Source organism: Enterococcus sp. 22-H-5-01 (assembly GCF_050310005.1).
GTDB lineage: Bacteria > Bacillota > Bacilli > Lactobacillales > Enterococcaceae > Enterococcus_A > Enterococcus_A hailinensis.
The window spans coordinates 1579409-1637079 of sequence record NZ_CP189993.1 but is presented as its reverse complement, the minus strand read 5'-3'; the positions used below and the strand labels follow the sequence as shown (position 1 = coordinate 1637079).

The window sequence follows — 57671 nt, the reverse complement described above, 5'->3', positions numbered from 1 at the left end:
AGTTGTCTTAGCCACATTGACTGGAATTTGGTTCTTAGGACAAAAGAAAACAAAAAAAGAAATGACGATTACTATAATCGGATTAGTTTTGATATTAGTTGCCGCAACAATGACAGTCATGATATAAAAAAACGCCGATCGGCGTTTTTTTTTATTGAAATACTTTATTCGAAGGAATTATTGGTTGAGTGCTATAATTGCATCAGAAAAGGGGCGAATTTATGAAATTAACGATTTCATTAGATCTTTTAGAAGAGGCATTTTATTATGTGTCTCCTACAAAACCAGTATCTACCGTACCATTAGTGTACCTAACGTTCACAGCCGAGAAAGCTCAAATAGCTTATACGACAGATAATGAAGCAAAATTGGCACGTAAAGTTGAACGTTCATTTAAAGCGGCTTTCCATGAAATTTTGCAAGCAAATCAAACGTATCGCAGTGAGTTAGATCAGGATCAGTTATTAGGCACACAAGATCATCTAATGAAACAAGGACAATTAATTGATTCAATTGTGACGGCGATCAAAGGATATCCTGAATTACAGTTGATTCGGGTTGAACTAGCGGGGAGTTGGCCACTGTATCAAACGCCCGCAGGTCATTTAGATTTAGCCGAGTAAGCGTGTTAGTTTTGGAAATGCTTCAGAGATGGTACAGTTAAAAGGAAAGGGTGATGAAAAAATGGATATGATATTTTTTGAAGGACAAGCGGTCTTTTTAGAAGACTACAAAAGAGTCGCAAAGAATCAAACGATTGATGAACAACAAGTAATCTCTGAAGTGATGGATCAATTGAATCAACCAACACCAAATGATGAATTGTACTACATTTTACCTGGCGACCAAACTAATAAAGGTCATGCCGTTCGTTTCCCATTTCGTAAAGAATTAATGGCGACTGATAACGAAGCGACTGTTTCCAAACAGTATTTCTATCAAGGCTCTCCTTATGAGTACGAAATGTACGAGGATGAACAATTATAAAAATAAAAAAGACGTGAAAGATTTTTCTTTCACGTCTTTTTATTAAAAAATCAGACCAGTGATAATTGCGCTTAAAAAGCTGACTAAACTAGCACTTAAAAGAATTTTTAATCCATGTTTTGCAACTAAATTTCCTTTTTCTTCATTCAGACCTTTCATAGCACCTGAGATGATCCCGATGGAAGAAAAGTTAGCAAATGAGACTAAGAAGACAGAAACAATTGCTGTGGTACGTGCTGAAAAATGCCAAGTACCTTTAGATAATTCAGTCATGGCAACGAACTCATTCGTCACCAGTTTTGTGGCCATCAAGCTGCCGGCATGAACAGCTTCTTTCCAAGGTATACCTGTCAAAAAGGCTAGTGGAGCAAAAACATAGCCTAAAATTTCTTGGAATGTTAAACCAGTTATTTTCGCAAAAATAAAGTTGATCATCGCGATCAAAGCAACAAAACCGATCAACATCGCTGCTACTGTAATTGCTACTTGGAAGCCATCCAAAATATATTCGCCCAACATTTGGAAGAAGGTTTGATTTTTATCTTCTTCAATAACTAATTCATCGTTTTCTAATTGGTAAGGATTAACGATTGAAGCGATGATAAATCCACCAAATAGATTAAGTACGAGTGCCGTAATAACATAGCGCGGTTGGATCAATGCCATATAAGAACCAACGATCGACATCGATACCGTCGACATGGCTGAGATACTCATTGTTGTTAAACGTTTTTCAGAGATAGTAGGCAATTCTTTTTTGACAGAAATAAAGACTTCAGACTGACCTAAAATAGCAGAAGCAATCCCATTGTAAGATTCTAATTTTCCCATGCCGTTGATTTTACTTAAGACGATCCCCACGCCTTTCATGAAGAGCGGTAGGATTTTGATATAACGTAGAATCCCAATAATTGCTGAAATAAATACGATTGGCATCAAGACATTTAAGAAGAACGGGAAGCTGCCTTTATTAGCGATCCCTCCAAAGACAAAATCCACTCCTGATCCAGCAAAGCTTAATAGTGCGTCGAAGACATTTGCCAAACCACCGACGATTTTTGTTCCTACAGAAGTTCGCAGTAAAATAAATCCTAATAAAAATTGCAAGACGAGCATCACTAAAAGTGGTGTATAACGAATCTTTTTACGATTATTACTAATCAAAAAACTTAATACTAAAACGAGAACTAAACCAATAATACCGATTAAAAAATGCAAATAATCACTCCTATTTTTTTTTTAGAATGGCTTTTCAATGAACTAAAAATAAGTATCTTTATCTCAGTATGAGCTGCCATAAAAAATAATCTGAATTAGTCTAGCCTTTTTTTTGATAAAAAGCGATAAAAAAATATCAGAAAAATACTTATATGAATAAATTCTAAAAGCGAAAGCACTAACAACTTCATTTAAATCTCCACAGAATGATTACAGCTTTTCTAAAAAAAATATGCTATGCTAAAAATGAATTTTGAGGAAAAGAGGCTTTGTGATGGAAGGCGAAAATAAAAAACACGTCATGCTTCCACGATACCAGCAAATAGCGGTAGAAATAGCAGAACGCATCGCAGACCAGCGTTATAAAGTAGGCGACAAAATCCATGCACGCTCAACGTTGGCGAGTAATTTTAATGTTTCTCCCGAGACAGCGCGCAAAGCGATCAATGTCTTAGTTGATCTTGAAATTATGGAAGTTCGGCATGGTAGTGGTGCATATGTACTTTCAAGAGAAAAAGCTCGTGCATACTTTGAACAATATCAAGATGTGCAATCAGTTCAAGAAATCAAAAATGATATTCAAGAAAGCATTAATAATCAGCGCCAAGAACTAGATGCTATGAGTAAATTATTAAATCAATTATTGGCTCAAACGAAACGGGTTCATAATGCAGCTCCGTTCGTTCCCTATGAATTGACTTTAACGAAAGCTGCTGCACATTTAGAAAGTACCGTTAATGATTTAAATATCTGGCACGAGACAGGGGCGACGATCATTGCAATTCAACAAAAAGAAGAATTGTTACTTTCACCAGGACCTTATGCCAAGATTTGTGCTGGAGATACGTTGTTTTTTGTTGGAAATGAATTAGGCTTGCAACGGATGCAACATTTATTTTATCCTAATGATTAGTAAAAAACAGACCATCACGATGGTCTGTTTTTTTGTTTGAATAGATAGATTATCTTTTTTTTGCAGAAAATTTTCATCATCTTTTTTGACAAAGTGACCACATGGTGTTAATGTTGTATGGTCACTTTTATAAAAATAATTGTTTTGTTTCTTTTAATAAACGAAATGAACTATAAACAGAAAATAAGGAGGATATCTTTTGAGTAAAGTTAAGGTAGAGCATCTAACTAAAATTTTTGGTAAGAAGCAGCAACAAGCCCTTGAAATGATTCAAGAGAATCGCAGTAAAAATGAAATCGTAGAAAAAACGGGTGCAACTGTTGGGGTTTATGATGCAAGTTTTGAAGTCAACGAAGGTGAAATATTCGTCATTATGGGTCTTTCTGGTAGTGGAAAATCGACTATGATTCGTTTGTTGAATCGTTTGATTGATCCGACTTCAGGGGAGATCTACATCGATGGTGAAGATATCGCTAAGATGGATAAAGAGGCTTTGCGTGAAGTACGCCGCCATAAAATCAATATGGTTTTTCAAAATTTTGGTTTATTTCCTCATCGTACAATTTTAGAAAATACGGAATATGGACTTGAAGTACGAGGTGTACCAAAAGCTGAACGTCAAGCGAAGGCTGAACAAGCCTTAGATAATTCAGGACTATTAACGTTTAAAGACCAATATCCAAATCAATTATCCGGTGGAATGCAACAGCGGGTTGGTTTAGCACGAGCACTAGCAAATGACCCAGAAATCTTATTGATGGATGAAGCTTTTTCAGCCTTAGATCCACTAATTCGTCGGGAAATGCAAGATGAATTATTAGATTTACAATCTAACGTCCAAAAAACGATCATTTTTATCACACATGATTTGAATGAAGCGTTGCGCATCGGCGATCGAATTGCTCTGATGAAAGATGGACAGATCATGCAGATCGGTACGGGAGAAGAAATTTTGACTCATCCGGCCAACCAATACGTTCGTGACTTTGTCGAAGATGTCGATCGTTCGAAAGTATTGACTGCACAAAATATCATGGTACCGGCCTTCACGACTAATATTGAAGTCGACGGACCAAATGTAGCGTTAAATCGAATGCGTAAAGAAGAAGTCAGCATGTTATTAGCTGTCGATCGCAAACGAAAATTAAAAGGTAGTTTAACTGCAGAAAAAGCTTTGGAAGCTCGTAAAAATAATCTAACACTTAAAGAAGTGATCGATAAGAATGTTCGTCGAATTCCTAAAGATATGTTAGTCACTGATATCTTTAATTTGATTTTTGATTCACCGGCACCACTTGCTGTAGTTGAAGACGATCGCTTAGTGGGGGTTGTCATCCGCGGAAGTGTCTTAGAAGCTTTAGCAGATACAGACATCGAAACAGGAGAGGTGAATGCAAATGTCTAATATTTTACAAAAAGCCTTGCCCATTGCTGATTGGGTCGAAGGATTTACAGAATGGCTGACAAGTACTTTTGCAGGATTGTTTTCAGTCTTACAGCATAGCGGCCAATTTTTGATGGATGGAATGACTAGTATATTAACGATGATTCCACCATTACTATTTATTCTAGTATTAACAGTTATTGCCTTTTTTATCTCGAATAAAAAATGGGGACTAACGAGTTTTACGTTAATTGGTTTATTGTTTATTTATAATCAGGGATTGTGGACAGACTTGATGAGTACCATTACATTAGTCGTTCTATCAAGTTTATTGTCGATCATCATTGGTGTGCCTTTAGGCATCTTGATGGCTAAAAATGAAACAGCCAAAAAAATTATCACCCCCATTTTGGATTTCATGCAAACTATGCCTGGATTCGTATATCTGATTCCGGCTGTTGCGTTCTTCGGTATCGGAATGGTACCAGGGGTTTTTGCCTCAGTAATCTTTGCCTTGCCGCCAACCGTCCGATTTACAAATTTAGGGATTCGTCAAATTCCTAAAGAATTGGTCGAAGCGTCTGATTCGTTTGGCGGAACAGGTAAACAAAAATTATTTAAATTAGAATTGCCATTAGCTAAGAGTACGATTTTAGCAGGGATCAATCAAACCACGATGTTGGCATTATCAATGGTAGTCATCGCTTCAATGATCGGTGCACCTGGTTTGGGTCGTGGCGTGCTTTCTGCCTTGCAACGAGCTCAAGTGGGGAATGGCTTTGTTAATGGTTTAGCATTAGTTATTTTAGCGATCATTATCGATCGTTTCACTCAAAACTTGAATAAACCTAAACAACAAGCAAGTCAAAAAATGCCAAAAGCGAAGAAGAAAAAAATAGGAATCGCAGCAGGCATTATAGCTGTGATCGTAGTTGTCGCTTCTTTTGGTTTTGGCGGAGCAGCTGAAAAAAATAAAGGAACAATCAATCTTACTTATGTTGAATGGGATACAGAAGTTGCATCTACCCATGTAGTGGGGGAAGTTTTAAAAGAGATGGGCTATAAAGTCAATATGACACCATTAGATAATGCAATCATGTGGGAATCGGTAGCTAAAGGTGAATCCGATGCGATGGTAGCGGCATGGTTGCCAAATACACATCAAGCTCAGTATGCACAATACAAAGATCAAGTCGATGATTTAGGTGTCAACTTAAAAGGCGCTAAAGTCGGCCTTGTTGTACCGGATTACATGGATGTCAATTCAATCGAAGATCTATCTGATCAAGCAAAGAAAACCATTACTGGTATTGAACCAGGAGCAGGTGTTGTGAATGCGGCAGAAAATACACTTAAAGCGTATCCTAATCTAGCTGACTGGAAAGTCTCAACTTCTTCATCTGGGGCAATGACGATTGCATTAGGTCAAGCCATTAAAAAGAAAGAACCAATCGTTATCACTGGTTGGTCTCCGCATTGGATGTTTGCTAAATATGGTTTAAAATATTTAGAAGATCCAAAGGGAGCAATGGGTTCTGAAGAATCGATCCATACAATGGCACGCAAAGGCTTAGAAAAAGATCAGCCTGAAGCTTATAAAGTCTTAGATAAATTCCATTGGAACCAAAAAGATATGGAAAGCGTCATGTTAGCAATCAATGAAGGGAAAGATCCTTCCCAAGCTGCAAAAGACTGGATCAAAGACCACCAAAATGAAGTCGAAGAATGGAAAAAATAAGATAAAAAGCACCCTTTCAAAGTGGAACGAAGAGATTCGTCCATCTTTGAAGGGTGTTTTTTATCTGGCTAATCTTTTTTATTCAATTCCTGATCTTTTTTAATCGTGGCATCGATTCCTTTAATAACGGTTGAGATAAAGGTATTGTTTTCTAATTCAACGATTCCAGCAACTGTTGTACCGCCAGGTGAGCTGACTCGATCAATCAAAGTCCAAGGATTTTCTTGGCTGTCAGCCAACGTTTCAGCGCTACCTAAGATTGCTTGAGTCGCAATTTCTAAGGCTAAGTCTTTTGGCATCCCATTCTTCACAGCGGCCCGAGCAATCGAATCGATAAACAAGAAGGTATACGCAGGCGAGCTACCGGCAATTGCAGTGAAGATCGAAAAATATTTTTCTTCTAACGGCCACGCTTTTCCGACAGCATTAAACAGATCAACAATCGTCTTTAAGTCCTTTTCTGAAGCATACTCGTTTTTGCAAACAGCTGCTGCACCAGATCCTACCATAGCATTCATATTCGGCATTACACGAATAATTCTAACAGCTTCGTTAGTTTGAAAGTTCTCATAAAGTGTTTCCGTACTTGTTCCAGCAGCGATGGAAACGATCAAAGGCTGAGTTTCCAAGATGGAGGTTTTAGCAGCTAATAATACTTCTTGAACAACATTGGGCTTAACCGCTAAGATGACGGTATCAACTTTTTGGATCAATGCTTGTAAATCAGCTACTGCTTGAATTTCTTTCTGTTTAGCAAAAGATTGAGCTTTTTCGATTGAAATATCGTATAAATAGATATCTTGTGGGTGACTAAAATGTTGTTGAAGGATTCCTTCAATAATTGCGCTAGCCATATTACCAGCCCCGATAAATCCAATTTTCATAATCGTTCTTCCTCCTAAAGGTGTCTAAATCAAATGTAAATAAACATAAGAAATGATACAATCAATAGATAGATTATAGTTTTATCTGCTATATTTTAAAATAGTTTTGCCAAAGTAAAAAGTGTCTGATTTTAAGGAGAGAAAGAATGAGCATGAGTATAGATCAATCTGCAGCCTTTTATGAATTTTTAGCTAACCTGGATTGTTATCTAACGCATCAATATCAGCTGGATGATGAAGTCCAATATTTTTCAGAGAATTCGCAACGAGAGATCGCTGCGTTTGTTACCAGAAAAACGACTGAAAAAATAGTAGTTAGAAAAGGATTTATTCGTCTTTTATATGTGATTAAAGGGGAAATATCCTATCAGCTCAATGATAAAAAAAGCACTTTATTAGCTCAAGGGATGATTGTCACAAACGGAGATACCAGCTTTTCTTACGTTAGTTCAACTACAACAGAAGTAGTCATTTTTTATTTTAAACCAAACTATTTTAGTGCTTCATTATTGAGTCAATTTGTGGAGGAACCTTTACTATATCGTTTTTTTGTGGATGCATTGAGCCAAGATTTTAGTGGAATCAGCCGCTATTTAGTTTACGATTTTTCTAACCAAGTCGATCTTCATTTTTATCTGTTATTACTATTGAAACAAGTAGTAAAAATGGCTTATTTTAATAATAAAGTGACTAAAGCCGCTTTTGTTTTACTGATCGTTGAGATGAGCCAAGTAGAATATCAAAGTCTGATTGATAAGGATCCTTTTATTTCAAATCAGCAACTAGCAAAAGAATTAGTAGCATATATCGATTTACGTTTAGAACAAGTCACATTAGACGAACTCGCAGATAAGTTTCATTTTCATCCCAATTATTTATCTAGCTTGCTTAAAGAGAAGACTGGGAAAACTTTTACGGAATGGGTTTTGATCCAACGAATTGAACGATGTAAGAACTATTTGATTCAGACCGATTTAACGGTACAAGCAATTATTGAACGTCTTGGTTATAAAGACAAAGCTTTTTTTTATCGTAGATTCAAACAAGTTGAAGGTATGACACCTCGACAATATCGTACACTGAGAGAGGATGATTAAATATGTACGAAGATATCTTTGCTGACGTTCACCTGACCGTCGTAGAACAACCAATTGAATGGAAAGGCAACTTGCCTTTTTATCGAGGCCATCTGAAAGAACTACCCTTTATTACGGGAGAAGGCACCTCAAAAAAAGTGCTGTATCGACAACTGGCAGAGCAATACCAAGAGTATGCTGCCTTGAATTTAGTTGAAGAAAAAGAAGAGGAAATGACTTCCTCTTTATTAACTGCAGATCAATTATTGAAATATTATGATGGTGAAACATTTGATGGTTTTTCTTTAAGAGATTTACTAAAAGAAGACGAATAACTATAAGTGATTGATGAGTAAAAATCCTAAATGTCGATGGAAAAATTGAGCAGAACTTTATAGCAATAGTACATAGGTTGAGGATATTTCCCTTAGATGTTTTCCCTATCATAGCGGTCTATTGTGTACGGACTAATGGCGACTATACAGGGATCATTTATATTTTTAAAGCTTTTCGTTAATATTAATAAAGATGAAGATCTAGAAATTTTCTAGGTCTTTTTTTTTAAATCTTCATAATAAAGCTAGCTATCGGACTTTTTATGCAGGATAATAACGACAATCATTTATTTGCTAGGAGAATTTTATGGATCAAGAATTATTGATTATTGAGTTACTTTCTGCAGCAGAACCGATCTATAAACAAACAAAACAAAATCGGTATAAAAACTTGCTGACTGCTTTCTTGTTTTTAATCTTAACAACTGTTCTATTTTTTGGAATTGGAACGTTTGTGTATCAACATCTGCAGATCCGAGTCCGTTCGATTGATACTGGATATTGGTTACGGGGATTTTATCATCTTTCTTTTGTATTAGGGACCGTTGGTACAGCAATAATAGGCTTCTTTTTTTTAGCCAATCTTTTTCAAGGAATCCGAATTCGCTATAATTTTCAACGTTTTTTAGAACGGATGGTACAAAAGGCCAGTCGCTATCCGATTATTTATCAAGATAACAATGCCTATTATTTAGCAGAAAAAAATGGCCGACCTAAAATTAAATTGGCGAAATCAGATTGTGTTGAATTAGCAACAACTTTTGATGAAGCTATAATTTATATGGGGATAAAGCAGGTAGGATTTGGTTTTATTGCGTTGCAGTTGTTTGTTTTGGATGCTGAGCCAGCAAAAATGCCGGCGACTTTCCCCAATCAACGGGGACTAGATTCGAAATGGCTGATTGCATTACTGGCCATTGTTTTTATTAGTGCTGCCGGCGTTTTTATCCATGACGGTTTAAATCATCATCGTAATTTGAATAACACATCTAGTCCGATTTCAGGCAACACATCTTCTAGTACTCAGCAAACAACAAACCAATCTGATCTATTAGAACAACAAGGCAAGGCTCCAACTACTAAAACAGATCAAACAAATCAGTTGAAGTTAAACCAGCAAACGAACGAGTTGTATATGACGACGGATAGTGGGAATTCGTGGATTTTTGTCCCATTAAAACCAGACTGGTTACGAACAGGTAGTTATACATTAACGTCTGGAGAGATACCAATCGGTTATTGGATGGACAAGTCGTATAATATTTCTGCTGATTTTTCGTGGTTTATTTATTCTGATGACGACAAAAATCTATATTTTTTAACGTCTAAAAATAATGGGAAAACGTGGGATAAAGCATTAATCTCTAATTCTGCACAACGTATCCGTTATCGAAAAGCTCAATTTTTTGCAGATGGGAGCGGTATACTTGTATACTCAACGATGTCACCAGAAATGTCTTCAGAAGGTTTAGAAATCTATCAAACCAATGATTACGGAAAAACTTGGTCTAAAGGAAACGGAACTATGATCAATCAACCAGTTCAAAATGTCAGTTTTGTTAACTCAACGTTAGCATTTGTTTCTACACGTGAGAAATTATATTACACAAATAATAGCGGCAGTTCATTTAAAGAAGCCGTTGTTACGATTCCAACAGAATACGCGACTGGAGGATTAGACTTGTTTCAATCACCAAATGAAGTGACCCAAGTTAGTTCTAATCAATTAGAAACTAAGTTTTATCTAGTAAAGACAAGTGGCATCGATCAAGGAAAAATGTTCGCTTGTTTATACCAGTCTTCTGATAACGGAGAAACTTGGCAATTCTCAGAACAGTTGTCACAGGTAGAGAATTCAGATTGAAAATTTTTATAAAAAGACGTTGCTCAGTGTAGGAGTAACGCCTTTTTTTGTTTGAATAACGAATAAAGAATACGTACAATAGGGACGGATAGAAAGAAGGTTGATTATGGAATTGTTGGAAAGTGACTTTCAAGTCCTTGATCGAGAGAGCTATACGTTTAAACAATTAAAAGAGCAATATACTGGTGAAGAGCTGGATCAAATAAAACAAGTCTACAAAGAGCATTGGCAAAAGTGGAAAAAATTACAATTAGTAGTTGCACAATCATTACCCAAGGATCTTCGGATGGAAAAACCGAAAATCGAGAGTTGGACGAATGGGTGGAATTTAAGAAATCATTTTTGGAGTGCCTACCGAGACCCTCAGCACCCGAATCAAAATGCATGTTTAGCAATTTTATTAAACAAAAAACAAATTCAGATTTATCTGATGTTTCAACATTATAAAAGTGACGAACGCCCAGGAAGTTTGATTCGCTATAATGAATTACTGGAACAAATCAAAGAATGGAGTACTACAATTACGGTAGATGATTATTATATTTGGCCGCAAGTAGAACATGAACTAACAGATCATTTATCATTAAAAGAATTTTTAGCAGATCCTGAGCAGCCATCAAAGCTGGAACAATCTTTGGAAGGTCGTAGCTTTCAATTAGGTAAATTATTCTTTAAAACAAACACGCCCCCAGCGATTGAAGAAATAGTTAGTCAAACACTTCAAGAATTAGTGCCATTATACTTAGCTGTGAAGTAAGAAGAGAAGTGTATTACTTAATAATCAAGTAGTGAAATTGATTATTAATAGAGGTATATAAAAAAGGAAGGCTTTTAGTCCTTCCTTTTTTATATTAGTAACATTTTGAGCAAGCTGTCAGCCCACGTGCTTGGGCTTCTTCCAAAGTAGCTGGAGTGTAGGTGCCATTTCCACATTTATGCGTATGATATTTGCTGCCAGTAGCCGTGACATAGACGGTTTGACCTTGTGAGGGCTCTGCAACTACTTGAGTTGTTTGTTGCTGATTTTGTTGTGCTTGAATTTCAGCTGCTTGTTTTGAAGCAGCTGTTTCTTGAGCTATTCGTTGCTCTTCGGATAATTTAGCTGCTTGCTGTTCTTCCAAAATTCGTTTTTCTTCTGCAGCTTTTGCTTCTTGTTCCTTTCGCTGTTGTTCTTCTTTATCCTTTTTAGCAGTTTCATCTGCTGGTTTATCTTTTTCAAAAGATTCAACTGTTTTTTCTAAAGAAGAGACGGTAGTATTCAGCTCTTCATTAGACAGTTTCAGTGACTCAATCGTTTTTGACTGACTACTGATCGTTTCTGACGAGTCATTACCACTACACCCTGTGACGAACAGACCTAAAGTTAATACCATTCCTAATTTGATAAATTTTTTCATTCTATATCCTCCCAATTTTCAGCACTTAAATGTTATACCAGCAAACTTTTAAAGCGCTTTTATAATTAGATGATACTATAAAATTAATTATGATAATGTAAAAAAAAGAATAAATGATACTATAACATGCTTAATTTAATTTAAAAGTAATTAAGTATTTTTTTCTAATTTATAGTAAGTTAAATTTAGCGTATCAAAGTTTAGTAATTCTATTATTAGAAATCTAAATATTAGAAATTAAGTATTTTTTATTGACATTCTTTTGTCTAGCGTGTATATTCTGTTCGAACAGTTAGATATCTAACATTTAGCAAGGAGGGATTTTTATGGAAAGAATGATTGTTTCAAGTTTACTACGTTCGATCATGTATAAATCACGTGAATCAATGAGCCAACGTGTCAAAGATATGGATGTCAGCCCTCAACAAGGCCGAATGATTTCTTATATTGCGCAATATGAAGAAAAAGGTTTGATTCAAAATGATTTAGCTAAGGCTTTCCAACGTCGGAGCGCTAGTATTACGAGTATGCTGCAAGGGTTAGAAAAAAAAGGCTATATTGAGCGCCGCATTCCTGCTGATAATGAACGGCAAAAAAATATCTATGCACTCCCTAAAGGTAAAGCATTAGTCGATGAAACCAATCAGGCGTTTTATGATTCTGAAAAAGAATTGGTGCATGCATTATCGGAGGAAGAAAAACAGCAACTTATCAACTTGTTAAAAAAAATTGACGATAGTCTCTAAGTAGCAAACAGGAGTGGTCTGTTTGCGGCTAAATAGTTAGAATTCTAATATTTATAAATCTAATAAAAGAAGGAATTATCATGGAAGAATTTGAAACAAACGAATCAAATATTTATTACTTAAAAGAAAGTCCAATCCGAAAGGCAATCGCTCATCTATCGATCCCGATGATGGTAGGAATCTCAGCGACAACTATTTATAATTTGATCAATGCGTATTTCATCGGCTTGATCCATGATACGAATATGATGTCAGCTATTACATTAGCCATGCCGATCACGATTATTTTGATGGCTGTCGGAAATGTTTTTGGTGTTGGTGGCGGAACATTTATCACACGTTTACTTGGGAGTGGGGATAAAGAAAAAGGTAAAAAAGTTGCGGGTTACTCTTTTTATATGAGTATTATCGCTGGAATCATTATTGCTATTTTAGCAATGATTTTTATGACGCCTTTTGTCCACTTGCTTGGAGCAGATGGTCAAACGTTAATTTATACTAAACAATATTCAACAATTTTATTTGCGGGCGGATTTGGTATGATTTTGAACTTTGGTTTAGAACAATTAGTTCGTTCAGAAGGAGCTTCAAAAGAATCAATGTATGGCATGTTTATCAGTGTTGCGGTCAGCATTATTTTAGACGCTTTATTGATCTTAGTATTTAACTTGCATGTCATCGGAGCTGGTATCTCATTGGTTCTTGCTAATTTAGCAGCTACTGCATATTATGTTTGGTTTTTAGAAACAAAAAGTGAGTCTTTGAAAGGGTTCCTAAAGCATTTTCGGATTTCAATCAAAGATCAATTAGAAGTTTACAAAATTGGTATCTCTGAAATCTTCAAATCAGCATTTATGATCGTCACTACCTTATTACTAAATAATTTCTCTGTTGAATATGGCGATAACGTAGTAGCCAGTTTTGGAATCGCCGTTCGGATTACGCAATTACCAGAATTTTTGACTATGGGTCTATTTTTAGGTGCAATGCCATTATTTGCCTATAGTTTCTCAGCGCATAACACGAAACGATTAAAAGAAGCGTTGAGAGAAGTTTCATTATGGATCGGTGGAATTTCTATTCTCTTTGCACTGATCGTTTATGTTTTTCGAGTGCCGGTTTTAGGATTATTTACTAGTGATCCAAGAGTCATTCAAGTTGGATTGACGATTTTAGCTGCACAATTGATTTCATCCGTCTTTAATGGTTTTTCTGGCTTATTTACTGGGATCTTCCAAGCTTCAGGTTTTGGAGCCCAAACCGGTGTAATGTCAACGATCCAAGGAACTTTCTTCATTCCAGTTGTTTTATTGTTGCATCATTTTTATGGATTAGATGGTTTGATCTGGTCAATGACTATCACCGAAGGCATCGCTTTTGTAGCGGGAGCAGTTATGATGGTCCCTTACTTGAACAAACTAAATAAAGATGAATTACCTGCGATGCAAGAACAATAAAAAAGTAGAGCCAGCCGCCTTGGCTGGTTCTTTATTTAGCAGATAAGGTATAATCAAAAGAAAATCAGAAAAAGGTGATTCGATGGAATCTACGGATATTCAACAGCGAATCAAAAAATTTAAAGCATTTGGAGAATCTTTGACTGGCGCGACCGTTTATTTTCGAGCAGATTGGAATGTCTTTTACTTTGATTTACAAGGAAAAATGTTTGGTCTGATGAATCATCAAGCTGAAAACCAAGCAATGATCACACTAAAAAATTTGCCAATAGTAAATGAGGAGCTTCGCGAAATGTATCCTGAGACCATCTTACCGGGATATCATACAAATAAAAATCATTGGAACTCAATCAAGTTGGCTAGTTTAGACTTAGATGATGAAGCAATTCAGTTTTTGATTCAACGGTCGTATCAATTGGTCTATCAAAAATTAACGAAGAAACAACAAGCTGAGATTCACTAAAAAAGCTGTTGGAAAAATCCAACAGCTTTTTTTCTTAGTTCTTTTTTTCTGACCAATGTAGTGCTAAAAAATAACCGGTGATTCCCATGCCGATGAAGAAACATGCAGCATCAAAACTATTGAATTCAGGATTGATCAAGGCATAGATTATGACAACGATCAACCAATTGGTAACACCCCATAAAACGTTTGTCGGTGCTGAAGCCGGCTTTTTCCAAGGAACATCCCAACGTTCAGCAGTAATTCCTTTAGTAAAATGAGGAATTCCATTCGCAAAAATCATTCCTAATAAAATACAAATAATTGAATCCACTATAATCTTCTCCTCTATCTGGCTTTCATTGGTAGTATACCTGTTCCTAAGAGATTTTTCTGTAGATTTTAGAAATAATTTATCGATCAATTGAGCAGACTACTTAACAAGACAAAGAACTTGGTGGTATGGTTGATAACGAAACAGGAAAAAATGAAGGAGGAATTTAATGATGAAAGCACCATTGATAACATTGAATGATGGTCACCATTTTCCAACGATTGGTCTAGGTACGTTCCAAATCCGTGGAGGGCAAGGAGTAGATCAAGTGTTGACTGCGATCCAAGACGGCTATCGTCTATTGGATACATCAACAAATTATGACAGTGAAGGAATCGTCGGAGAGGCTATCCGTCGCTCAGGAATTCCTCGTTCTGAATTTTTTGTAACAACAAAATTACCGGGCAAGTATCATCACTATGAGGATGCTTTGATGATGATCCAAGAATCTTTGTTCCGAATGGGACTAGATTATTTTGATTTATATTTGATCCATTGGCCATTACCTAAACGTGGGCTATACGTTGAAGCTTGGAAAGCACTAGTAACTGCTAAAAATCTTGGTTTGATCCGCTCAATCGGTGTATCGAATTTTGAACCAGAGCATTTAGATAAAATTATTGACGCAACGGGAGTTACACCTGCTGTCAATCAAATCGAAATCCATCCTTACTGGGTCCAAGAACGGATGCTAGCAGAAAATAAAAAGCGTGGAATCATTACGGAAGCATGGAGTCCTTTAGGCCGTGGAAGTGATGCGCTAAAAGAATCGACGATTACAGAATTGGCTGAAAAATATGGTAAGAATCCAGCTCAAATTATTTTGCGTTGGCATTACCAACGAGCAATCATCCCAATTCCTAAATCAAGAAACTTAGAACATCAACGAGATAATCTAGCTATTTTTGATTTTGAACTTACACCAGTTGAAATTGAAGCAATCAATAAATTAGAAAAAACAGATGGTCGAATAGATGGACAAGATCCAAATGAATATGAAGAGTTTGACTAAGAAAAAGACTGGAAATCAAAAATGATTTCCAGTCTTTTTTTGTTATTTTTACGGTTAAAACAATAAAAATAATTTATTAATCTTTTTTATATAAAATTATTTCGGAGTATGGCATACTGAAAGTAACTAAATAAGTTATGGAGGATGCCGTGAAAAGAAAATATGGAATAATAATTTCTTTGATAGCCATAGTGCTAGTCTTCTTTTTGTTTATTCAAACAGGAAAGGTAGAAGATAATGAAACATCTGATTTTACAGCAGCATCATCAGTTGAACATCACTACGATTTTTTTACGAATAGAAATCTCAACGAATTGAATGCGGTAATCTACCCGAATTATTCAGAAATGAAAGCTGATTTAACAGAAGAAGCACCTTTTACTCACAAGACTACAAAAAAAGAATTTGTTGGCGGGCGATCCGAGTCTGATGGTATTACTTGGACCGCTTATTTTGAAAAATAAACCAGCGTATCGCTAAAAGGATACGCTGGTTTTAGTTTAGCCGCCGCCCATTAAGAAATCTAAGATATCCCAGCCATTAGAATTTTGGCTACGATAAAGTTCAGTATAGCCACAACGTGTACAACTGATCGTTGTAAATTTTTTGTTTTGGACATCAAATATTTTGGCAAAATTTCCGCCAGTCGCTTGGAATTGATCCGAAACATAGTGTTGATTCCCACACTTATCACAAATGTATTGCTTTCTTTCCATCATTTTCCCTCCTTAAATGATTTGAACCAGTCATTGATTGAATTATAGCAATTTTATAGAAGGCAACATCCGTCTTTAGGAGTATCTCTTGAAATTATTTTTGACAGATCACTTTTTATCTGATTAAATAAGAACGTATGTTCGATTCAAGAGAGGCGGTTTCCAATGGAATTAGAAAGAAAAATTGAGATTTTAGCAGAAGCGGCCAAATACGATGTTTCTTGTTCCAGTAGCGGGGTAGAAAAAAATAAACGAACGGGGTCAATTGGAAGTACAAAGATTTCAGGTATCTGTCATTCATTTACTCCAGATGGTCGTTGCGTATCGCTTTTAAAATTATTATTTACGAATGCGTGTATTTTTGATTGTCATTACTGCATTAATCGTAAATCAAATGAGATTCCTCGAGCGACTTTTACGCCGCAAGAGGTTGCAGACTTAACGATTGATTTTTATCGCCGAAATTATATCGAAGGTTTATTTTTAAGTTCTGCCATTATTAAAAATCCTGATTATACGTGTGAACTACTAGTGAAAACACTAAAAATATTGCGCGAAGAAAAAGGATTTCGTGGCTATATCCATGTTAAAGCAATCCCCGGTGCTGATGAAACACTCATCGAAGAATTGGGCTTTTTAGCAGATCGAATGAGTGTGAATGTTGAATTACCATCAAAGGAAAGCTTAAAATTACTGGCTCCTGATAAAGATCCATTTGATTTATATAAACCAATGAAACAAATTACAACAATAAAAAAAGAACAAGGATTACTGCCAACCATCCAACAGGGATCTAAGTTTGTTCCAGCTGGTCAATCAACACAGATGATTATTGGGGCTAGTCCGGAAAGTGATCGTTCGATCGTAAAAATATCAGAAAACTTGTATCAAAAGTATCAATTGAAACGGGTCTATTACTCTGCTTATATTCCTGTGAATCACGATAATTTATTACCAGCTGTAACAAGCGAGCCGCCGTTGTTACGAGAGCATCGCTTGTACCAAGCAGATTGGTTACTACGCTATTATAAATTTAGCGCAGATGAGATTTTATCAGAAGAAAAACCGAATTTTAATCTCTATTTAGACCCTAAAGTGAATTGGGCAGTTCAAAATTATCCGTTTTTTCCTGTCGATGTGCAAACGGCTAGTTATGATCAATTGCTGCGGGTACCAGGGATCGGTCCTAAAAGTGCACAAAATATTCTAAAAGCTCGTAAATATTATCGGCTCCATCTAGTTGATTTAAAAAAATTAGGGATTGTTATCAAACGAGCACAGTATTTCATTACTTGTAATCAAGAAAGACCTTCAGGATTAATCAACGATCCCGAATGGGTCATTGCTTCTTTGATCTCTTCTAAACAATATGAAACATTAAAGCAATTCAATACGCAATCTATGTATGAGCAATTGACATTATTTGATGTGGAACGATTTGAGCATGCAAAAAAAGGAGGAGCATAATGGAAGAAACCCAGGCACAATGGGAATATGACGGCAGCTTTCTAGGTTTTTTGACAATTGTTGATCGAGGTTTTCGTGAAAAAAAATTTCCGGCTGTGATCGTATCAACGGGAAATTCTGTTGAAAATCTATTCTATTCAGAATGGATCAAAACAGACAAGGATCGGGGAACTAAAATCTATCATCGATTAATCCAGCGACTTCGAACTGAAAATTATCAATTTATTCAACAAGGTTTTTATGCTTCCTTAGAAGGGAAAGAACGTTATTTGTTAGATGCCATTGAGATTGCTTTACAGACGACAGATTTATTGGAAAACCATTTGGGACACCCTTCGATCCTAGCTTTGCAGAAAAGTATCCGAACCTTATTAAGTGAAACACATGCGTTTACCGGATTTGTTCGTTTTGAAGCAGTCGGGGCAGTGTTATTTAGCCAGATTAGTCCTAAAAATTATGTCTTACCCTATCTTTGTCCTCATTTTGCTGAACGTTATCCGCAAGAAAAAATCATGCTTTATGACACTACACATCGATTATTGGCTATGATCGATCACGGAAAGATTCATTTATTAGAACAAGCAACTTGTCCAGAGATAGCTCGTTCGCAGGAAGAACAAATAATAGAACAACAATGGAAAACTTTTTTGAAAGCTGTGACGATTGACGAAAGAACCGATTTGAAAAATCAAAGAAATCATTTGCCCCTCCGTTATCGTGAAAATATGACTGAATTCAAATTTCCGGCAAGATGATTCCTTTTTTGGCTAAGTTCAAGAGACATTCTTCTAAATAAGCCTCATCATGTTCAGGATAAAGTGGTGTAGTGATCGGTAAAACAGTGATTTGGGTCAAAGGTTCGAGGTGCTTGCCGCGATAAAGTGGATCAAACCACAAAGGATCCGGAGAATAGCCTCGTCGAAGCATTTCTTCAAGGACCAATAAGTGAAATTGAAATAATTTATAGTAGGGATGGGTAAAGACATAGTCAACGGTTGCGTGTTTTTTTCCCCAGCCTTTCCCTCTTAAAGCTGCGGCTTCGCGATGTTGACCCAATAACTGTTGGCGAGGTAAAAATGGGATCAGTTTTTCGTGCCAAAGACGCATGGTGGTTCCTCCAATCTGTATGTAACTAATTTTTTCATAAATATTATCTATTGACGAATGATTTGCTTGAGAGATTTACTTTCATGATTTATAAGATCTGTTTTATAATAGGAGTGATTAGGAAGTAGGTGAATGGAATGGAAGAGAAAAAAACAAAAGGATCGACCGCAGTAATTGCAGCTCTTTTTGCCAATATATTAGTAGCAGTCAGTAAATTTGTTGGTTTTATGATCAGTGGCAGTGCTGCTATGATGAATGAAAGTATTCATAGCGTGGTAGACTGCAGCAACCAAATCTTATTGTTGTTTGGTGATCGTCAAGCAGCGCGAGGGCAAAGTGAGTTGCATCAATTTGGTGAAGGTCGAGCAAAATATTTCTTCAGTACGATCGTTGCAACAATGTTGTTCTTTGGCGGTGGAGCTTTAGGTATCTGGGAAGCAGTCGAAAAATTATTTCATCCCAGTCATGAAGTAACTAACCCATTGATCGTATTGGGAATTTTAGTTTTTGGGATTTTGATTGAAGGGAGTTCTCTACGGGTCGCAGTCAAAGAAATCCATGAATTGAACACAGAAAATTTACCACTGTTTAAATTTTTGAAAGAAAGTCGCCACAGTGAGATCTTGATTATTTTTACAGAGGATTTTTGTGCCGTGATTGGTTTAGTATTAGCGATCATCGGAACATTATTAACAATGTTCACTGGAAATCCGGTCTTTGATGCATTGAGTGGTTTATTTATCGGGATGATGCTGTTATTTGCTTCGATCTTTTTAGCTCGTGAGTTTTATAGTCTCATCATTGGTGAAAGTGTATCTAAAGCGGACTTGGAAAAAATCAAAGATGCATTTAAACGAAATGAAGTCAAGAAAGTGATCGATATTAAAACAGTTCACTTAGGACCAACAGAGGTTATGATCGCAGCTAAGATCGATATCATAGACGCTTATGAAGGCGTCAGTTATGATGTAGTTAATGATATTGAGCGAGTCATCCGCAGAGCGTTACCAGATAAGAAAGCTTATATTTATATTGAAACGGACGAATTTGATCCAGAATATGATCAAAAACGACAAGTACAATCGGACACGTAATTTTTTGTGTCCGATTTTTATTCATCTACTTTTTGAAAGAAGGTGTTAACAATGTCTTCATTGCGCTTTTTCTTTACTTATTCACGTGAGTTTTTGCGTCATTGGGGTAGTTATATTTTATTAATTGTTGGAACCAATATTGTGTTAGAAATCATAGTGATCCCGCTTTTTCAATTTTTGACGGCATTTATCTTAAAGCGAGGCAATATTCCCTATGTTTCCAATACGAATATTTTAACAATTTTAACTAAACATCCAGCGGTACTCATTGCTTTGCTGTTTTTATTAGCCTTGATTTTTGCCCTAGTATTTTTACAATTCACGTTTCAATTATTTGGTATACGAAGCATTCAAACGAAGAGCGAAGCTTCTTTATGGGAAGTATTGAAGCAATCAATTTATCAAATGCGAAAATTACGTCCAATGACGTTTGTATTCTTTCTGTTTTATTTTTTAATGATCTTACCGTTTGCTAATGCTATTTTTCGTACCCCACTTTTGAGTAAGGTAACGATTCCGGTGTTTATTATCGACTACTTAAACGAAAATATGTGGATTTCACTTTTGTTATCAGTTGGTTCACTTTTAGTTTGGTACGTAGGAGTTCGTTTGTTATTTGTGTTACCTCAAATGATTTTTTCAAATGAACGCCCTAAACAAGCAATTACTAAAAGTTTAGCATTAACGTATCGACGTTTTTGGCACTATGCGTGGCGTATTTTTATATTAACTCTTATTTTAACCGGTGTATCCTATATCGGTTATGGTATCAGCTACATTTTCCAATCTATTTTAGATTTATTTCCGCGCCCAATTCCAGCGGTTGGCGCGATGGTCACGTTGACCAGTATCCAATTTTTCAGCCAATTAATGTTAGCCTGGGCGACTGTTCTCTATTTCAGTATTTTAGTACAAAAGTTTCATCCTTTGATCATTAGCGGTGAGCGGCCTTTACAGATGATCCATCCTAGTTTTTGGACAAGATTGGCTGCGGGAATCGTCTGTATTATTTTGGGCGGTTCACTTCTTTTCAATAATGTTCTGTATCTGGCAGGAGTAGGAGAATCAGAACCGTTAACGATTTCCCATCGAGGGGTAGATAATGGAAATGGTGTTCAAAACACGATTCCAGCGATGGCCGCTACGATTAAAGAAAAGCCTGATTATATCGAAATGGACATTCAAGAAACCAAAGATCACCAGTTTGTAGTGATGCATGATATCAATTTGAAAAAATTAACTGGGGTCAATAAGACGACTCATGATCTAACCCTAGCTGAATTACAAGATTTATATGCGACTGAGAATGGTCATGTAGCGTCTGTCGCCAGTTTTGATGATTATGTGGCCTTTGCAAACCGCCATCAGCAAAAATTATTAATTGAGATTAAGGTCACTTCAGCAGATTCCAAAGAGATGATCGATAATTTCATCACCAAGTATCAATCAATGATTTTAGAATATCATCATAAGATTCATTCATTAGATTATGATGTTGTAAAAGAATTAAAAGAAAAGGCGCCTAAGTTGTATGTCAGTTATGTATTGCCGTATAATTTAGTATTCCCACAAACTCCAGCGAACGCCTATACGATGGAAGAGACGACACTAACGAGTAATTTTATCCAACAGGCCCATCAAGAGCATAAAGGTGTTTATGCTTGGACGGTCAATAGTAGGGATGGTATGGATCGAATGATTGCGTTGAATGTTAATGGCATCGTGACGGACAATTTAAAAATGCTGAAAGAAGAAATCAGTATTTATGAGCAAAAACCATCTTATGCAAAACGAATTGAAATCTATATCAACCGTTTACCGGCACTAAATGCTAGGAGTAGCGAAAATTAATATCGTACTTCAAAAATTCATTAAATTTACATAGAGTTTTCTCAAAAGCTTTTCGAATAGCCTATTGCTCTATGGTAAAATAACTATATGTTTTACAAATGATACCTGAAGGTTAAGAAGGAGTTTGTTATGAAAAAAAGAGGCTTTGAAGTAGTTGCAGCATATAAAGAACAGGAAATTAATTTACCTAAACGAGCAACTAAAAACGCAGCCGGATATGATTTTGAAGCAGCAGCAGATATTGTTATCCCAGCTGTTTGGAAACAAGTGATCCAACACTTTACAAATGGTACGGAAACAACTGGGAAAATATTGAAACCAGTTTTAGTTCCAACAGGAATCAAAGCGTATATGGGTACAGATGAGTACCTACAGTTAGCCAATCGTTCAAGCAATCCTTTGAAACGATTCATTACGTTAAGTAATGGGATTGGTGTGATCGACAGTGATTATTACAATAACCCGGATAATGAAGGCCACATCATGTTCCAATTTTCAAATTTTGGTTTAACAGATGTAACAATCAAAAAGGGCGAACGAATTGGTCAAGGAATTTTCTTGCCATTCTTAAAAGCTGATAATGATCAAGCAGATACTGAACGTACTGGCGGATTTGGTTCATCTGGAAAACAATAATTAAATCAACGAGTGAGGCGAAAACTTTGGCAAAAAAAACCAAATCGCAATTTATCTGTCAAGAATGCGGCTACGTTTCACCTAAATATTTAGGCCGCTGTCCTAATTGTGGCAATTGGAATACGATGGTGGAAGAGGTCGAACAAAATACTGAAGATCGGCGCAATCGTGTTAGTTTAACAGGTGAGCGGGCGCAACCAACAAAGCTGAAAGATGTCGTCTTTAAAAAAGAAACACGAGTCCAAACACAATTGACTGAATTGAATCGTGTTTTAGGCGGCGGTGTTGTTCCAGGTTCATTAGTATTGATCGGTGGGGACCCCGGAATAGGGAAATCAACATTGCTATTACAGGTTTCTCACCAATTGGCAGCGACTGGCGGAGAAGTATTGTATGTGTCAGGAGAAGAAAGCGCCCAACAAATCAAGTTGAGGGCAGAACGCCTGGGTTCTAGTGACAATGATTTTTATTTATATGCGGAGACGGATATGGGTGAAATCAGCCGAACGATTGAAAATTTAAAACCTGATTACGTTATTATCGATTCGATTCAAACAATGACGCAGCCAGATATCTCAAGTGTAGCTGGCTCGGTCAGTCAAGTAAGAGAAACGACTGCTGAATTACTAAAATTGGCAAAAACCAATGGTATTGCGATTTTTATCGTAGGGCATGTTACCAAAGAAGGAAACATCGCTGGCCCAAGAATGCTGGAACATATGGTAGATACCGTTTTATATTTTGAAGGTGAAAAACATCATAGTTTCCGTATTCTACGAGCAGTAAAAAATCGTTTCGGATCAACCAACGAATTGGGTATTTTTGAAATGCGTGAAGGTGGCTTAGTCGAAGTCGCTAATCCCTCGCAAGTCTTTTTAGAAGAACGTTTAGAGGGAGCGACGGGATCTGCCATTGTGGTGGCGATGGAAGGAAGTCGGCCTATCTTGGTGGAAGTTCAAGCTTTAGTGACACCAACGGCTTTCGGTAATGCTAAACGTACAACGACAGGTTTAGATTTTAACCGGGTGTCATTGATCATGGCTGTTTTAGAAAAACGGGCGGGACTACTTTTACAAAACCAAGATGCCTATTTGAAAGCAGCAGGCGGTGTGAAACTAAATGAACCGGCAATCGACTTGGCAGTAGCTGTTGCGATTGCTTCCAGTTACAAAGAAAATGGCACAGAAGCCACCGAGTGCTTTATCGGTGAAATTGGTTTGACTGGAGAAATTCGGCGAGTCAGCAGTATTGAACAGCGTGTGAAAGAAGCGAGTAAGTTAGGATTTAAAAAAGTGTACTTGCCTAAAAATAATATGGGCGATTGGACCCCACCAAAAGAAATCGAATTGGTGCCGGTCGCTACTTTAGGAGAGACATTAAGAAAAGTATTTCGTTAATAAGTGGATGTGTCAGAGTAGTTCTGGCACCCCTTTATTTTAAATTAAGCTCAATTTGAGGAGGGATGGCATGCAAAAACGTGTGTTAACAATAATCATAGTATTAATTGGTATTAGTTTAGGAATCACCTTTTTACCAATGGCGTGGTTTGCAATTGGTTATGCAGACAACATGTGGTTGAATAATTCAGTTACCGATGGCCTAATTGGTGCAATTATTTTTTATATTATTTCTTTGGCGATCGTGGGACCAATTACAGCTGGAGTAAAAAAACTTGAAAAACAATTGAATGAATTTAGTCTGACGTATATTGTCTTTGGTGTAGTAGGGGCAATTTTAGGATTAACATTAGGTCTGATCGGAACTTCTCCACTGTATCGTGTACCAGTTCCATTCATCAACAGCGGATTGCCAATATTGATCATGGCACTGCTAGGCTATTTAGGTTTTCGGATGGGAACGACTCGAATCGATGAATTAAAAAAATTCTTTGGTGGTCGTAATAAGAAGGCGGAGACGAATGAAGGCGAAGTATTAGAACGCAAAGCCGATGATCATTTTCATAAATATAAAATTTTAGACACGAGCGTTATTATCGACGGTCGAATCTATGATATTGCAAAATCAGGATTCTTAGAAGGCGTTTTGATGATTCCAAATTTTGTATTGTATGAGTTACAATACATTGCAGATTCTGGTGATAGTTTAAAACGCGTACGTGGGCGCCGAGGATTAGATATTTTAAATTCATTGCAAAAAGAAGAAGGTATCTCAGTTGAAATGTACGATGGTGATTTTGAAGATATCAGTGAAGTCGACAGCAAATTAATTAAATTAGCAAAATTATTAGATGGTGTGATCGTGACTAACGATTATAACTTAAATAAAGTATCTGAGTTTCAAAATGTAGCTGTACTGAATATCAATGCCTTAGCTAATGCAGTGAAACCAGTTGTTATTCCTGGAGAAACGATGAATGTCTTATTAGTAAAAGCCGGAACTGAGCGTCAACAAGGGGTCGCTTATCTAGATGATGGTACGATGGTCGTTGTAGAAGATGGCCAACACTATATGAATGAACATATCGAAGTTGTCGTGACGAGCGCCTTGCAAACTGCTGCAGGACGAATGATTTTTGCGAAACCGGCACACTCAAGTCGGAATATCAAAGACGATTCACCAGAGAAAAAATTAGATTATGATCAAACAAAATCAACTAAATGATACTACAGCTTTACTAAATAGCGGTTTGATTGTAAACTTTAGTCTGTAAAGAACTTGGGTTCTTGAACTAAAAAAGTTGAAAGAGGAGCTAAATATGTCAAAAATTCGTGTGCGTTACGCACCAAGTCCAACTGGACACTTACACATCGGGAATGCCCGTACTGCATTGTTTAACTATCTATTTGCCCGTCATCACGGTGGAGAATTTATTATTCGAATCGAGGATACGGATTTAAAAAGAAACATTGAAGATGGTGAAAAGAGTCAGTTAGAGAATTTGGCATGGTTAGGTCTTGATTGGGATGAGTCTCCAGAAAATCCTGGCGAATACGGTCCTTACCGTCAATCAGAACGTCGTGAAATCTATCAACCATTGATCGATCAATTACTTGCTAGCAACTTAGCATATAAATGTTATTGTACTTCTGAAGAGTTAGAAGCTGAACGTGAAGCTCAACGTGCGCGTGGAGAAATGCCGCACTATTCTGGTAAATGTGCGAACTTGACACCAGAACAACAAGCTGAAAAAGAAGCACAAGGTTTAGAACCTGTGATTCGTTTCCGTGTTCCTCGCAACACAAGTTTTGCGTTTGATGATATGGTCAAAGGTGAAATCAGCTTTGAGTCTGATAACATCGGTGGCGATTTTATTATTCAAAAACGTGACGGTATGCCAACATATAACTTTGCTGTAGCCGTTGATGATCACTTGATGAAAATCACGCATGTATTACGCGGAGATGATCACATCGCCAATACACCAAAACAATTGATGATTTATGATGCGTTTGGTTGGCAACGTCCAACATTCGGTCATATGACACTGATCATCAATAGTGAAACAGGTAAAAAACTAAGTAAACGTGATGAAAGTATTCTACAATTTATTGAACAATACCGTGAATTGGGTTATTTACCAGAAGCGATGTTCAACTTCATTACATTATTAGGTTGGTCTCCAGTTGGAGAAGATGAAATCTTCTCTCAAGAAGAATTGATTAAAATGTTTGATACAGACCGTTTGAGCAAATCTCCTGCAGCATTTGACCAAAAGAAATTAGAATGGGTGAATAACCACTATATCAAAGCAATGGATTTAGATAAATTGACTGAATTATGCTTGCCTTATTTGATCAAGGCTGGTAAAGTCGAAGAAAATCCAACACCTGAACGTAAAGAATGGTTGAAACGTGTTGTTAGCTTGTACCAACCACAAATGAGTTATGCAGCTGAAATCACTGAAGTTTCTAGTTTGTTCTTCCAAGATAAGTTAGAACTTGATGATGCAGCCAAAGAAGTTTTAGCAGGTGAAACAGTACCAACTGTCTTAGCAGCTTTCCAAGCACAATTAGAAGCGATGGAAACAGTGGATGCAGCAAGTGTTTTAGCAGCAATCAAAGCAGTTCAAAAAGAAACTGGTGTTAAGGGTAAAAATTTATGGATGCCGATTCGTGTAGCGGTTAGCGGTGTGACTCACGGTCCTGAATTACCAGAAACAGTTGAATTGTTAGGGAAAGAAAAAGCTTTATCACATATCAATCAAGTAAAATAAACACAAAGAAGAGAAGAAGTAACAAGGAAAGATTTTACAGAGAGGCTGTCATTGGTGGAAGCAGTCAAATCAAAACTTGCGAAATGCATCTCGGAGTGGCTTTAGCGATAGGTAGCTGAAGACGATTCACAGACGTTACCTGTATGTAAAAGGCAGAAATGCAAACAAAAGTGGGACCACGTTTAAGCGTCTTTTGAGGAAACTCAAATGACGCTTTTTTTGTTGATAAAAAGGTAATCAAAAAGCTAAAGTTTGGATTATTTTGAAATAGAATGGCTGTCAGTTATGCTTACATAGAAATGTTTCAGGAAATCAATCATACAATATAGTACCAATAAAATTGTATTGACCACATAGAAGGAGTTGAGAGAATGGGATGGTGGCGAGAAGCAATCACCGCTGCAAAGCGTAATGATCCAGCAGTTCGTTCAGGTATCGAAGTAGTATTGACCTATCCGGGAGTTCATGCGCTGTTTTTTCATCGGATTTCACACTTTCTTTATCGACAAGAACGATATGTACTTGCACGGATGCATTCCCAATTTTGGCGGTTTTTGACAGGTATCGAGATTCATCCTGGAGCCAAGATTGCTCCGGGAGTCTTTATTGATCATGGCATGGGTGTCGTGATCGGGGAGACAGCAGAGATCGAACGAGATGTTGTAATGTTTCATGGGGTCACCCTAGGTGGTACAGGAAAAGATACTGGCAAACGCCATCCAACTGTTCGGAAAGGTGCTTTTATCTCAGCAAATGTGCAAATTTTAGGTCCGATCGAAATCGGCGCACGAGCCAAAATTGGCGCAGGTGCAGTCGTTTTGAATGATATTCCAGCAGATACTACAGCTGTAGGCGTTCCAGCGCAAATAGTCAAATTAAAAGGAAAGAAGGTTCAACATGATTAAAATACACAATACCTTAACGCGTGAAAAAGAAATTTTTACTCCAATTGAAGAAAATAAAGTTCGGATGTATGTTTGCGGTCCAACTGTTTACAATTATATCCATATTGGGAACGCTCGTAGTTCTATCGCATTTGATGTGATTCGCCGGTACTTTGAATATCGTGGTTATGAGGTTAATTATGTATCGAATTTTACCGATGTCGATGACAAAATCATTAAAGCGGCAAAAGAATTATCCGTTACAGCACCTGAAGTAGCCGATCGTTTTATTGCGGCGTTTGAAGAAGATACTACTGCGTTAAATGTAAAACCAGCAACTTTACATCCACGTGTTATGGATCATATTTCTGATATTATTGAATTTATTCAAGTATTGGTAGATAAAGGATTTGCTTATGAAGCACAAGGCGATGTCTATTATCGTACACGGAAATTTGAGCATTATGGTGAATTAAGCGATCAATCAGTTGATGAGCTAGAGGTCGGTGCTAGTCAACGAACAGGTGCAGAACAAGTAATCAAAGAAGATCCGTTAGATTTTGCCCTTTGGAAAAGTGCAAAACCGGAAGAAATTTCATGGGAATCTCCATGGGGTGCTGGTCGACCAGGATGGCATATTGAATGTTCTGTGATGGCAACGAAACATTTAGGAGAGACCATTGATATCCATGGTGGCGGTCAAGATTTGGAGTTCCCGCATCATGAAAATGAAATTGCTCAAAGCGAAGCCAAAACAGGGAAACATTTTGCTAATTATTGGATGCATAATGGCTATGTAACGATCGGTGAAGATGATGTCAAAATGAGTAAATCACTAGGGAATTTTGTTACAGTCCACGATTTAGTTAAAGAAATCGATCCACAAATTTTACGTTTCTTTATGGCAACGACCCAGTATCGCCGTCCGATCCGTTATAGTGAAGCAACAATGAAAGATGCACAAGCAAATCTTCAGAAATTACGGACTGCATTTGAAAATGCCCTTTTCCGTCAATCAAACGCGGAAGAAAGTTTAGCGAATGATACGGAAAAATTGATCGAATTGCGTGAGTTGAAAGATCGTTTTATTGAAGAGATGGATGATGATTTTAATGCAGCTAATGGAATTACCGTCGTGTATGAAGTAGCAAAATGGTTGAATCATTATAATGAACAAACACAAGTTTCTACAAATGTTCTAACCGAAGCAGTCGCAGAATTTACTAAAATGCTAACTGTATTCGGGATTGAATTTCAAGCAGCTGGTTTGTTGGACGAAGAAGTTGATCAATTGATCGAGGAACGGAATCAAGCGAGAAAAGATAAAAATTTTGTTCGTAGCGATGAGATTCGAGATCAATTGAAAGAGCAGGGAATTATATTAGAAGACACTCCACAAGGTGTCCGTTGGAGACGAGCATAATGACAGATTATAAACAATTAAATGCATTAGCATTGGCCTATGTTGGCGATGCAATCTATGAAACATATGTCCGAGACCATCTCGTACGCGAAGGACAAACGCGTCCTAATAAGTTACATCATATGGCCACGCATTATGTTTCAGCCAAGGCGCAAGCAATGCTGATCCAAAAAATGCTGGAAGATGATATGCTGACAGAAGAAGAACAAGGAATCTATCGCCGTGGCCGTAATGCTAAGAGTTATACTTCAGCTAAAAATACCGATATCATGACGTATCGGATGTCGACAGGCTTTGAGGCTTTGATGGGATACTTACATCTATTAGAACGAAAAGAACGATTAGAAGAATTGATCGTGTGGTGTTTAAAGAAAGCAGGCGAAACAAATGAAAGATAAAAAAAAAGGGCGTGGAAATGATCGTCGCAACCAAAGAAAAAACGATCGACCGAAAGAGCGTCGTAAAAAAGAAGAAGTAGAAGTAATTGAATCAGAAGAAAATAATTTTGTCTTTGGTCATCATGCAACGGTGGAAGCTTTACAAACAGGTCGAGGAAATAAATTATTTTTACAAGAAGATGCACACGGGGACAAAATTGATCAATTAAAAAGTTTAGCTAAAGAACAAGCAGTTCCTGTAAAATGGGTACCAAAACAAAAATTGGATACACTAAGTGATGGTGGAGTTCATCAAGGAATCGTTCTAGGAATTACGCCCTATGAATATCTAACATTAGACGATCTATTAGTAAAGACCGCTGAAGTTGAAGCGCCATTTTTATTGATTTTAGATAGTTTAGAAGATCCACATAACTTTGGTTCTATTTTACGAACAGCAGATGCTAGTGGTGTTTCTGGTGTGATTATCCCAAAACATCGCTCGGTAGGAATTACACCGGTAGTAACGAAAGCCTCAACTGGTGCTGTAGAGTATGTGCCGATTGCTCGAGTAACTAACTTAGCTCAAAGTATCAAACAATTAAAAGAAGCTGGTTACTGGGTATTTGGAACAGATATGGAAGGGACAGATTATCGTCAATGGAAGGTTTCTGGACCAATCGCTTTAATTATCGGAAATGAAGGCAAAGGCATGAGTGCTGGTCTTAAAAAGGATGTCGATGAAATGTTGACAATTCCGATGACTGGGCATGTTCAAAGTCTAAATGCAGGAGTAGCTGCAGGTTTATTAATGTATGAGGTCTTTCGGAAGCGAAGTGAGTTGTAATGAAAAAACAGCTGTTGATCGTTGATGGATACAATATGATCGGGGCTTGGCCTGAACTCACGTTACTAAAAAATCAAGACCGGTTAGAAGAAGCAAGGGAAGCTTTGTTATTTCGTTTATCAAATTATGCTAAATATCAAGGGTTAGAAACAATCATTGTTTTTGATGCTCAATTTGTTCCCGGTATTACTCAAAGTTATAAAAAATATCAGTTGACAGTTGTTTTTACCAAAGAAGATGAGACAGCTGACAGCTATATTGAGCGGATCGCTCGCGAGTTGACGGATCGTTTGACTCAAGTAACAGTGGCTACAAGTGATCTCGCTGAACAATGGACGATTTTTTCTCAAGGCGCGTTACGAACTTCTGCTCGTGAATTATACAAATCTGTTCAACAAACGGAAGCCGTGATTACAGGGGATACAGAAGATACGCGATTTGAAAATTTCCGACGAAATTCGCCATGGGATAATGATCAATTGCAAAAATTGTCCCAAAAAATGGACGAATTAAGCAAAAAAAAATAAGTCCTTTTTTGTCGCCCCTCTCAAAGCTATTAGCGTGTATGCTGTAGTTGTTGAGAGGGGTGTTTTGAATGGAAAAACCAGAGAACTCAAAAAATTTTGATGATGAGTTTGAAGCGATATTCAGTAAGTATTTGCCGGTAGTTTATAAGATGCAATCTCGTTATTTGATCCGTGATTATGATTTTGATGATTGGCTGCAAGAAGGACGGATTGCCTTGTATGATGCTCTGAAAAGCTATCAAGAAGGTCGAGGCACAACATTTGGCTTGTATTACAAAATGGTTTTTGAAAATCGCGTCCGTTCTTTGCTACGCCGCCAACAAGCGAAAAAGAGACTAGCTCAGCACCAAGCTGTATCTATTGAAAAAGTAGGTCACGATAGTTTTAGTGAGCAATTTCAATATCATGAACAAATCGAAGAAAACATGTATATCTGCGAATTACTATCCAATGATAGTTTAGGCTTATCTGCTCTAGAGACATTGTCGTTGCATTATTATTTGCAAGGCAGGGAACCAGAAGATATCGCAGATTGTTTAGATGAATCAGAAAAGGCCATTCGTAATGCGATTAATCGTTCGAAGAATAAGTTGAAACGACTATTGTACCAATCGAAAAATAAATGAAAACGGATTCTCTAAGAAAATTATTCGATAGTTGCAATTCGTTTTATCTTATGATACATTGAAATTATTTTATATTTGTGCTATAATGTATGTTGAGGTGAACTGTATGCCAACAACTTTAGCGACTATTAAGAAAAACTTGGAAGATCGTATTGGTACTCCGATCATGCTTGTAGCTCAAACGGGGCGCAAGCGCCAAACACAACGCAAAGGGATCTTGACCGAGACATACCCTTCTGTATTTGTCGTTGATTTGGACCAAGAAGAGAATTCTTTCGAACGTGTTTCATACAGCTATTCTGATGTATTAACGCGTACAGTAGAGATCGAATTTTTATCAGAAGCAATTTAAAAACCATGGAGCAGCTGCTCCATGGTTTTTATTTTTCTTCATTTGAGAATGTTTCTTTAGTTGCTTTATTTTGTTCAACTAATAAATCGCGAATATCCGCTAAATAATCTTCAGCAGTTGCCACAGGGACTTCTGGTTCTTCTTCAGTTTTACTAGTTGCATCTTTCGCTTTATTCGCGGCTTTAACAATCAAGAATAAAACGAAACCTGTAATGATGAATGTGATCAATGCACTGATTACATCACCAAAAGCAAAAGTTACTCCCTTGACTGGTGTCCAGTCTAAAACAGACATCGCCTCATTCAGGTCTTTGCCATTTGTAAATAAAGAAACGATCAATCCGACAAGCGGTGTGATCAAACCATTAACGACATTTGTAACAATAGCAGTAAACGCAGTACCAATAACTACACCAACGGCAAGATCAATGACATTACCGCGCATCAAGAACTCTTTGAATTCTTTTATCATCTTGTCACTCCTCTCTTTCCGTTCTTATTTTTTAGTATAACCAAAGAAGAATAAATTTTAAAATAAAACAGCCTAGAGCTTAGTTCTGAATCCAGTTCTTACTACTTACCTGTGCTATAATTAGCCTTAATGGCAAGATAAAAATCCTTTTTGAATAAGGATCATAAAAAAGATAAATACATACATATAAGGAGCTTTGCAATGATCGAATTAAAGACCGGTGTGCGTTTGCATATCATTCCGACCCAAAAATATAAAACGATTCAAATCTATGGACGATTTACGACCCGTTTAACGAAAGAAGTTATGACTAAACGAGCATTACTAGCAAATCTATTAGAAACAAATTCTTCCAGCTATCCTGATCAAAGTCAATTGAGTGGGAAATTAGCAGAACTTTATGGTGCTAGTTTTGGTTTTAATGTAGGGCGTAAGGGGAACTTACACTGGCTGAATGTAGGATTAGGGATTGTGAATGGAAAATATGTGGATGATGACTCACTATTGCCAGCAGCAGTGGAGTTCTTTCAAGAAGTTATCTTTAATCCGAATATTCAAGCGGATCATTTTGACGAGCAGACTTTCCAACTAGAAAAAGAAAATTTGAAAAGCTATATTGAGTCGCTGAATGAAGATAAACAAACTTTGGCCTCATTAAAAATCAAAGAAACATATTTTACGGATGAAGCGCAGCAACTTCCAAGCTTTGGGACTATAACAGATCTTGAACAAATAACGAGCCAAAGTTTAGCAGCGTATTATCAAGAAATGTTGACACAAGACCAAATCGATTTATTTGTTATCGGCGATATAGAAGAAGACCAAATTATTGCGTTGTTTAAGCAGCTGCCGTTCACTGATCGTGAGACTAGTTTCCCATCTATTTATTACCATCAAACAAGCGATAATGTAATTCGGGAACAACAAATCCAAGAAACTGTTACACAAGGGAAATTGAACCTAGCATATGCAACAGATATCTATTATGAGGATGCGGATCGCTTTGCTTTACTGGTCTTTAACGGATTATTCGGGGGCTTCCCGCATTCAAAACTGTTCATGAATGTAAGAGAAAAAGCTAGTTTGGCTTATTATGCTTCAAGTTCTTTTGATACTTTCCGAGGATATATGCAAGTTCAAACGGGGATTAACAGTGGAGATCGAGAAAAAGTTCTGCGTTTGATCCGTGAACAATTACAAGAATTACAAGCTGGAGATTTTACGGAATTAGCTTTCCAACAAACAAAAGCTATGCTGAAAAATCATTATCTATTAGGGTTAGACAGTATGCAAAATACAATCGAGACCACCTATCTAGTGCAATGGTTGCCACAAAGCGAATTGACAGATGATGAGTGGTTAGCACGCTTAGCTGCAGTGACTCCAGAAGAAGTTCAAAAAGTCGCACAAAATATTCAATTACAAGCAATCTTCTTTTTAGATGGAGGTCAACAAAATGGATAAGTTAGTCTATCAACAAATCAATGAAACATTATATACAGAAGTCTTGCCAAACGGATTGACTGTCTATTTATTACCTAAAGATGGTTATCATAAAACTTATGGCTTATTTAGTACAAATTATGGTTCAATCGATAATGAGTTTGTACCGAGAGGTGGGAGTGAATTCATCAAAGTCCCTGATGGGATTGCTCATTTCTTGGAACATAAAATGTTTGAAAAAGAAGATGGAGATGTTTTCCAAAAATTTGGCGAGCAAGGTGCTTCAGCCAACGCATTTACTAGTTTTACTAAAACGAGTTACTTATTTTCAACGACTGATCAATTAGAATTGAATTTGGAAACATTACTAGATTTTGTTCAAGTACCTTATTTTACGCAGGAGTCTGTCCAAAAAGAACAAGGAATTATCGGACAAGAAATTCAAATGTACCAAGATGATCCTAGCTGGCAACAATTTTTTGCGATTTTGAAGAATATGTATCCGAACCATCCATTACATATCGACATCGCAGGAACAGTGGAATCAATCGCAGAAATTACAGCGGAAGATCTATATACTTGTTACAATACATTTTATCATCCAAGCAATATGACATTGTTCGTAGTGGGGAAACTTGAACCTGAAGAATTGATGACCTTTATTCGTAAAAATCAAGCAGAAAAAGATTTTGTAAAACCTGAACCTATCAAACGTCGATTCCCACAAGAGCTGACTTCAGATATCATCAAACAAAGTGATGCTAAAATGCCAATCACGATTCCAAAAGCTATCGTAGGAATCAAAGGGGTGTCTGCACTGCCTGAAGCAGACAAAGATCGGTTGGTATTTAAGCTTTCAATCGACCTATTATTCCAAATGTTGTTAGGTGCAACGTCACAAAATTATCTGCGTTTGTATAATGCAGGATTATTGGATGATAGCTTTGGCTATGATTTTTCGTTAGATCGTGGATTTTACTTTGCTGATTTTGGCGGTGACACCGAGGAACCTAAAAAACTGGCAGATCGCTTAGTTGAAATCTTACTTAATTTTGAGACAGATCCGGAAATCAATGAACAAAATCTAGTCTTGTTAAAGAAAAAAATGTTAGGTAAGTATTTCCAATCATTGAATTCATTGGAATACGTTGCCAATCAATTTACGCAGTCATTATTTGGTGAATGGACGTTATTCGATATGCCAGAAGTGATCCAGGAAATCCAATTGGATGATATTTTAGCTGCGGGCAAACAGTTGATCAAAGCAGAAGCCTTCACACGTTTTTATATGGAGAAGGAGGCATAAAATGCCTTATGCATTAGTGATGGGAGCTAGTGGGGACATCGGTCAGGCTATTTGTGAAAAATTAGCAGATCAAGGATGGTCATTGTATTGCCATTATAATCAGCAAAAACAAAAAGTATTAAATTTCGTTTCAGACTTACAGGAACGTTATCCCCAGCAAGATTTTTTTATGGTATCCTTAAACATGTTAAAAGAAGCAACCATTCCAAACTTTTTGGACCAGTTGTTCCAAGTAGATGGAATTGTTTTTGCCTCTGGTTTTACATTCTATGAGTTATTACCAGATACAACAACCAAACAGATGGATGCATTATGGCAGATCCATCTGAAGACGCCGTTGCTTTTATTGCAAGGGTTACAATCAAAATTAGCACAAAGTAAAAAGGGTCGAGTTGTCTTTGTCGGTTCTGTTTATGGACACCGTGGCAGCAGTATGGAGACTATCTATAGTGCGGTCAAGGGTGGTCAGGAAGCTTTTGCTAAGGCTTATGCAAAAGAAGTGGCAACATTGGGGATTACAGTAAATGTAATTGCACCGGGGGCTGTCCAAACTAAGATGAACGATACATGGTCTGATCAAGAAATAGCTGAATTGAAAGCCGAGATACCAATGGGACGTTTAGCTGCTCCGGAAGAGATTGCTTCAGCCTGTTCGTATTTATTTTCAGCGGAAGCCAGTTATACGACCGGAATCATCTTGCCTGTAGCAGGCGGTTGGTTAGAATAATCTGGTATTTTTGATTGGAAAATAATTGATAGTTTGAATAAACAATAGAAATAGACGTAATGATATTACGATCATTAAATGAAATGGGAGTAGAGAAGCAAGTGGCGAGTATTAATATTGGAGAAACGTTGCGTAAAGCTCGTATCGATAAAACAATCAGTTTAGATGAATTGCAGCAGCGTACAAAAATTCAAAAGCGGTATCTGCTGGCAATTGAAGAAAATGACTTTCAAGAATTACCGAGCGATTATTATTTGCGGACGTTTATTCGCCAATACGCAGACGAGGTAAATCTTGATGGAAATCATTTGATCGATGTATTGGATGGCAAAGATCAACCGAAGCCAACTTACCCCGAACTAGAAACTGTTGGGGAACTACGCAAAAATAAACATGCAGAAGATCCTAAAAAAATTCAATTCAGAGCAACGCTGCCAATGGTTGTCTTAGGATTGGTCGCTCTAGCGATCATTTCGGTAGTTGGTTATATGACATGGTTAGATCATCAGTCTTCAGCAATGATTTCAGAGAATAGTTCAGTCCAAGTAGAACGTTCGGCGGTCTCATCTTCTTCAGTTGTAAAAGTGTCATCTTCACAACCAGCAGCAACGACGGAAACATCTAAAGAACCAGAAAAGCCTAAAATGTCGATTGCGATGGAAAATAATGCAACAAGTGCCGCAACAATGAAAATCGAACATGCGGAAAAACCGTTGAAACTGACATTTACCGGAAAAGAGCGTGTGTGGGTCGGAGTTCAAGTCAATAATGCATTGATTTATCAATATACGTTACAAGCAAACGAATCACAAACCACTGAATTACCAGCAGATACAGCTCAAGCGGTCATCACTTTAGGAATTGCAAAGTATGGGGAAGTGAAGGTCAATGATCAAACACTAGACTTTCAACCAGCGGATTCTGCAACACAAAAAAATGTTACATTGAATATTGCTTACGCGTCTTAACTTTAAGACGAGGGAATAGAAATAGGGGGAACCATCAATGAACTTACCAAACAAATTGACGGTCTTACGGATCTTTATGATTCCATTATTTATGATCGTTGTTTTAGTACCTTGGGATTGGGGAACGATCCAAGCTGGAAATACTAATTTAGCTATAACACAGCTAGTTGGAGCGATTATTTTTGCGATTGCCAGCTATACCGACCACTTAGATGGAAAAATCGCTCGTGCCCGCGGTTTAGTAACCAATTTCGGGAAATTTGCGGATCCATTAGCAGATAAAATGTTGGTTATGACCGCATTTATTGTTTTAGTTGAACAAGGAAAAGCACCTTCTTGGGTCATTGCGATCATCGTTTGTCGTGAACTAGCTGTGACTGGTTTACGTTTATTGATCGTAGAACAAGGTGGCGGTGTAATGGCTGCTGCAATGCCTGGGAAAATCAAAACTGCTACTCAAATGGCCGGGATCGTCTTGCTTTATTTGAATAATGTACCATTCAATTATATTGGTATTCCGATGGATCAAATCATGTTGTATGTTTGCTTATTCTTTACTATTTACTCAGGGTATGATTACTTTGCTAAAAATACTTCGATTTTTAGAGGATCGATGTAATAGTAGTTGGAACGATACGAAAAGTATCGTTCTTTTTTTATTTTTAAGACAATAAATTTTAGCGATTACTTACAAATATGACAGTCAATCATTCCTTAAATCAACGGTTTTCTGTTATAGTTGAAAAAATAGCGTACCTTTAGAAAGAAGAGAATTCAATGAAAGCAGAAATTATTGCAGTCGGCACAGAATTATTATTAGGACAAGTGGTAAATACTAATGCCACATTTTTATCAGAAAAATTAGCTGATATGGGAATCGAAGTCTATTTCCATACAGTGGTTGGAGATAATCCAGCGCGTTTAGAAGAATTACTTCAGTTAGCAGACCAACGTAGTGAATTGATTATTTTATGCGGTGGTTTAGGACCGACAGATGATGATTTGACTAAAAATGTTTTAGCTGATCATGTCGGTGTACCATTAGTACAAAATGAAGCTGGATTAATAGCGTTAAATGAATTTTTTGCGCAACGTCAAACAACGATGACACCCAATAATTTACGTCAAATAGAAACATTGAAAGATGGGATTCCATTACCTAACCGTACTGGTTTAGCAATTGGTTGCTTGTATAAGGGAGAAAAAAATAATTATATTTTGTTGCCAGGGCCACCGAGTGAATTAAAACCTATGTTTATTGAACAAGCACGTCCGTTATTAGAAAAAGAATTTCCAACAACTGAAAAGCTAACTTCAAGAGTTCTACGCTTCTTTGGTATTGGAGAATCAAAATTAGTAACTGATTTAGCTGACCTGATTGAGAATCAGACGAATCCAACAATTGCTCCTTATGCCAAACCAAATGAAGTAACGTTGCGAATCACTGCGAAAACAACAGACGAAACTTCTGCAAAAGCATTATTAGACCAAGCAGAGTCAGAGATTTTAGCTACAGTCGGAGATTTTTTCTATGGTTATGGTGAAGAAAATAGTTTGGCGGAAGTCGTAGTAGATTTACTAAAAGAAAATCAGCTCAATCTAACAGCGGCAGAAAGTCTGACAGCCGGTGAATTCCAAGCTACTTTAGGAAACATCTCAGGAGTATCAGAAGTGTTTCCAGGAGGTTTTGTGACTTATTCTAAAGAAACTAAAGCAAATTTCTTAGGAATCGACCCTGAACTACTAGAACATGAAGGGGTGGTTAGTGAAGTTTGTGCCAAAGCAATGGCGGAAGCTGCTTTGGATTTGGCTAAAACAGATTTTGCACTCTCTTTCACCGGTGTTGCTGGTCCAGATGAATTAGAAGGGAAAGCTAAAGGTACGGTATTTATTGCGCTGGCTCAAAAAGGAAAAGCAACTATCGTTACCGAAAATCATTTCAGCCGTGACCGTGCGTATATCCGTCATAGTTCAGTGATGAAAGGCTTAGACATGGTTCGGCGAGCAATTCTAAACAAAATCTAAAAATGCGAATGTTTGTTCGTTTTTTACTTGCTTTTTTACTTCTAACCCGATAAACTGAGATTATTGAAAAAGCATTAATGATGTGAAAACATATTTAGTATAGAGATGTTTATCATGAATTTGGACGCCTGTAATACGGACGTCTTGATAGATAAACTATGGGAAATATATTGAAAATTATTTTTTGTCATCTTGAGACTGTGATGAATACATCAATAAGAATTAGGAGGATCAGCTATTGGCTAATGATCGTAAAGCAGCATTGGATGCTGCAATGAAGAAGATTGAAAAGAATTACGGAAAAGGTTCGATCATGAAATTAGGAGAAAAGGTCGACCAGCAAATTTCTACGATCCCAAGTGGTTCGTTAGCATTGGATGTTGCATTAGGTGTAGGCGGATATCCCCGCGGTCGGATCATCGAAGTTTATGGGCCAGAAAGTTCTGGTAAAACTACGGTGGCATTACACGCTATTGCAGAGGTTCAAAAACATGGCGGAACAGCGGCCTTTATCGATGCTGAGCATGCGCTGGATCCTCAATACGCACAGCGTTTAGGTGTTAATATTGATGAATTGCTATTGTCACAACCAGATACAGGTGAACAAGGGCTGGAAATCGCTGATGCGCTTGTTTCTAGTGGTGCGGTAGATATCATCGTTATCGACTCCGTAGCGGCATTAGTACCACGTGCTGAAATCGATGGGGAGATGGGTGATGCTCATGTTGGGTTGCAAGCTCGCTTGATGTCACAAGCATTGCGTAAACTATCTGGTTCAATCAATAAGACTAAGACGATTGCAGTCTTTATCAACCAAATTCGGGAAAAGGTCGGTGTTATGTTCGGTAATCCAGAAGTAACTCCTGGTGGACGTGCATTGAAATTTTATGCGACGGTTCGTTTAGAAGTTCGTCGTGCAGAGCAATTGAAAAATGGTACGGATATCGTAGGGAACCGTACAAAAATCAAAGTAGTAAAAAATAAAGTTGCGCCACCATTCAAGGTCGCAGAAGTAGATATCATGTATGGCCTGGGTATCTCGCAAGAAGGCGAATTATTAGATATGGCTGTTGAACAAGACATCATCGATAAAAGTGGTGCTTGGTATGGTTATAAAGAAGATCGTATCGGACAAGGTCGTGAAAATGCGAAGAAATACTTAGCAGATCATCCTGAAATGATGGCTGAAGTTGCCACTCGTGTACGTGCAGCTTACGGTATCGGTGATGAACTTCCAGAAGTAGAAGAAGTAGGTCAAGAAGAATTGCCGATTGAAGAATAAAAAACAAAAAGACGGTAATAATCGAGTGGATTCACTCAGTTATTACCGTCTTTTTTCGTCATATTTTACAACAATGCTAAGCGCTTTATTTCTTAGCCTGACAAAAGATAAATAAAGTTGACACGCTATCAGACAAACATTAGAATAAAGTTGTGTGGCAGACACACATATGCAAGTAGGCATATTGATAATTTAGCATTCGTTTATCAAAAAACTACAGATAAGTAAATAAGATAGTACGGAGGTGGATTTAATGTTAGTTCCTATTCTCCTCGCTATCATCGGTTTAATTGTCGGTCTTGGTTTAGGTTTAATGGTCGCGAAATCACGTCATGAAAAAGAAATTGATGGAGCACAAAACTCAGCTAGAGGGATCATCGCACATGCGAACAAAGAAGCAGAGACCTTGAAGAAAGAAGCTTTGTTAGAAGCCAAAGAAGAAAACCAGCAGTATCGCGCACAAGTTGAAAGTGAGTTGAAAGAAAGCAAACAAGAATTAAAATCACAAGAAAATCGCTTGCTTCAAAGAGAACAGACTTTAGATCGTAAAGACGATTCTCTCGAGAAGCGTGAGCACTCACTGGAAGAAAAAGAAACAAAAATCAGTGCTAGACAACAATTAATTGACGAGCGAGAAAAAGATGTAGAACAACTGATTACAGAACAAAAAACAAAATTGGAACAAGTTGCTTCATTGACTAAAGATGAAGCAAAAGAAATAATCATGAAGACGACAGAAGAGGAATTGAACCATGAGTTAACTGTTATGGTCAAAGAATCTGAACAACGTGCGAAGGAAGAAGCTGATCGTAAAGCGAAAAATCTTTTAGCGATGGCGATTCAACGTTGTGGGGCTGATGCTGTTTCTGAGACGACTGTGTCAGTCGTTACATTGCCTAATGATGAGATGAAAGGTCGTATCATTGGTCGTGAAGGTCGAAATATTCGAACGTTAGAAACATTGACAGGGATTGATTTGATTATTGATGATACACCAGAAGCAGTCGTTTTATCTGGTTTTGATCCAATTAGACGAGAAATCGCCCGCATGACATTGGAAAAACTGATTCAAGATGGTCGGATCCATCCGGCTCGAATTGAAGAGATGGTCGAAAAATCTCGTAAAGAAATGGATGAACGGATTCGCGAATATGGCGAGCAAGCTGCTTTTGAAGTTGGGGCGCATACGCTACATCCAGATTTGATCAAGATCTTAGGTCGTTTACATTTCCGCACAAGTTACGGTCAAAATGTATTGAACCATTCCGTAGAAGTTGCTAAATTAACAGGTGTCCTAGCTGCTGAGCTAGGCGAAGATGTTCAATTAGCGCAACGTGCAGGGTTATTGCATGATATTGGTAAAGCACTGGATCATGAAATCGAAGGTTCTCACGTTGAGATCGGTGCGGAACTTGCAGCGAAGTATCGTGAAAATCCAGTTGTTATCAATGCAATTGCTTCTCATCATGGAGATACTGAAGCAACTTCAGTTATTTCGGTTTTAGTTGCTGCTGCCGATGCCGTTTCAGCTGCTAGACCTGGTGCTCGAAGTGAATCATTAGAAAACTATGTTCGTCGTCTACAAAACTTAGAAAATATTTCAAATAGTTTTGATGGCGTAGAGTCAAGTTTTGCTGTTCAAGCAGGACGTGAAGTACGTGTCATGGTCAAACCAGAAGAAATTTCCGATTTGGATTCTGTTCGATTAGTTCGCGATATTCGTCGTAAGATTGAAGATGAGCTGGATTATCCAGGACATATCAAAGTCGTCGTTATTCGTGAGACACGAGCAACTGATTATGCAAAATAAAAGAAAAACCTCTTTATGAGGTTTTTTTTTATTTTCTAAAACTCTTATAAAGATGGAAAAGAATAGCGTCAAAGTACGATTTCATTTAAAATAGACCTTAAGTATAAGGAAGAGTGGAGAAAAAGAATGACGACTATTATTAGTTGGTTTAAACGCCATGGAACATTGCTTAAAATCATATTCTTTGGGATCGTTTTATTTTTTGTTGCAAATCAAGTAAAAAATATTGCCCACGGAATGAGCTGGCAAACAGTTTGGCAAACGATCAAACAACAAAATCAGCTTTCTTTATTCGCGATGTTTGTGATAGGACTTTGTGGAGTATTACCAATGCTGTTATATGATCATGTGGCGATTACTACTTTAGAAAGAGCGGGCCGCCCACGAATGGAGCGTAAAGAATGGTTTGTTTCAGCTTGGACGACGAATACGATCAATAACTTAGCTGGTTTCGGTGGAATTGTAGGAGTAAGCCTTCGATCTAGTTTTTACGGCAAAGGAATGGAAAAAAAGAAAGTTCTAGCCGTGATCTCAAAAATTGCTATTTTTATGTTAGCGGGCCTATCGATCATGGCGTTTTTTACAGCACTGGATTTATTTTTTTTCCGGACGCAGAATTCTTTTGTACGTTATCGGATTTGGTTATTAATTGGTGGACTTTTTGCACCAGTATTATTTGGGTTTGTCTATTCTCGCAGACGAACGCTGTTTAAAGAATTTCAGTTAAAACAGATCGTTGAATTATTTATAGCTTCTATCGGACAATGGTTGGGAGCCATGTTGGTATTTTTAGCGGTCGGTTTTTTGATGGGTGCTAGGATAAACATGGGCGATGTCTATCCGCTATTTGTGATAGCTACCGGTCTAGGAATGTTGACAATGGTACCTGGAGGCGCTGGGACATTTGATGTAATGATGATTTTAGGTCTTGGACATCTCGGACTTAATCAAAGTACTGCGGTAGTATGGATCCTTTTTTATCGGATCGTTTATTATTTGATTCCTTTTGTAACAGGCATCGTGATTTTCTTGACGAATACGAGTGTTAAGATGAATCGCTATTTTGATAATTTACCACGCTTGATTTCGCAAAAATTTGCTCATGGATTATTAGTAACGGCTGTCTATTTTGCAGCGATTATGATGATCTTATTATCGACATTGACGAATCTATCGAACATCAGTCGTTTGTTCCAAGTATTGCTGCCGTTTTCTTTTAATTTTTTAGATCAAACGCTAAATTTATTGATTGGCTTTTTATTGCTAGGCTTTGCACGGGGAATTTCACAAAAAGTTCAGCGCGCTTTTTGGCCAACGATCCTTTTATTGATTTTTGGGATTATCAATACCGTCGCTCGAACGGCATCGATTCGCTTGATTGTGGTATATCTATTGATTCTATTGATCGTCTGGATGTCGCGAAAAGAATTCTATCGTCAAAAGCTTGTCTATTCATGGGGCGCGATTTTATTTGATGGTACGTTGTTTGGTCTCCTATTTATCTTTTACGCAGTTGCGGGCTATCATCGAGGTCAAATTTGGAGCACTGAGCGATTAAGTAGTAAATATTTTGCCTTTCCTTCTGAAGAAATTTGGTTTTCAGGATTAATTGGTTTGATTTTATCGATCCTATGTTTAGCAATTTTGTATCACTACCTGACTCAAAGTGAAGAGCAACTAGGAGCTGCTTGGGATGAAAAACGATTCAATTATTTGATTCAGCGATATGGTGGGACGGCAGCAAGTCATTATTTAAGAGTTCCCGGGTACCATTACTACTATTATAAAGAGAATGGGAATGACCAAATCGTTTTTGGTTTCCAAATCAGAGCAGACAAATGTTTCATCCTAGGTGATCCAATCGGTAATCCTGATAAATGGCAAGCAGCGACGTTGGCATTTATGGAACAAGCAGATCGCCTAGGCTATCAATTAGCTTTTTATAAAATATCCGAAGATTATGTATTGTTGTTACATGATTTAGGATTTCACTTTGATAAAATCGGCGAAACAGGCGTGACCGATTTTACGAAACATCCAAATGATGTTTTCTCGGATCGTTTTGAATTCAAACGGTTGGCCAACGAAGGCTATCAATTTTCTTATTTTGAACAATTGCCTACAGAGATCTTTGATGAATTAGAAGAGATTTCTCATGAATGGCTAAATGGCGAGAAAGAAAAATATTTCTCTGTTGGACGTTTTGATCGTGAGTATCTACGTACAAGTCACATTGGGATCGCACGAGATCCTGAGAATAAAATTATTGGCTTTATTACTGAACAACCCATGACTCAGGAAAAAGCTTCTTTCGATCTTTTACGCTTTAGAAATAATGTTCCTAATGAATTGCCGACTTTTTTGAAATTGCATTTGATGGATGAGTTAAAAAAACAAGGGTATCAAGAAGCTTTCCAAGGAATGGCCCCTTTTGCTAAAGTTGGGGAAACATCTTTTGCTTTTCTAGGTGAACGAATCATGAATTTGATTTATAAATATGGGAATTCTATCTACGCTTTCCAACAAGTAACGGAAGAGAAAACAATCTATGTCGATCAATGGAAGCCAAGATACTTTGCTTATATGAAGAGTAGTAGCTTTCTATTCTCCGCTATGCAATTATTGTTGCTAATTGGACGAGGGAAAAATAAAGGCGCGACTATCTCTGATGAAATGATCGAAGTTTAAAAGACGAGCATCGTGCTCGTCTTTTTTGTATATATAAATTCACTTTTCAACTTGTAGTTATTCAAGACGAAAAATTCAACGAAACGAATGGAGCTATGCTAGAATGAAGTATCTATACTTTTGATAATGGCTATGTTAGAATCTTCTAGTGAAAAATTTGAATGGGTGAGAAAATGGAAATTATGGAGAAAGCCCCAGCTAAAATCAATTTAGGCCTCGATATTCTCGGAAAACGGTCGGATGGTTTACATGAGCTGGCAATGGTGATGGCCAGCATTGATTTGGCAGACCGCTTATATTTGGAAGAAATTCCTGAAGATAAAATCATTATTGAAACAAATAAGGCTTTTTTACCCACGGATAAAAAGAACCATGTCTATGAAGCATTGGAATTAGTTAAAGAACGCTTTGGGATAAAACAAGGTTTACAAGTCAAAATTCATAAAGAAATTCCCGTAGCGGCCGGCTTAGGTGGTGGATCTACGGATTCAGCTGCTGCGTTGCGAGCAGTTAATCGCTTATGGGATTTGGGTTTATCAATGGAAGAACTTGCGAGTCTTGGTGCTGAAGTCGGTTCAGATGTTCCCTATTGTGTGTATGGTCAGACTTCTTTAGTAGAGGGTTTTGGTGAAAAAGTTACCCCGATTGCCCCAATGCCGCAATGCTGGGTCGTAGTAGTTAAACCGCGGATGAGTGTTTCTACCCGTGCAATTTTTGCTCAGATCGTGATGGAAGATTTATACCATCCTGATATTTCAGCATTAGTTTCAGCTATCGAAGCAGGAGATTACCAAAAAATGACTCAAAATTTAGGTAACTCAATGGAAGTTGTTACGATCAGAAAGCATCCGGTGATCCAACAATTAAAAGACCAAATGCTAAAATACGGAGCGGATGCCGCGATGATGAGCGGAAGCGGTCCGACTGTCTATGCTTTGTGTCATAAATATTCACGAGCAAAGCATGTGATGAATGCTCTAAAAGGTTTTTGTGAGGAAGTCTATCTGGTTCGGACATTGAAGTAGGTCATAGTGATCTACTTTTTTTATGGTTAATAAAATAACGATTTTTCGATATTGAAGCGAATACAGGTACCGCTATTCATATGACTGCTAAGACATTTATTTTACGGTTTAACAAGTTTTCAGCGTTTTAAATCGTAAATTTTACGATTTGTATTGACGAATAGAAAAACATTTGTTAGATTTATTCTTGTCTTAAAAAAGAAGAGAAGGTGCTTAGAAAGATGAAAATGAAAAAAGGACTACTTCTAGCAGGAGCTGTGTTATTATCTGTAGTATTAACAGCTTGTGGTGGTCAAAGTAAAAAAGAAGCGTCATCTGATGATGGAAAAATTCAAGTAGAAACAACTTTTTATCCAATGTATGAATTTACCAAAGAGGTAGTTGGAAATAAAGGGAATGTTGACTTAATCATCCCGGCAGGAACAGAACCCCATGATTTCGAGCTTTCAGCTAAAGATTTAGCTAAAATTTCGAAAGCAGACGTTTTTGTATATAATAGTTCAGCTTTAGAAAAATGGGCTTCTGATATTGATTCAGTCGATAAAGATAAAACAGAAGTGATTGAAGCTTCAAAAGGTATTACTTTGATGAACGGTGTTGCTGAAGAAGAAGACGGATCAGATGATTCATCATCTATCGAAGCTTCAACAGATGCGAATACAATGGACCCTCATGTATGGTTAGATCCTGTTTTAGCTATCAAAGAAGTTGAAACTATTCGTGATCAATTAAGTAAAAAATATCCAGATGATAAAGCAACCTTTGAAAAAAATGCGGCAAGTTATATCACGAAATTAAAAGCATTAGATCAAGATTACCAAACAGCCTTTAAAGATGTATCAAATAAATCATTCGTTACACAACATGCGGCGTTCGGTTACCTAGCTAAACAATACGGCTTAACACAAGAAGCAATCGCTGGTATTTCACCAGACCAAGAACCTTCAGCAAGCCGTTTGAGCGAATTAAAAGAATATGTTGAAAAAAATAATGTTCAAGTAATTTACTTTGAAGAAAACGCGTCATCAAAAGTTGCTGAAACATTAGCATCAGAAACAGGCGTGAAATTGACTGTCTTAAATCCATTAGAAAGTTTAACCAATAAACAAATCAAAAATGGTGAAACATATCTTACTGTTATGCAAGACAACTTGAATGCATTAAAAGAAAGTGTAAAATAAAAGTATTATACTTAGACAACACAAAATTTTAATATAAAATAGAAGTACTACTCGAGCCACATCAAAATCAATTAGTGGTTTGAGTAGTACAACTTTTTGTTTTAGTAGAATTTTTTTATCAGTAGAAAAGGAGAAACAACATGTCGTATATCGAGGTAAAAGATCTCTCGTTTTACTATGACAATGAACCGGTATTAGAAGATGTCTCATACCATGTAGACCCAGGTGAATTTGTCATTTTGACCGGAGAAAACGGTGCCGCAAAATCAACATTGATCAAAGCGACACTAGGATTGTTGAAGCCTAGTAGTGGAGAGGTAACTATCGCTAAAAAAAATGCAGAAGGTAAAAAGTTAAGCATCGGCTATATCCCCCAACAAGTAGCCTCATTTAACGTCGGATTTCCTAGTACTGTTTTAGAGTTAGTCGAATCTGGCCGCTATCCTCAAGGAAAGTGGTTTAAAAAATTATCTGCACGTGATCATGCTCATGTAAAAAAAGCATTGGAATCAGTTGATATGTGGAATATGCGTAACAAAAAAGTCGGTGAGCTTTCCGGTGGTCAAAAACAACGGATCAGCTTAGCGCGTTTGTTTGCAAAGGATCCCGATTTATTCATTCTAGACGAGCCAACAACTGGGATGGATGAAAAATCACGAAATGATTTTTATGAATTGTTGCGGCACAGTGCCCATGCTCATGGAAAAAGTATTTTAATGATCACCCATGACCATGATGATACAAAAGAATATATCGATCGTCATATTCGATTGGTACGAAAGGAGAACTCACAATGGCGTTGCTTTCATATGAATTCATGAGACGTGCCTTTCTAGCAGCGATCTTTATTGCGGGAATCGCTCCAATGTTAGGTGTTTTTCTAGTGATCCGTCGTCAATCATTAATGGCGGATACATTGTCACATGTCTCTTTAGCCGGCGTAGCATTAGGCTTTTTCTTAAACTTAAATCCAACAGGAACGACATTGTTAGTCGTTGTGATCGCAGCGATCATTATGGAGTATCTCCAAAATATGTACAGCTCCTATTCAGAGATATCGATTGCGATCTTAATGGCAGCAGGGTTAGCTGTTGCCTTAGTCTTGATGAGTTTAGCACCGGGAAACTCTGCGGTCAGTATCCAATCGTATCTATTTGGCTCGATCGTAACGATTACGTGGCAACAAGTTGTCTTTTTAGGAATTTTATTTGTCTTAGTCGGAATTTTATTCCTCTTGTTTAAACGACCAATGTACGTGTTGACCTTTGATGAAGATATTGCAGCAGTTGATGGCCTACCCGTTCGCACGATGTCAATGATTTTTAACATCGTGACTGGTGTAGCAATCGCAGTCATGATCCCGATTGCTGGCGCGTTACTGATTTCGGCTATCATGGTATTACCCGCAGCTGTGGGTATGCGAGTCGGAAAAAGTTTCAATATTGTGATTTTAGTTAGTGTTTTAGTCGGTTTTATCGGAATGATCGGCGGGCTGACTGGTTCGTATTATTTAGATACACCACCAGGTGCTACGATTACTTTAGGCTTTATCGTATTATTCTTGCTAGTCAACGGCGTTCGTCAGTTGAGAATCTTATTCCAACGAAAACAGTTACAAAAGTAGAGGAAAGCGAAAGCTTTTCCTCTTTTTTTGCTTAATAATTAATAAATTCCGAACTTTTTCACTTTAAAACAAGAAAATACTCGAATTTTATTGATTAAACCCTTATAATGAAAAACGATAAATCAGATTTGGTTACCCGGGCTTTGATAAAAGCAGCAGGGAGATAAATTGAACATCAAAAAATAATTACTTTAATATGAAATAGGAGTGGATTACGTGAAAGTGCGTCGAAGTGAACGTTTAATCGACATGACACAATATTTATTGGATCATCCACATGATTTGATCCCATTGACTTTTTTTGCCGCCCGTTATGGTTCAGCAAAATCTTCGATCAGTGAAGATTTAGCGATTGTAAAGAAAACCTTCAAGGAACGTGGAACAGGCTTGTTAGAAACGATCCCTGGAGCTGCTGGAGGGGTTGTCTTCACACCGAGTATCACGGATGAAGAAGCCAAAGAATATATTGCATCTTTAGCTGAACGTTTGTCAGAAGAAGATCGTTTATTACCCGGTGGATATGTTTATTTATCTGATATGCTGGGGCAACCAGATTTATTACGTAAAGTTGGCCGCATTATTGCCGCTCAATACTTGGATAAAAAAGTCGATGCTGTAATGACCGTTGCAACGAAAGGTGTACCGATCGCTCAGGCGGTATCTTATTATTTGAATGCACCATTCGTCATCGTTCGACGTGATTCAAAAATTACAGAAGGTTCCACAGTTAGTGTCAATTATGTGTCTGGTTCTTCTGAACGTATCGAGAAGATGGAGCTGTCTAAACGTAGTTTGAAACGTGGTTCAAGAGTCTTGATCGTGGATGACTTTATGAAAGGCGGCGGAACCGTCAACGGAATGAAGAGTTTGATTGAAGAATTTGAAGCTGAGTTAGTCGGCATCACAGTTTTTGCAGAATCTAAATTCAAAGGCGAACGAGCAATCGACGATTATAATTCATTGTTATTCGTTCAAGATGTGGATACAAGTACAAAAACGATCACAGTTGTACCAGGAAATTGTTTTGATAAAGAATAATCGCCTCTACTAAAAGGTTAGTTTTCCATTGACTGCTCTGATAATTTTTATAGGGAGCAAAAATTGGAAGCTAGCCTTTTTTTTATTTAGCTAGTAAAATAGTAAGAGTATCTATCATAACTAGCAAAGCATTTTGACTTTAGCTTATGCATTTATCAACATAAAGTCAGATTTTCTTCTTTCAAAAAAAATATAATCAAACAATTAGGAGTGACTTCTTTTGGAAAATCGTTACGCGATTATTTTAGCAGCGGGTAAGGGAACTCGCATGAAATCAAAATTATACAAAGTATTACACCCGGTAGCCGGCAAACCGATGGTAGAGCATATCATTGAACGAGTGGTAGAAACAGAGCCGACTGAGATCGTTACGATCGTAGGTCACGGTGCTGAAATGGTAAAAGAACAATTAGGCGAACGGAGTCAATATGCGTTACAAGCGGAACAATTAGGAACAGGACATGCAGTGATGCAGGCCGCAGAATTCTTAAAAGGTAAAGAAGGAACGACGTTGGTCATTAGTGGTGATACACCATTACTAACGACACACACGTTAAACAACCTTTTTGATTACCATTTAGGTAAAAAAGCCAGTGCAACGATTTTAACTGCACACGCAGAGGACCCAACCGGTTATGGACGTATTCTTCGGGATCATGTGGGAATCGTTGAGAAAATCGTTGAACAAAAAGATGCGACGCCAGAAGAAGCACTGACACAAGAAATCAATACTGGAACTTACTGTTTTGATAATGAACAATTATTTGCTGCTCTGGAAAAAATCGGGACTGACAATGCCCAAGGAGAATATTACTTAACAGATATTGTCGAGATCTTGAAAAATGAAGGTCAAACAGTTGCCGCTTATCAAACAGAAGATTTTGAAGAATCCCTTGGCGTGAATGATCGAATCGCTTTAGCCAATGCAAATGAAATCATGCGTCGCCGCATCAATAAACAACATATGGTCAACGGGGTAACATTTATTGATCCAGCTGCGACGTATATCGATGCAGGAATCGAAATTGGTTCAGATACGGTGATTGAACCAGGCGTACAAATCCAAGGAAATACAGTAATCGGTGCGGATTGTGTGATTGGTGCTCATTCTAAAATTGTTGATAGCACTATTGAAGACAATGTAGAAATCAAATCTTCTGTCTTAGAAGAATGTATCGTCCGTAAATATGCTGATGTAGGACCAAATGCTCATTTACGTCCACAAGCAGATATCGGCGAGCATGCACATATCGGAAATTACGTAGAAATCAAAAAAGCAACGATTGGTGAAAATACCAAAGTCGGCCATTTGACCTATGTCGGTGATGCGACGCTTGGAAAAGATATCAATGTCGGTTGTGGAGTTGTTTTTGTTAATTACGACGGAAAAAACAAACATCATACAACTGTTGGTGATCATGTCTTTATCGGATCAAGTACCAATATCATCTCACCAGTTACTATTGCCGCAAATAGTGTGACTGCCGCAGGCTCGACGATCACTTCTGATATCCAAGAAGGTGACATGGCAATTGCTCGTGCTCGTCAAGTAAACAAAGCGGGTTACGCGGATCACTTGCCATTCTAAGGGAAATCTCTTGATTTCTTAAATGGAAATGACTAGTATTTTATTTGAAATGGTATATAATCGGTACGTATGCTTAAAAAGAAAGTGGAGGTCCCCATGTCGAAACATTATTTTGATCCAAGATTGAAAATTTTTGCTTTGAATTCTAATCGCCCATTGGCTGAAAAGATTGCTGAAGAAGTTGGTGTAGAACTAGGAAAGAGTTCTGTTACACAATTTAGTGATGGAGAAATTCAAGTAAATATTGAAGAAAGTATTCGCGGCTGCCATGTCTATGTCGTTCAGTCAACAAGTAGTCCGGTAAATGATAATTTAATGGAACTATTGATCATGATCGATGCCTTGAAACGCGCGAGTGCAAAAACAATCAATGTCGTAATGCCTTATTACGGTTATGCCCGTCAGGACCGTAAAGCGCGCGCACGGGAACCAATTACTGCGAAACTTGTAGCCAATATGATCGAAAAAGCAGGTGCAACACGTCTGTTAACATTAGACTTACATGCATCTCAAATCCAAGGATTCTTTGATATTCCTGTTGACCATTTGATGGGTGCACCATTGATTGCAGATTATTTCTTAGAAAAAGAAATTTGTGGAGATGACGTTGTCGTTGTTTCACCAGACCACGGTGGTGTAACACGTGCACGTAAATTAGCAGAATTCTTAAAAGCGCCAATCGCGATTATCGATAAACGTCGCCCTAAAGCGAACGTTGCAGAAGTTATGAATATTATTGGTAAAGTCGATGGCAAAACATGTGTGATCATCGATGATATGATCGATACCGCAGGTACGATCACGTTAGCTGCGAATGCCTTAAAAGAAGCAGGTGCTAAAAAAGTGTATGCTTCATGTACACATCCTGTTTTATCTGGTCCAGCGATGCAACGTATCCAAGATTCAGCAATTGAACATTTAGTTGTTACTGATTCTATCTATTTATCAGACGAACGCAAAATCGATAAAATCGATGAAATCAGTGTTGGTGAATTAATGGGTGATGCGATCAAACGGATCCATGAAAACAAACCAGTTAGTCCATTATTTGAAACACATAAAAAATAGAGCGCACAAAAAACTAGGACCTCAATCAGGTCCTAGTTTTTTTGTGTCTCAATAAATAAAAAGGAGCTCATCGGTGGGTGGCCGATGAGCAAAGGAGTTAAAAAATGAAAAAGTGTTAGGGTTTGTTTGTTGGTATGAATATGTAATAGCAACGAGTTGTGAATAAAGAATGAACAACAAGTGCATTAAAATCAAAGAAACAATAAAGAGAAATTAAGAAGTTAAATGTAAAAAAGTAGTTGAAAACAAAAAGGAGCTCATCGGTGGGTGGCCGATGAGCAAAGGAGTTAAAAAATGAAAAAGTGTTAGGGTTGTTTGTTGGTATGTCTATATAATAGCAACGAGTTGTGAAGAAATTGTGAACAACGATTATGCAAATGTTGAAATTTATATAAAGAATTTGAAATTATATTATATTCGAAAAAATATTATAAATGAAAAGAGCTCACCGGTGGGTGGCCGATGAGCAAAGGAGTTAAAAAATGAAAAAGTGTTAGGGTTGTTTGTTGGTATGAATACATAATAGCAACGACTTATGAATTAAATATGATGAAAGAATAGCGAATTTATTAATTTTAATTATAGAAATAAATTATGTAGCAACTTAAAACTGGATTATTCGTTAATTTTCCCAAGAACATTTATTTTTTTGCTATTGTAGTCGAAAGTGAATTCCTAATAAAAATAAAAAAATATTTTTATTTGATTAAAAATTATAATATGTTGAAAAAAGAAATAATCAGAATAATTAAAAAAAACACCACCATATGAATGTTATTCCAGGATAGAAAAAAACATGTGAAAAAAGCAATAAAATAGAAGGTTTTCATTGCTAAAAAAAACTTTTTTATACTATTAAAATAAAAAATAACTAATCTATTATGTGTTTATTAATTTGTTTTCGTATAAAATAAATATTTATTATTTATTAGTAAACAAATGTGATTGCTAGTAAATGAAAGCAGCCATAAAATATATAGTGTTTCTAATAATACTATATTTTTTATGGAGGAAAAAAATGAATAGCCAAAGAAAAAAATCGACATATTTTGTTACTTTGTTCACAATTTTAGTAACATTATTGCCGTTCATCAATTATGTAACAACTGGAATCGAAGCTGTTGCAGCAACGACTTCACCAGCAACGACACTATTTGAAAATCAATATGGAAGTGCAAAGGTGTCTTACGAAGAAGACCCTGATCAGAAGCATTTAGATTGGACTATTGAGTATTCAAAAATTACGAGCGAATTAGCAAGGCAAATTGGTTTTCGTATAAATTCTGCCAATCAAATGTTAGTTCCTGAAAAGATCACCAGTGATCCTAGCAATCTATTCGCGTTGGATACTTCAAACGTGGATCAATCAACTATTCTTCAAACGAAAGCAACCAAAGAAGCTAGCCAAGGGAAAATCTTTTTTCAAACGGCATATATAACAAGTTTATCGATTCAAGCATTGGAAAATGAATTCCAAACAGATGGAACAAAAAATGATTTATTAGCTGATCAAGAACCTATTGTGGTTTCAATTCCAGCTAAAGAGACACAAACAACTGAAAGTAAAAGCAGCATTGCTAATAGCGTGAGTACAAATGCTGCTGATCAAACGACTGAAGTAAGCAGTGCTACTGTTGTTGAAAATAATCCAAAAAAATCTAAGACAGAAAATACTACAACTACTCTGCCCGCGAATTCAACCTCAGCTACTTCAAATTCAAGTGTTACAAGTGAAACAAAGACTCAAGAAACTACAGCAGATACTAAAGCAGCTGCAAAAGTAGAACGTAGAGTAAGAGTGGCAAGTGCAGCAGCCAATGAAGAGACTGCGAGAGATATTACAACACTTACAGGTTCCAATAAAATGGTAGTCAGCAAAACAGATGGGAAAACGATTTTTGACAGTAACTAAAGATGGAAAAACGATTGATCAAGCAAATATCCAGTTAAATGATAATTTACTTTTACAGTATAACTGGAGCTTGCCAGAGGATTTACGCAAAAATATTAAAGCCGGCGATTATTTTAATTTTAAAATACCAGATAAATTTACGATCACCGCTGAAATGTTGTCAGGTAATTTATCAGATAGCAATGGGAATACCTTTGGAACCTTTACTATCAATAAAGATGGTACCGCAAAAATTACTTTTACCAAGGCTGTAGAAACTAACTCAGGGATAAAAGGTACATTGAATGTAGCTGGTGTCGTTAATGAAACGCAAATTGATAATCCTGGTGACACTGAAATCATTGTTCCATTTACAGACGATGATAAAGTGGTCGTACCAAAAATTACTGTTCCTGATGCAAAAGCTTTGTCTAAAAGAGTAGTTAGTCAAACAGACAATAAGGATATTAAAGATAATCAAGCCGTTGTGACTTGGGAAATAACCGCTAATAAAACCGGAAATGTAATGACAAATGGTATTTTGACAGACACATTACCAGCTGGAGTTACTTATAAAGGTAATTTGAAAGTTGTTTCCTATGATGTGTCATTAAAAGATGGAAGCTTGATTAAAGAGACTGAAAAATCAATAGAGGGTATAACTGAACCAAAAATAACTGATAAAAAAATCACTTTGAATTTACCAACTAGTAAAAAGGCGTATGTGATAACTTTCGATACAGATGTGGATTTGAATCAATATTCTTCTATCAAAGATCCAGAGCAATTAACAGCAGCGGTAAAAAATAGTGCAGAGCTATCTTCAGTAGAAACAGGTGATGTAAATGCTGATGCTACAGTAACATTTAGTTCGGCTAGTTCGATTGCTAAATCCGGCACAGGTATTACTTCAGTTGGCGGTAAATCAGTAGCTAATTGGACAATAGCATTCAGAAAATCAGGAATCGATCTTCCAGCCGGAACTAAATTTGTTGATCAAATCGGCCAAAGTCAGTCGTTGACAGATGAAAAAGGAGATGCGATCAATGAAGAGAAGTTACAAACGCTACTTCAAGCAGAATTTACAGCAAATGGAAAGAACGAAGGAAAAACAATTAGTTTAACTAAAGATAATGACCAAACTTATTCTTTAGTCTTTCCGGAAGGTATTTCTGATAGTTTTGATTTGACGTTGCATACATCGGTAACTGGAGCTGATACGTCATATAGTAACAAAATCAATTGGCATGGTCAGGGGAATGAAGCTAAGAATGAATTTACAAAGCCTAATTCAGGGATCGTAAAAACTTCGGATAAAGGAGGTAATGGAACAATCCTTTCTACCGATAAAAATGATGGAAAAGTGACTTGGACAGTTAAAGTGAATTCGGAACACCAGTCAATCGATAGTTGGCAAGTAGTCGATACATTGGAAAATGCTACATACAATAAAGACGATATCAAAATCGAAGAAGTTGAGAAAAGTGGAAGTACACCGAAAGAAGTATCGAAAGATTTTACTATTGACTACAGTGATACATCTTTTACACTCAATTATAAGAAAAAAACAACTAGTGAATTTATCATAACTTATAGTGGAACTTATGATGCAAGTGAATGGGATCAAGATATTTCTAATACTGCGGTTTATCACTACACTCAAAATGGAAAAACATGGACTAATGATGCAAAAAACGACTTCAAAACGCCAGGTGATCAACGTCAAGCGATCTCGTTAAGTAAAGGTGGCACCTATAATGCTGTCAATAATACAGTCGGCTGGGAAATAAATGTTAATACCGGAAATGTGCCTTATGGAAAAGATGGCAAGTTAACTGATAAAATCCCTGCAGACCAAACATATAACAATGATGCTAAAGTAGAGGATAGTTCTGGCAAGGAAGTTACCGGACTTAAAACAGGGTATAAGGATGAGACTTTAACCATTAGCGGATTTCCAGCCGGAGCAAAAGATAACTATAAAATCGTATTTACAACTAAGGTAAATACTGAAAAAGATCAGCTGGCAGTAGGTTCTGCTAAAAATACGGCAGAGTATAAAGATGATCTAAACAAACCATCCTCAGCTGATGCAACAGTTGAATATACAAAGAATGAAAGTTATGTTTCGAAAAATCAATCATATGATCCAGCAAAGGATAGTAATACTGTCCATTATGCTGTAACGGTAAATCCTGGGAAATTACCTTTAAAGAATGTTCGCTTAGTCGATAGTGATTGGCACTATTTGAAAATGTTACCAGAAACATTGAAAATAGCTAATAGTGCAGGCGAAGATGTTACTACACAATTTAAAACAAGTATCGCTGAGCAAGAATTCAGTATCAATTTTGGTGATATAACAGATCAGTATACAGTGACTTATGATATGTCACTTCTATTTATAGGAAACCCAAATGCTGATTTATCCGTATCAAATACGGCGACGATCACCGGTGACAATGTCAAAGCAGATACTGGTAAATCAAACGCAGCGATCACAGTTAAAGTGCCCGCTGCGGGAGGGACTGCTCAAGGGGAAGTACGATCTTTAAAATTAAAAAAAGTAAATAGTGACAAAAAAAATGCCCCAATCAAAGACGCTCAATTTTCATTATATCGAGGAGAAGCTGCAGCTGGAAATGCTGTTAGAGAGAATGTTTCTACGGACGAAAACGGAGAAATTCTATTTAGCAATTTAACCTATGGAGACTATTATATTGTTGAGACAAAAGCAGCTGATGGTTACTATATTAGTAACGAGCTAAAAAAAGGTAAATTAGTAACAATTGATGAAAATACAGCAAAAGATAGCCCTAAAGAAGTAACATTAGAAAATACTAAAGTTGGAGCAATCACTTTAACTAAAGTCGATAGTACCGACCCAAGCATCAAATTAGCAAAGGCAACATTTGAACTTTATCAAGATGGTAAAAAAGTCACTCAAAATGCTTTAGGTGAATCTATTGATACCTTTACGACGAATGACCAAGGGGTAGTAAGTATTCCGTCATTGATCCCTGGCGACTATGTCTTAAAAGAAGTTGGCGCGCCAGAAGGTTATCATGTTTCAACGAGTGATACTGCAATCGCAGTGAAAGCTGGGGAAACGACAGAAACAACTGTCAAAAATACGATTAATCAAGGAGCAATCGAATTACAAAAAGAATCTGCTGATAATAAGAAGTTAAAAGGTGCAGACTTTACGTTAATCGATACGACTGATGCGTCCGAAAAAATAGTTAAAACAAAAACTACGGATGAACATGGGTTAGTTGATTTTGAGTTGCAAGCTAATCATACGTATAAAATCAAAGAAACTAAAAACCCGGCTGGTTATGAAGGCTCGTATGAATTGACCGGAATTAAAGTAACAGATGAAGGAAAAATTGTTTATACAGATCAATCAGGAAAAGAACAAACTTTTACAAGTTCAGATACACCGATTGTTGTTACCAATAATCGAATCGTTACAACGATCAAGGGAACAAAGACTTGGAAAGATGCGGATAATAAATTTAGCAGTCGTCCAAATAGTGTGAATGTTCAGTTGATGCAAGATGGTCAGGTGTATGCTACGAAGAACGTTACAAAGGCCGATAATTGGAGTTATGAATTTACTGATTTACCAGTGATCACTGAAGGTGGTCATCGTTATAACTATACG

At 37.1% G+C, this 57671-nt stretch carries 55 protein-coding genes and 1 other annotated feature (2 of these 56 running past the window's edge); of the genes, 48 read left to right on the top strand and 7 right to left on the bottom strand.

The features are described 5' to 3' along the window. The 3 genes from rbsU to ACQKTA_RS08290 form a co-directional block, all read left to right on the top strand. Nucleotides 1-127, top strand: partial view of a ribose/proton symporter RbsU gene (gene rbsU, locus ACQKTA_RS08300; protein WP_427813416.1) — the 3' portion only. Its footprint begins 761 nt before the window's first position; the window shows 127 of its 888 coding nt (coding positions 762-888); its start codon lies off the left edge, out of view; it ends in the stop codon at nt 125-127. 94 nt (nt 128-221) lie between these two features. Further along, nucleotides 222-623 carry a hypothetical protein gene (locus tag ACQKTA_RS08295; RefSeq protein ID WP_427813415.1) on the top strand — a complete coding sequence of 134 codons (402 nt, stop codon included), beginning with the start codon at nt 222-224 and terminating at the stop codon, nt 621-623. Between the two features lie 61 nt (nt 624-684). Next, the gene (locus tag ACQKTA_RS08290) at nt 685-987 is read left to right on the top strand and encodes a DUF5960 family protein (RefSeq protein ID WP_427813414.1); all 303 of its coding nucleotides are present in this window, start codon (nt 685-687) and stop codon (nt 985-987) included. A 42-nt stretch (nt 988-1029) separates the two neighbouring features. Here ACQKTA_RS08290 and ACQKTA_RS08285 read toward each other — a convergent pair whose 3' ends face one another. Further along, nucleotides 1030-2205, bottom strand: a complete 1176-nt coding sequence (locus ACQKTA_RS08285) for a NupC/NupG family nucleoside CNT transporter (protein ID WP_427813413.1) — start codon at nt 2203-2205, stop codon at nt 1030-1032. A 274-nt stretch (nt 2206-2479) separates the two neighbouring features. Here ACQKTA_RS08285 and ACQKTA_RS08280 point away from each other — a divergent pair, with 274 nt between their 5' ends. The 3 genes from ACQKTA_RS08280 (at nt 2480) to ACQKTA_RS08270 (ending at nt 6240) form a co-directional block, all read left to right on the top strand. After that, nucleotides 2480-3118, top strand: a complete 639-nt coding sequence (locus tag ACQKTA_RS08280; RefSeq protein WP_427813412.1) for a GntR family transcriptional regulator — start codon at nt 2480-2482, stop codon at nt 3116-3118. Nucleotides 3119-3317: 199 nt separating this feature from the next. Continuing rightward, the gene (locus tag ACQKTA_RS08275; RefSeq protein ID WP_427813411.1) at nt 3318-4523 is read left to right on the top strand and encodes a quaternary amine ABC transporter ATP-binding protein; all 1206 of its coding nucleotides are present in this window, start codon (nt 3318-3320) and stop codon (nt 4521-4523) included. Continuing rightward, nucleotides 4516-6240, top strand: coding sequence for an ABC transporter permease/substrate binding protein (locus tag ACQKTA_RS08270; RefSeq protein ID WP_427813410.1), 1725 nt, complete (start codon nt 4516-4518; stop codon nt 6238-6240). The genes ACQKTA_RS08275 and ACQKTA_RS08270 overlap by 8 nt, the downstream gene beginning before the upstream one ends. A gap of 68 nt (nt 6241-6308) precedes the next feature. Here the strand turns inward: ACQKTA_RS08270 and proC are convergent, their stop codons facing one another. Then, complete coding sequence (proC, locus tag ACQKTA_RS08265; RefSeq protein WP_427813409.1) at nt 6309-7124, bottom strand: pyrroline-5-carboxylate reductase; 816 nt, start codon at nt 7122-7124, stop codon at nt 6309-6311. A gap of 146 nt (nt 7125-7270) precedes the next feature. Between proC and ACQKTA_RS08260 the strand changes: the two genes are divergently transcribed. From ACQKTA_RS08260 to ACQKTA_RS08245, 4 genes are all read left to right on the top strand, one after another. Further along, nucleotides 7271-8221 carry a helix-turn-helix domain-containing protein gene (locus ACQKTA_RS08260; protein ID WP_427813408.1) on the top strand — a complete coding sequence of 317 codons (951 nt, stop codon included), beginning with the start codon at nt 7271-7273 and terminating at the stop codon, nt 8219-8221. 2 nt (nt 8222-8223) lie between these two features. Continuing rightward, the gene (locus tag ACQKTA_RS08255) at nt 8224-8535 is read left to right on the top strand and encodes a hypothetical protein (protein ID WP_332579896.1); all 312 of its coding nucleotides are present in this window, start codon (nt 8224-8226) and stop codon (nt 8533-8535) included. Nucleotides 8536-8842: 307 nt separating this feature from the next. Beyond that, nucleotides 8843-10399: a hypothetical protein gene (locus ACQKTA_RS08250; protein WP_427813407.1), complete on the top strand. Its 1557-nt coding sequence runs from the start codon at nt 8843-8845 to the stop codon at nt 10397-10399. A gap of 106 nt (nt 10400-10505) precedes the next feature. Then, nucleotides 10506-11156, top strand: coding sequence for an HI_0552 family protein (locus ACQKTA_RS08245; protein WP_427813406.1), 651 nt, complete (start codon nt 10506-10508; stop codon nt 11154-11156). 94 nt (nt 11157-11250) lie between these two features. Here the strand turns inward: ACQKTA_RS08245 and ACQKTA_RS08240 are convergent, their stop codons facing one another. Next, complete coding sequence (locus ACQKTA_RS08240) at nt 11251-11796, bottom strand: hypothetical protein (RefSeq protein ID WP_427813405.1); 546 nt, start codon at nt 11794-11796, stop codon at nt 11251-11253. 326 nt (nt 11797-12122) lie between these two features. On the opposite strand from ACQKTA_RS08240, the gene ACQKTA_RS08235 reads away from it, so the two are divergent. From ACQKTA_RS08235 to ACQKTA_RS08225, 3 genes are all read left to right on the top strand, one after another. Beyond that, nucleotides 12123-12542, top strand: coding sequence for a MarR family winged helix-turn-helix transcriptional regulator (locus ACQKTA_RS08235; RefSeq protein ID WP_427813404.1), 420 nt, complete (start codon nt 12123-12125; stop codon nt 12540-12542). An 80-nt stretch (nt 12543-12622) separates the two neighbouring features. After that, nucleotides 12623-13999: an MATE family efflux transporter gene (locus ACQKTA_RS08230; protein WP_407856744.1), complete on the top strand. Its 1377-nt coding sequence runs from the start codon at nt 12623-12625 to the stop codon at nt 13997-13999. Between the two features lie 82 nt (nt 14000-14081). Beyond that, complete coding sequence (locus tag ACQKTA_RS08225; protein ID WP_427813403.1) at nt 14082-14462, top strand: MmcQ/YjbR family DNA-binding protein; 381 nt, start codon at nt 14082-14084, stop codon at nt 14460-14462. A gap of 34 nt (nt 14463-14496) precedes the next feature. Here the strand turns inward: ACQKTA_RS08225 and ACQKTA_RS08220 are convergent, their stop codons facing one another. Then, the gene (locus ACQKTA_RS08220; RefSeq protein ID WP_332579888.1) at nt 14497-14775 is read right to left on the bottom strand and encodes a hypothetical protein; all 279 of its coding nucleotides are present in this window, start codon (nt 14773-14775) and stop codon (nt 14497-14499) included. A gap of 172 nt (nt 14776-14947) precedes the next feature. Here ACQKTA_RS08220 and ACQKTA_RS08215 point away from each other — a divergent pair, with 172 nt between their 5' ends. Continuing rightward, nucleotides 14948-15787, top strand: a complete 840-nt coding sequence (locus ACQKTA_RS08215; protein WP_427814529.1) for an aldo/keto reductase — start codon at nt 14948-14950, stop codon at nt 15785-15787. Between the two features lie 149 nt (nt 15788-15936). Then, a complete protein-coding gene (locus ACQKTA_RS08210; RefSeq protein WP_427813402.1) occupies nt 15937-16251 on the top strand; it encodes a hypothetical protein in 315 nt (104 codons plus the stop codon). A 36-nt stretch (nt 16252-16287) separates the two neighbouring features. Here ACQKTA_RS08210 and ACQKTA_RS08205 read toward each other — a convergent pair whose 3' ends face one another. Further along, nucleotides 16288-16503 (bottom strand): zinc ribbon domain-containing protein, encoded by a 216-nt coding sequence (locus ACQKTA_RS08205; protein WP_332579886.1) that lies wholly within the window; start codon nt 16501-16503, stop codon nt 16288-16290. Between the two features lie 165 nt (nt 16504-16668). On the opposite strand from ACQKTA_RS08205, the gene ACQKTA_RS08200 reads away from it, so the two are divergent. Together ACQKTA_RS08200 and ACQKTA_RS08195 are read left to right on the top strand one after the other, a co-directional pair. Further along, the gene (locus ACQKTA_RS08200) at nt 16669-17970 is read left to right on the top strand and encodes a putative DNA modification/repair radical SAM protein (RefSeq protein WP_427813401.1); all 1302 of its coding nucleotides are present in this window, start codon (nt 16669-16671) and stop codon (nt 17968-17970) included. Continuing rightward, the gene (locus tag ACQKTA_RS08195; RefSeq protein WP_427813400.1) at nt 17970-18725 is read left to right on the top strand and encodes a TIGR03915 family putative DNA repair protein; all 756 of its coding nucleotides are present in this window, start codon (nt 17970-17972) and stop codon (nt 18723-18725) included. The genes ACQKTA_RS08200 and ACQKTA_RS08195 overlap by 1 nt, the downstream gene beginning before the upstream one ends. On the opposite strand, the gene ACQKTA_RS08190 is transcribed toward ACQKTA_RS08195, so the two are convergent. Then, entirely contained in the window at nt 18706-19077 is a 372-nt protein-coding gene (locus tag ACQKTA_RS08190) for a TIGR02328 family protein (protein WP_332579883.1), read from the bottom strand. The two genes, ACQKTA_RS08195 and ACQKTA_RS08190, sit on opposite strands and share 20 nt — an antisense overlap. 137 nt (nt 19078-19214) lie before the next feature. Here ACQKTA_RS08190 and ACQKTA_RS08185 point away from each other — a divergent pair, with 137 nt between their 5' ends. From ACQKTA_RS08185 to ACQKTA_RS08125, 13 genes are all read left to right on the top strand, one after another. Next, complete coding sequence (locus ACQKTA_RS08185; RefSeq protein ID WP_332579882.1) at nt 19215-20171, top strand: cation diffusion facilitator family transporter; 957 nt, start codon at nt 19215-19217, stop codon at nt 20169-20171. Between the two features lie 51 nt (nt 20172-20222). After that, a complete protein-coding gene (locus ACQKTA_RS08180) occupies nt 20223-22022 on the top strand; it encodes a glycerophosphoryl diester phosphodiesterase membrane domain-containing protein (protein ID WP_427813399.1) in 1800 nt (599 codons plus the stop codon). A gap of 129 nt (nt 22023-22151) precedes the next feature. Then, complete coding sequence (locus ACQKTA_RS08175; RefSeq protein ID WP_427813398.1) at nt 22152-22658, top strand: dUTP diphosphatase; 507 nt, start codon at nt 22152-22154, stop codon at nt 22656-22658. Nucleotides 22659-22684: 26 nt separating this feature from the next. Next, a complete protein-coding gene (radA, locus tag ACQKTA_RS08170; protein WP_332579879.1) occupies nt 22685-24055 on the top strand; it encodes a DNA repair protein RadA in 1371 nt (456 codons plus the stop codon). Between the two features lie 70 nt (nt 24056-24125). Beyond that, nucleotides 24126-25280, top strand: a complete 1155-nt coding sequence (locus tag ACQKTA_RS08165) for a PIN/TRAM domain-containing protein (RefSeq protein WP_332579878.1) — start codon at nt 24126-24128, stop codon at nt 25278-25280. A 94-nt stretch (nt 25281-25374) separates the two neighbouring features. Next, complete coding sequence (gltX, locus tag ACQKTA_RS08160) at nt 25375-26832, top strand: glutamate--tRNA ligase (protein WP_332579877.1); 1458 nt, start codon at nt 25375-25377, stop codon at nt 26830-26832. Beyond that, nucleotides 26829-27029 (top strand) — a binding site (T-box leader). (Overlaps the previous gene by 4 nt.) A 174-nt stretch (nt 27030-27203) precedes the next feature. Further along, nucleotides 27204-27737, top strand: coding sequence for a serine O-acetyltransferase EpsC (gene epsC / locus ACQKTA_RS08155; RefSeq protein ID WP_427813397.1), 534 nt, complete (start codon nt 27204-27206; stop codon nt 27735-27737). Then, the gene (gene cysS, locus ACQKTA_RS08150) at nt 27730-29139 is read left to right on the top strand and encodes a cysteine--tRNA ligase (RefSeq protein ID WP_427813396.1); all 1410 of its coding nucleotides are present in this window, start codon (nt 27730-27732) and stop codon (nt 29137-29139) included. The genes epsC and cysS overlap by 8 nt, the downstream gene beginning before the upstream one ends. After that, entirely contained in the window at nt 29139-29537 is a 399-nt protein-coding gene (locus ACQKTA_RS08145) for a Mini-ribonuclease 3 (RefSeq protein ID WP_427813395.1), read from the top strand. The genes cysS and ACQKTA_RS08145 overlap by 1 nt, the downstream gene beginning before the upstream one ends. After that, nucleotides 29527-30363 (top strand): 23S rRNA (guanosine(2251)-2'-O)-methyltransferase RlmB, encoded by an 837-nt coding sequence (gene rlmB, locus ACQKTA_RS08140; protein WP_427813394.1) that lies wholly within the window; start codon nt 29527-29529, stop codon nt 30361-30363. The genes ACQKTA_RS08145 and rlmB overlap by 11 nt, the downstream gene beginning before the upstream one ends. Further along, nucleotides 30363-30890 (top strand): NYN domain-containing protein, encoded by a 528-nt coding sequence (locus tag ACQKTA_RS08135; protein WP_332579872.1) that lies wholly within the window; start codon nt 30363-30365, stop codon nt 30888-30890. The genes rlmB and ACQKTA_RS08135 overlap by 1 nt, the downstream gene beginning before the upstream one ends. 68 nt (nt 30891-30958) lie before the next feature. Next, a complete protein-coding gene (locus ACQKTA_RS08130) occupies nt 30959-31516 on the top strand; it encodes a sigma-70 family RNA polymerase sigma factor (protein WP_427813393.1) in 558 nt (185 codons plus the stop codon). Between the two features lie 106 nt (nt 31517-31622). Next, nucleotides 31623-31868, top strand: a complete 246-nt coding sequence (locus tag ACQKTA_RS08125; protein WP_332579870.1) for a Veg family protein — start codon at nt 31623-31625, stop codon at nt 31866-31868. 28 nt (nt 31869-31896) lie between these two features. Here ACQKTA_RS08125 and mscL read toward each other — a convergent pair whose 3' ends face one another. Further along, nucleotides 31897-32340 (bottom strand): large conductance mechanosensitive channel protein MscL, encoded by a 444-nt coding sequence (mscL, locus tag ACQKTA_RS08120; protein ID WP_427813392.1) that lies wholly within the window; start codon nt 32338-32340, stop codon nt 31897-31899. A 201-nt stretch (nt 32341-32541) separates the two neighbouring features. Between mscL and yfmF the strand changes: the two genes are divergently transcribed. The 18 genes from yfmF to ACQKTA_RS08030 all read left to right on the top strand — a co-directional run. Continuing rightward, nucleotides 32542-33804, top strand: a complete 1263-nt coding sequence (gene yfmF / locus ACQKTA_RS08115; protein ID WP_427813391.1) for an EF-P 5-aminopentanol modification-associated protein YfmF — start codon at nt 32542-32544, stop codon at nt 33802-33804. Continuing rightward, nucleotides 33797-35089 (top strand): EF-P 5-aminopentanol modification-associated protein YfmH, encoded by a 1293-nt coding sequence (gene yfmH / locus ACQKTA_RS08110; protein ID WP_332579867.1) that lies wholly within the window; start codon nt 33797-33799, stop codon nt 35087-35089. The genes yfmF and yfmH overlap by 8 nt, the downstream gene beginning before the upstream one ends. A 1-nt stretch (nt 35090) precedes the next feature. Further along, nucleotides 35091-35816, top strand: a complete 726-nt coding sequence (ymfI, locus tag ACQKTA_RS08105) for an elongation factor P 5-aminopentanone reductase (protein WP_427813390.1) — start codon at nt 35091-35093, stop codon at nt 35814-35816. Nucleotides 35817-35875: 59 nt separating this feature from the next. After that, nucleotides 35876-36784, top strand: a complete 909-nt coding sequence (locus ACQKTA_RS08100; RefSeq protein WP_427813389.1) for a RodZ domain-containing protein — start codon at nt 35876-35878, stop codon at nt 36782-36784. A 37-nt stretch (nt 36785-36821) separates the two neighbouring features. Beyond that, entirely contained in the window at nt 36822-37403 is a 582-nt protein-coding gene (gene pgsA / locus ACQKTA_RS08095; RefSeq protein ID WP_427813388.1) for a CDP-diacylglycerol--glycerol-3-phosphate 3-phosphatidyltransferase, read from the top strand. 158 nt (nt 37404-37561) lie between these two features. Then, complete coding sequence (locus ACQKTA_RS08090; protein ID WP_427813387.1) at nt 37562-38809, top strand: competence/damage-inducible protein A; 1248 nt, start codon at nt 37562-37564, stop codon at nt 38807-38809. A 238-nt stretch (nt 38810-39047) separates the two neighbouring features. Continuing rightward, a complete protein-coding gene (recA, locus tag ACQKTA_RS08085; protein ID WP_332579862.1) occupies nt 39048-40091 on the top strand; it encodes a recombinase RecA in 1044 nt (347 codons plus the stop codon). A gap of 253 nt (nt 40092-40344) precedes the next feature. Beyond that, nucleotides 40345-41901, top strand: a complete 1557-nt coding sequence (gene rny / locus ACQKTA_RS08080) for a ribonuclease Y (RefSeq protein ID WP_332579861.1) — start codon at nt 40345-40347, stop codon at nt 41899-41901. Between the two features lie 126 nt (nt 41902-42027). Further along, nucleotides 42028-44589, top strand: a complete 2562-nt coding sequence (mprF, locus tag ACQKTA_RS08075; RefSeq protein WP_427813386.1) for a bifunctional lysylphosphatidylglycerol flippase/synthetase MprF — start codon at nt 42028-42030, stop codon at nt 44587-44589. 173 nt (nt 44590-44762) lie between these two features. Next, nucleotides 44763-45614, top strand: coding sequence for a 4-(cytidine 5'-diphospho)-2-C-methyl-D-erythritol kinase (ispE, locus tag ACQKTA_RS08070; protein ID WP_427814528.1), 852 nt, complete (start codon nt 44763-44765; stop codon nt 45612-45614). A gap of 227 nt (nt 45615-45841) precedes the next feature. Further along, complete coding sequence (locus tag ACQKTA_RS08065; protein ID WP_427814527.1) at nt 45842-46795, top strand: metal ABC transporter substrate-binding protein; 954 nt, start codon at nt 45842-45844, stop codon at nt 46793-46795. Between the two features lie 140 nt (nt 46796-46935). Further along, nucleotides 46936-47616, top strand: coding sequence for a metal ABC transporter ATP-binding protein (locus ACQKTA_RS08060; protein WP_332579857.1), 681 nt, complete (start codon nt 46936-46938; stop codon nt 47614-47616). After that, nucleotides 47589-48419 (top strand): metal ABC transporter permease, encoded by an 831-nt coding sequence (locus ACQKTA_RS08055; RefSeq protein WP_407856728.1) that lies wholly within the window; start codon nt 47589-47591, stop codon nt 48417-48419. The genes ACQKTA_RS08060 and ACQKTA_RS08055 overlap by 28 nt, the downstream gene beginning before the upstream one ends. A gap of 216 nt (nt 48420-48635) precedes the next feature. Next, nucleotides 48636-49457, top strand: a complete 822-nt coding sequence (gene purR / locus ACQKTA_RS08050; RefSeq protein WP_332579855.1) for a pur operon repressor — start codon at nt 48636-48638, stop codon at nt 49455-49457. Between the two features lie 220 nt (nt 49458-49677). Next, nucleotides 49678-51045, top strand: coding sequence for a bifunctional UDP-N-acetylglucosamine diphosphorylase/glucosamine-1-phosphate N-acetyltransferase GlmU (gene glmU / locus ACQKTA_RS08045; RefSeq protein WP_427813385.1), 1368 nt, complete (start codon nt 49678-49680; stop codon nt 51043-51045). A gap of 96 nt (nt 51046-51141) precedes the next feature. Beyond that, the gene (locus ACQKTA_RS08040; protein ID WP_071858651.1) at nt 51142-52113 is read left to right on the top strand and encodes a ribose-phosphate diphosphokinase; all 972 of its coding nucleotides are present in this window, start codon (nt 51142-51144) and stop codon (nt 52111-52113) included. Between the two features lie 1018 nt (nt 52114-53131). Next, nucleotides 53132-54025, top strand: coding sequence for a hypothetical protein (locus tag ACQKTA_RS08035; protein ID WP_427813384.1), 894 nt, complete (start codon nt 53132-53134; stop codon nt 54023-54025). Further along, nucleotides 53997-57671, top strand: the 5' portion of a protein-coding gene (locus tag ACQKTA_RS08030; RefSeq protein ID WP_427813383.1) for a Cna B-type domain-containing protein. Its footprint extends 2706 nt past the window's final position; the window shows 3675 of its 6381 coding nt (coding positions 1-3675); it begins with the start codon at nt 53997-53999; its stop codon lies beyond the right edge, outside the window. The genes ACQKTA_RS08035 and ACQKTA_RS08030 overlap by 29 nt, the downstream gene beginning before the upstream one ends.

Bases quoted from the DNA above. Each gene is read 5' to 3' on its own strand.
- ACQKTA_RS08055 (WP_407856728.1), top strand. From the start codon at position 47,589: ATGGCGTTGCTTTCATATGAATTCATGAGACGTGCCTTTCTAGCAGCG.
- rny (WP_332579861.1), top strand. From the start codon at position 40,345: ATGTTAGTTCCTATTCTCCTCGCTATCATCGGTTTAATTGTCGGTCTT.
- ACQKTA_RS08250 (WP_427813407.1), top strand. From the start codon at position 8,843: ATGGATCAAGAATTATTGATTATTGAGTTACTTTCTGCAGCAGAACCG.
- yfmH (WP_332579867.1), top strand. From the start codon at position 33,797: ATGGATAAGTTAGTCTATCAACAAATCAATGAAACATTATATACAGAA.
- ACQKTA_RS08255 (WP_332579896.1), top strand. From the start codon at position 8,224: ATGTACGAAGATATCTTTGCTGACGTTCACCTGACCGTCGTAGAACAA.
- ACQKTA_RS08235 (WP_427813404.1), top strand. From the start codon at position 12,123: ATGGAAAGAATGATTGTTTCAAGTTTACTACGTTCGATCATGTATAAA.
- ACQKTA_RS08090 (WP_427813387.1), top strand. From the start codon at position 37,562: ATGAAAGCAGAAATTATTGCAGTCGGCACAGAATTATTATTAGGACAA.
- ACQKTA_RS08065 (WP_427814527.1), top strand. From the start codon at position 45,842: ATGAAAAAAGGACTACTTCTAGCAGGAGCTGTGTTATTATCTGTAGTA.
- gltX (WP_332579877.1), top strand. From the start codon at position 25,375: ATGTCAAAAATTCGTGTGCGTTACGCACCAAGTCCAACTGGACACTTA.
- ymfI (WP_427813390.1), top strand. From the start codon at position 35,091: ATGCCTTATGCATTAGTGATGGGAGCTAGTGGGGACATCGGTCAGGCT.
- ACQKTA_RS08100 (WP_427813389.1), top strand. From the start codon at position 35,876: ATGATATTACGATCATTAAATGAAATGGGAGTAGAGAAGCAAGTGGCG.
- ACQKTA_RS08180 (WP_427813399.1), top strand. From the start codon at position 20,223: ATGTCTTCATTGCGCTTTTTCTTTACTTATTCACGTGAGTTTTTGCGT.
- ACQKTA_RS08260 (WP_427813408.1), top strand. From the start codon at position 7,271: ATGAGCATGAGTATAGATCAATCTGCAGCCTTTTATGAATTTTTAGCT.
- ACQKTA_RS08240 (WP_427813405.1), bottom strand. From the start codon at position 11,796: ATGAAAAAATTTATCAAATTAGGAATGGTATTAACTTTAGGTCTGTTC.
- ACQKTA_RS08125 (WP_332579870.1), top strand. From the start codon at position 31,623: ATGCCAACAACTTTAGCGACTATTAAGAAAAACTTGGAAGATCGTATT.
- ACQKTA_RS08135 (WP_332579872.1), top strand. From the start codon at position 30,363: ATGAAAAAACAGCTGTTGATCGTTGATGGATACAATATGATCGGGGCT.
- ACQKTA_RS08165 (WP_332579878.1), top strand. From the start codon at position 24,126: ATGCAAAAACGTGTGTTAACAATAATCATAGTATTAATTGGTATTAGT.
- mscL (WP_427813392.1), bottom strand. From the start codon at position 32,340: ATGATAAAAGAATTCAAAGAGTTCTTGATGCGCGGTAATGTCATTGAT.
- ACQKTA_RS08200 (WP_427813401.1), top strand. From the start codon at position 16,669: ATGGAATTAGAAAGAAAAATTGAGATTTTAGCAGAAGCGGCCAAATAC.
- cysS (WP_427813396.1), top strand. From the start codon at position 27,730: ATGATTAAAATACACAATACCTTAACGCGTGAAAAAGAAATTTTTACT.
- ACQKTA_RS08295 (WP_427813415.1), top strand. From the start codon at position 222: ATGAAATTAACGATTTCATTAGATCTTTTAGAAGAGGCATTTTATTAT.
- mprF (WP_427813386.1), top strand. From the start codon at position 42,028: ATGACGACTATTATTAGTTGGTTTAAACGCCATGGAACATTGCTTAAA.
- pgsA (WP_427813388.1), top strand. From the start codon at position 36,822: ATGAACTTACCAAACAAATTGACGGTCTTACGGATCTTTATGATTCCA.
- ACQKTA_RS08195 (WP_427813400.1), top strand. From the start codon at position 17,970: ATGGAAGAAACCCAGGCACAATGGGAATATGACGGCAGCTTTCTAGGT.
- proC (WP_427813409.1), bottom strand. From the start codon at position 7,124: ATGAAAATTGGATTTATCGGGGCTGGTAATATGGCTAGCGCAATTATT.
- ACQKTA_RS08290 (WP_427813414.1), top strand. From the start codon at position 685: ATGGATATGATATTTTTTGAAGGACAAGCGGTCTTTTTAGAAGACTAC.
- ACQKTA_RS08230 (WP_407856744.1), top strand. From the start codon at position 12,623: ATGGAAGAATTTGAAACAAACGAATCAAATATTTATTACTTAAAAGAA.
- yfmF (WP_427813391.1), top strand. From the start codon at position 32,542: ATGATCGAATTAAAGACCGGTGTGCGTTTGCATATCATTCCGACCCAA.
- ACQKTA_RS08130 (WP_427813393.1), top strand. From the start codon at position 30,959: ATGGAAAAACCAGAGAACTCAAAAAATTTTGATGATGAGTTTGAAGCG.
- epsC (WP_427813397.1), top strand. From the start codon at position 27,204: ATGGGATGGTGGCGAGAAGCAATCACCGCTGCAAAGCGTAATGATCCA.
- ACQKTA_RS08060 (WP_332579857.1), top strand. From the start codon at position 46,936: ATGTCGTATATCGAGGTAAAAGATCTCTCGTTTTACTATGACAATGAA.
- ACQKTA_RS08040 (WP_071858651.1), top strand. From the start codon at position 51,142: ATGTCGAAACATTATTTTGATCCAAGATTGAAAATTTTTGCTTTGAAT.
- ACQKTA_RS08145 (WP_427813395.1), top strand. From the start codon at position 29,139: ATGACAGATTATAAACAATTAAATGCATTAGCATTGGCCTATGTTGGC.
- rlmB (WP_427813394.1), top strand. From the start codon at position 29,527: ATGAAAGATAAAAAAAAAGGGCGTGGAAATGATCGTCGCAACCAAAGA.
- ispE (WP_427814528.1), top strand. From the start codon at position 44,763: ATGGAAATTATGGAGAAAGCCCCAGCTAAAATCAATTTAGGCCTCGAT.
- ACQKTA_RS08225 (WP_427813403.1), top strand. From the start codon at position 14,082: ATGGAATCTACGGATATTCAACAGCGAATCAAAAAATTTAAAGCATTT.
- ACQKTA_RS08245 (WP_427813406.1), top strand. From the start codon at position 10,506: ATGGAATTGTTGGAAAGTGACTTTCAAGTCCTTGATCGAGAGAGCTAT.
- ACQKTA_RS08215 (WP_427814529.1), top strand. From the start codon at position 14,948: ATGAAAGCACCATTGATAACATTGAATGATGGTCACCATTTTCCAACG.
- ACQKTA_RS08190 (WP_332579883.1), bottom strand. From the start codon at position 19,077: ATGCGTCTTTGGCACGAAAAACTGATCCCATTTTTACCTCGCCAACAG.
- ACQKTA_RS08205 (WP_332579886.1), bottom strand. From the start codon at position 16,503: ATGGAAAGAAAGCAATACATTTGTGATAAGTGTGGGAATCAACACTAT.
- ACQKTA_RS08175 (WP_427813398.1), top strand. From the start codon at position 22,152: ATGAAAAAAAGAGGCTTTGAAGTAGTTGCAGCATATAAAGAACAGGAA.
- ACQKTA_RS08185 (WP_332579882.1), top strand. From the start codon at position 19,215: ATGGAAGAGAAAAAAACAAAAGGATCGACCGCAGTAATTGCAGCTCTT.
- ACQKTA_RS08270 (WP_427813410.1), top strand. From the start codon at position 4,516: ATGTCTAATATTTTACAAAAAGCCTTGCCCATTGCTGATTGGGTCGAA.
- ACQKTA_RS08280 (WP_427813412.1), top strand. From the start codon at position 2,480: ATGGAAGGCGAAAATAAAAAACACGTCATGCTTCCACGATACCAGCAA.
- ACQKTA_RS08035 (WP_427813384.1), top strand. From the start codon at position 53,132: ATGAATAGCCAAAGAAAAAAATCGACATATTTTGTTACTTTGTTCACA.